General features: G+C 72.5%; 39 protein-coding genes (2 of these 39 running past the window's edge). 20 read left to right on the top strand and 19 right to left on the bottom strand.

Features of this window, described 5'->3' with window-relative positions; translation table 11 throughout:
- The 5 genes from F4559_RS22560 to F4559_RS22580 all read right to left on the bottom strand — a co-directional run.
- Positions 1 to 301 carry the start of a hypothetical protein gene (locus F4559_RS22560; RefSeq protein WP_184671723.1) on the bottom strand. Its footprint begins 473 nt before the window's first position, so only the first 301 of its 774 coding nucleotides appear in the window; its start codon is at positions 299 to 301; the stop codon falls past the left edge of the window.
- On the bottom strand, positions 298 to 1,317 hold the full coding sequence (locus F4559_RS22565) for a hypothetical protein (RefSeq protein WP_184671725.1): 1,020 nt from the start codon (positions 1,315 to 1,317) through the stop codon (positions 298 to 300). Before F4559_RS22565 ends, F4559_RS22560 begins: the two co-directional genes overlap by 4 nt.
- A gap of 281 nt (positions 1,318 to 1,598) precedes the next feature.
- Positions 1,599 to 2,243 (bottom strand): response regulator transcription factor, encoded by a 645-nt coding sequence (locus F4559_RS22570; RefSeq protein ID WP_312866004.1) that lies wholly within the window; start codon positions 2,241 to 2,243, stop codon positions 1,599 to 1,601.
- A 28-nt stretch (positions 2,244 to 2,271) separates the two neighbouring features.
- Positions 2,272 to 3,810, bottom strand: coding sequence for a sensor histidine kinase (locus tag F4559_RS22575; protein WP_184671729.1), 1,539 nt, complete (start codon positions 3,808 to 3,810; stop codon positions 2,272 to 2,274).
- A gap of 283 nt (positions 3,811 to 4,093) precedes the next feature.
- Entirely contained in the window at positions 4,094 to 5,272 is a 1,179-nt protein-coding gene (locus tag F4559_RS22580) for a Rossmann-fold NAD(P)-binding domain-containing protein (RefSeq protein WP_184671731.1), read from the bottom strand.
- Between the two features lie 78 nt (positions 5,273 to 5,350).
- On the opposite strand from F4559_RS22580, the gene F4559_RS22585 reads away from it, so the two are divergent.
- Entirely contained in the window at positions 5,351 to 5,878 is a 528-nt protein-coding gene (locus tag F4559_RS22585) for a TetR/AcrR family transcriptional regulator (RefSeq protein WP_184671733.1), read from the top strand.
- On the opposite strand, the gene F4559_RS22590 is transcribed toward F4559_RS22585, so the two are convergent.
- Positions 5,875 to 6,597 carry a polysaccharide deacetylase family protein gene (locus F4559_RS22590; RefSeq protein WP_184671735.1) on the bottom strand — a complete coding sequence of 241 codons (723 nt, stop codon included), beginning with the start codon at positions 6,595 to 6,597 and terminating at the stop codon, positions 5,875 to 5,877. The genes F4559_RS22585 and F4559_RS22590 overlap by 4 nt on opposite strands.
- 75 nt (positions 6,598 to 6,672) lie before the next feature.
- On the bottom strand, positions 6,673 to 10,260 hold the full coding sequence (metH, locus tag F4559_RS22595) for a methionine synthase (RefSeq protein ID WP_184671738.1): 3,588 nt from the start codon (positions 10,258 to 10,260) through the stop codon (positions 6,673 to 6,675).
- Positions 10,261 to 10,598: 338 nt separating this feature from the next.
- On the opposite strand from metH, the gene F4559_RS22600 reads away from it, so the two are divergent.
- Positions 10,599 to 12,062, top strand: coding sequence for an NF041680 family putative transposase (locus F4559_RS22600; protein WP_312865599.1), 1,464 nt, complete (start codon positions 10,599 to 10,601; stop codon positions 12,060 to 12,062).
- 73 nt (positions 12,063 to 12,135) lie between these two features.
- On the opposite strand, the gene F4559_RS22605 is transcribed toward F4559_RS22600, so the two are convergent.
- Positions 12,136 to 13,374 (bottom strand): SGNH/GDSL hydrolase family protein, encoded by a 1,239-nt coding sequence (locus tag F4559_RS22605; protein ID WP_184671740.1) that lies wholly within the window; start codon positions 13,372 to 13,374, stop codon positions 12,136 to 12,138.
- Between the two features lie 238 nt (positions 13,375 to 13,612).
- Between F4559_RS22605 and F4559_RS22610 the strand changes: the two genes are divergently transcribed.
- Both F4559_RS22610 and F4559_RS22615 read left to right on the top strand, forming a co-directional pair.
- Positions 13,613 to 15,712, top strand: coding sequence for a choice-of-anchor P domain-containing protein (locus F4559_RS22610; RefSeq protein ID WP_184671742.1), 2,100 nt, complete (start codon positions 13,613 to 13,615; stop codon positions 15,710 to 15,712).
- A 185-nt stretch (positions 15,713 to 15,897) separates the two neighbouring features.
- Positions 15,898 to 16,086, top strand: a complete 189-nt coding sequence (locus F4559_RS22615) for a hypothetical protein (RefSeq protein ID WP_184671745.1) — start codon at positions 15,898 to 15,900, stop codon at positions 16,084 to 16,086.
- 22 nt (positions 16,087 to 16,108) lie between these two features.
- On the opposite strand, the gene F4559_RS22620 is transcribed toward F4559_RS22615, so the two are convergent.
- Positions 16,109 to 17,008, bottom strand: a complete 900-nt coding sequence (locus F4559_RS22620) for a hypothetical protein (protein ID WP_184671747.1) — start codon at positions 17,006 to 17,008, stop codon at positions 16,109 to 16,111.
- 191 nt (positions 17,009 to 17,199) lie between these two features.
- On the opposite strand from F4559_RS22620, the gene F4559_RS22625 reads away from it, so the two are divergent.
- Positions 17,200 to 18,453: an alpha/beta hydrolase family protein gene (locus tag F4559_RS22625; protein WP_312865777.1), complete on the top strand. Its 1,254-nt coding sequence runs from the start codon at positions 17,200 to 17,202 to the stop codon at positions 18,451 to 18,453.
- Between the two features lie 56 nt (positions 18,454 to 18,509).
- Here F4559_RS22625 and F4559_RS22630 read toward each other — a convergent pair whose 3' ends face one another.
- Positions 18,510 to 19,055 carry an EF-hand domain-containing protein gene (locus F4559_RS22630; RefSeq protein WP_184671749.1) on the bottom strand — a complete coding sequence of 182 codons (546 nt, stop codon included), beginning with the start codon at positions 19,053 to 19,055 and terminating at the stop codon, positions 18,510 to 18,512.
- Positions 19,056 to 19,537: 482 nt separating this feature from the next.
- Here F4559_RS22630 and F4559_RS36075 point away from each other — a divergent pair, with 482 nt between their 5' ends.
- The 3 genes from F4559_RS36075 to F4559_RS22645 are packed head-to-tail and all read left to right on the top strand — an operon-like array spanning position 19,538 to position 28,718.
- Entirely contained in the window at positions 19,538 to 22,837 is a 3,300-nt protein-coding gene (locus F4559_RS36075; RefSeq protein ID WP_425567949.1) for a type I polyketide synthase, read from the top strand.
- Positions 22,825 to 27,768 carry an SDR family NAD(P)-dependent oxidoreductase gene (locus F4559_RS22640; RefSeq protein WP_184671753.1) on the top strand — a complete coding sequence of 1,648 codons (4,944 nt, stop codon included), beginning with the start codon at positions 22,825 to 22,827 and terminating at the stop codon, positions 27,766 to 27,768. The genes F4559_RS36075 and F4559_RS22640 overlap by 13 nt, the downstream gene beginning before the upstream one ends.
- On the top strand, positions 27,765 to 28,718 hold the full coding sequence (locus tag F4559_RS22645) for a diiron oxygenase (RefSeq protein WP_221447347.1): 954 nt from the start codon (positions 27,765 to 27,767) through the stop codon (positions 28,716 to 28,718). Before F4559_RS22640 ends, F4559_RS22645 begins: the two co-directional genes overlap by 4 nt.
- Positions 28,719 to 28,796: 78 nt before the next feature.
- On the opposite strand, the gene F4559_RS22650 is transcribed toward F4559_RS22645, so the two are convergent.
- Both F4559_RS22650 and F4559_RS22655 read right to left on the bottom strand, forming a co-directional pair.
- Positions 28,797 to 29,579, bottom strand: coding sequence for a hypothetical protein (locus tag F4559_RS22650; protein WP_184671757.1), 783 nt, complete (start codon positions 29,577 to 29,579; stop codon positions 28,797 to 28,799).
- 11 nt (positions 29,580 to 29,590) lie between these two features.
- Entirely contained in the window at positions 29,591 to 30,619 is a 1,029-nt protein-coding gene (locus F4559_RS22655; protein WP_184671759.1) for a PA2928 family protein, read from the bottom strand.
- 84 nt (positions 30,620 to 30,703) lie between these two features.
- Here F4559_RS22655 and F4559_RS22660 point away from each other — a divergent pair, with 84 nt between their 5' ends.
- From F4559_RS22660 to F4559_RS22685, 6 genes are all read left to right on the top strand, one after another.
- Entirely contained in the window at positions 30,704 to 32,254 is a 1,551-nt protein-coding gene (locus F4559_RS22660) for a hypothetical protein (protein WP_184671761.1), read from the top strand.
- Entirely contained in the window at positions 32,251 to 33,237 is a 987-nt protein-coding gene (locus F4559_RS22665; RefSeq protein WP_184671763.1) for a hypothetical protein, read from the top strand. The genes F4559_RS22660 and F4559_RS22665 overlap by 4 nt, the downstream gene beginning before the upstream one ends.
- A 68-nt stretch (positions 33,238 to 33,305) precedes the next feature.
- The gene (locus tag F4559_RS22670; protein ID WP_184671765.1) at positions 33,306 to 35,237 is read left to right on the top strand and encodes a hypothetical protein; all 1,932 of its coding nucleotides are present in this window, start codon (positions 33,306 to 33,308) and stop codon (positions 35,235 to 35,237) included.
- On the top strand, positions 35,234 to 36,376 hold the full coding sequence (locus tag F4559_RS22675) for a CHAT domain-containing protein (RefSeq protein WP_221447348.1): 1,143 nt from the start codon (positions 35,234 to 35,236) through the stop codon (positions 36,374 to 36,376). The genes F4559_RS22670 and F4559_RS22675 overlap by 4 nt, the downstream gene beginning before the upstream one ends.
- 185 nt (positions 36,377 to 36,561) lie before the next feature.
- A complete protein-coding gene (locus F4559_RS22680) occupies positions 36,562 to 38,310 on the top strand; it encodes a carbohydrate binding domain-containing protein (RefSeq protein ID WP_184671769.1) in 1,749 nt (582 codons plus the stop codon).
- A 69-nt stretch (positions 38,311 to 38,379) separates the two neighbouring features.
- Entirely contained in the window at positions 38,380 to 39,144 is a 765-nt protein-coding gene (locus F4559_RS22685; RefSeq protein ID WP_184671772.1) for an alpha/beta fold hydrolase, read from the top strand.
- Between the two features lie 113 nt (positions 39,145 to 39,257).
- Here F4559_RS22685 and F4559_RS22690 read toward each other — a convergent pair whose 3' ends face one another.
- Positions 39,258 to 41,915, bottom strand: a complete 2,658-nt coding sequence (locus tag F4559_RS22690; protein WP_184671774.1) for an AfsR/SARP family transcriptional regulator — start codon at positions 41,913 to 41,915, stop codon at positions 39,258 to 39,260.
- 419 nt (positions 41,916 to 42,334) lie between these two features.
- Here F4559_RS22690 and F4559_RS22695 point away from each other — a divergent pair, with 419 nt between their 5' ends.
- On the top strand, positions 42,335 to 43,486 hold the full coding sequence (locus F4559_RS22695; RefSeq protein WP_184671777.1) for a Fic family protein: 1,152 nt from the start codon (positions 42,335 to 42,337) through the stop codon (positions 43,484 to 43,486).
- Positions 43,487 to 43,623: 137 nt separating this feature from the next.
- Here the strand turns inward: F4559_RS22695 and F4559_RS22700 are convergent, their stop codons facing one another.
- From F4559_RS22700 to F4559_RS22710, 3 genes are all read right to left on the bottom strand, one after another.
- Positions 43,624 to 44,385, bottom strand: coding sequence for a hypothetical protein (locus tag F4559_RS22700; RefSeq protein ID WP_184671779.1), 762 nt, complete (start codon positions 44,383 to 44,385; stop codon positions 43,624 to 43,626).
- A 105-nt stretch (positions 44,386 to 44,490) separates the two neighbouring features.
- Positions 44,491 to 45,654: a cytochrome P450 gene (locus F4559_RS36520; protein WP_184671782.1), complete on the bottom strand. Its 1,164-nt coding sequence runs from the start codon at positions 45,652 to 45,654 to the stop codon at positions 44,491 to 44,493.
- Between the two features lie 89 nt (positions 45,655 to 45,743).
- The gene (locus F4559_RS22710; RefSeq protein ID WP_184671784.1) at positions 45,744 to 46,949 is read right to left on the bottom strand and encodes an ROK family transcriptional regulator; all 1,206 of its coding nucleotides are present in this window, start codon (positions 46,947 to 46,949) and stop codon (positions 45,744 to 45,746) included.
- Positions 46,950 to 47,071: 122 nt separating this feature from the next.
- Here F4559_RS22710 and F4559_RS22715 point away from each other — a divergent pair, with 122 nt between their 5' ends.
- Entirely contained in the window at positions 47,072 to 47,866 is a 795-nt protein-coding gene (locus F4559_RS22715) for a GntR family transcriptional regulator (RefSeq protein WP_184671786.1), read from the top strand.
- On the opposite strand, the gene F4559_RS22720 is transcribed toward F4559_RS22715, so the two are convergent.
- The 3 genes from F4559_RS22720 to F4559_RS22730 all read right to left on the bottom strand — a co-directional run bounded on the left by F4559_RS22720 (position 47,863) and on the right by F4559_RS22730 (position 51,141).
- Entirely contained in the window at positions 47,863 to 48,861 is a 999-nt protein-coding gene (locus F4559_RS22720) for an IS481 family transposase (protein WP_184671788.1), read from the bottom strand. The genes F4559_RS22715 and F4559_RS22720 overlap by 4 nt on opposite strands.
- A 333-nt stretch (positions 48,862 to 49,194) precedes the next feature.
- Positions 49,195 to 50,106 carry a dioxygenase family protein gene (locus tag F4559_RS22725; RefSeq protein WP_184671790.1) on the bottom strand — a complete coding sequence of 304 codons (912 nt, stop codon included), beginning with the start codon at positions 50,104 to 50,106 and terminating at the stop codon, positions 49,195 to 49,197.
- A gap of 45 nt (positions 50,107 to 50,151) precedes the next feature.
- Positions 50,152 to 51,141, bottom strand: a complete 990-nt coding sequence (locus tag F4559_RS22730; RefSeq protein ID WP_184671792.1) for a helix-turn-helix transcriptional regulator — start codon at positions 51,139 to 51,141, stop codon at positions 50,152 to 50,154.
- Positions 51,142 to 51,770: 629 nt separating this feature from the next.
- Here F4559_RS22730 and F4559_RS22735 point away from each other — a divergent pair.
- The 4 genes in view from F4559_RS22735 to F4559_RS22750 are tightly spaced (at most 58 nt apart) and all read left to right on the top strand, a layout consistent with a single transcriptional unit that may run on beyond the window.
- Positions 51,771 to 52,088, top strand: coding sequence for a hypothetical protein (locus tag F4559_RS22735; protein WP_184671794.1), 318 nt, complete (start codon positions 51,771 to 51,773; stop codon positions 52,086 to 52,088).
- Positions 52,089 to 52,146: 58 nt separating this feature from the next.
- Complete coding sequence (locus F4559_RS22740; protein ID WP_184671796.1) at positions 52,147 to 53,775, top strand: SulP family inorganic anion transporter; 1,629 nt, start codon at positions 52,147 to 52,149, stop codon at positions 53,773 to 53,775.
- A complete protein-coding gene (locus tag F4559_RS22745) occupies positions 53,772 to 56,486 on the top strand; it encodes a YbcC family protein (protein ID WP_184671798.1) in 2,715 nt (904 codons plus the stop codon). The genes F4559_RS22740 and F4559_RS22745 overlap by 4 nt, the downstream gene beginning before the upstream one ends.
- Positions 56,483 to 57,671, top strand: partial view of a proton-conducting transporter transmembrane domain-containing protein gene (locus F4559_RS22750; protein ID WP_312865778.1) — the 5' portion only. It continues 41 nt past the right edge of the window; the window shows 1,189 of its 1,230 coding nt (coding positions 1-1,189); its start codon is at positions 56,483 to 56,485; its stop codon lies beyond the right edge, outside the window. Before F4559_RS22745 ends, F4559_RS22750 begins: the two co-directional genes overlap by 4 nt.

Below are 57,671 nucleotides of genomic sequence, written 5' to 3' on the forward strand. Positions count from 1 at the left end.
CCTTGATCACCGACGGTCCGATCGCCATCTCCCACGCCACGCGCGTGGTGCGTTCGTCGGCGAACCGCACCACGGCACCGATCTCGACCACCCGGTCCGCCACGGTCACCGCGCCGGTGCCGTGGTTGCGGACCTCGATCTGCGTGCCGTGGTTGACCATGTCGACGGCCACGCCGGGCAGTGGCGGCTCGACCGCCACCACCCGGGCCACCCGGTCGCTGGGCCGCAACCCGCCCGCGTGCGCCGACGCGGGCGGCGCGGCGAGCAGGAGGAAACCCAGCACCAGCAGGACGATCCTCATCGCGCGCGGGTGGGGACCAGCAGCGCGGCCAGCAGCAGGCCGTGCAACGCGGCCAGCACGGGCGCGCCGGTCCACATCTCGGTCACGCTCGGCATGCCGCCCGCGGTGATGCCCGCGACCGCGAAGTAGATCGCCCACGTGGCGAACGAGGACAGCGCGGCGAACAACCGCAACCGACCCGGCGCGTCACCGGACGGCTTGAGCCACCACAGCAGGACGTCGGCGACGACACCCGCGAGCACGAACCCGATCGCGGTGGAGATGTTGGCGTACCCGGCGATGGCCGTGCTCAGCAGCATGCACACCGTGTAGACCAGCGTGGCCAGGCCGAGCGGCGGTCGGAACCGGCGGGCGATCACCAGCAGCGGCACGATCAGCACGATGTTCGTCACCGCGACCGACGCGGCGAGCGTCAGCGTGAACAGGGTCTCGTTGCCCTTGGGGAACGAGAACGCCCGCACGACATCCGCGGACGTCCACACCGTGGCGTCGGCGAACCCGGCGAACAGCAGCACCAGCGAGGTGGTGAACGCCAACGACAGCGCGGCGGGCAGGAACTCCCGCGGCGACGGCCGGTCGCCGAGCTTGACCCACGCGGTGCGCAGCGGCGTGTTCAGGATGATGATCATGGAGGTGATCAGGCCGAGGTGGGTCGGGCTGTAGAGGATGTCCAGGCCGCGCTCGATGCCGAGGAACGTGTGCCACAGGTAGTCGCCGACACCGGACAGCGCGAACAGCGGCAACGCCAGCACCGCCGGTCCGTACCCGGCGGGCACCGCGTCGCGCCACGAGTGGCCGCGCTGCACATTGCGCCAGACCACCCACGAGATCCACGCGGCGGTCGCCGCGAACCCGGAGTAGAACACCGCGTGCCACGGCGTGAAGAAGGTTTCCAGCTCGGGCACGTTGGCGTGTGCCCAGGCGTCGAGGAACAGGCCGATCGAGAACCACGTCCCGAGCAGCACCAGCATGAGGTCCGTGCGGTAGCCCGCCGTGATCCGCCCCTGTAGCGACATGCCACAAGCCTTGCGGGCGCGGGGGTTCGCGGTAACCGGGTCGTCCGCACGGCGTGGTGCGGGTAGCCGCACGACGGGGGTGCGGCCACCCGCCGGGACGATGTCGGCGCCCGCCCGGCGGCGGGCCGGGTTCCGGAGGCGGGCCGGGTTCCGGAGGCGGGCCGGGTTCCGGAGGCGGGCCGGGTTCCGGAGGCGGGCCGGGTTCCGGAGGCGGGCCGGGTTGCGGGGGCGGGCATCACGGCGGGACCGTCGGCGAACCGGGCGTTCCCCGGACGTCCCGGTCAGCCGCCGTTGAGGTGGCGCAGGACGGCGAGCACCCGGCGGTGGTCGTGCGGGCTCGCGGCGAGGCCCAGCTTGGCGAAGATGGCCGTGCAGTGCTTCTCCACGGTGCGCTCGGCGATGTAAAGCCGTTGCGCGATGGCCTGGTTGGTGCGGCCCTCGGCCATCAGCGCGAGCACCGCGCGTTCGCGTTCGGTCAGCACGTCGTCGCGCTCGTCGCGGCGGCGGCCCAGCAGGTGGCGCACCACGTCCGGGTCGAACGCCGAGCCGCCCGAACCGACGCGGCGGATCGCGGCCACGAACTCGGCCACGTCGGACACCCGGTCCTTGAGCAGGTAGCCGACGCCGTCCGTGCCCGCGTCGAGCAGTTCGGCCGCGTAGCTGACCCGGACGTACTGGGACAGCACGAGCACGCCGGTCTCCGGGTACCGGCGACGCAGTTCCAGTGCCGCGCGCAGGCCCTCGTCGGTGTGCGTGGGCGGCATGCGGATGTCGACCACGGCCACGTCCGGCCGGTGCCGGTCGACCTCGGCGAGCAGCCGGTCGCCGTCCTCGACGCCCGCCACGACGTCGACACCGGCTTCGACGAGCAGCCGGCTCAACCCCTCGCGCAGCAGCAGCGAGTCCTCGGCGATCACCACGCGCACCATCGGTCCCCTCCTCGACCGGACGGGATCACGACCCGCACGGCAGTTCCACCCGGACGCTGGTCCCGGTCGGCTCGCTCACGACGCGCATCGTGCCACCCACCGACTCGACCCGGTCGCCGAGTCCGCGCAACCCCGAGCCCGCCGTCGGGTCGGCACCGCCCCGGCCGTCGTCGTCCACGCGCACGAGCAACACCCCGTCGCGGCCGGTGATCCCGATCCGGGTCCGGGTGGCCTCGGCGTGCTTGGTGACGTTCGCCAACGCCTCGGCGACCACGTAGTACGCGGTGGTCTCGACCTGCGGCGGCAGCGGGGTGTCCACGTCGAAGTCGACCTCCACCTGCCGGGCGAGCGCGGCAAGTTCGCGCACCGCGCCGCGCAGACCGCGTTCGGTCAGCACGGGCGGGTGCAGTCCGGTGCACAGGGCGCGCAGGTCGTCGATCGTGGCGAGCACCGACGTCTTGGCCTCGGCGGCCAACGCGGGTCCCCGCTCCGGCGGCAGGCTCTCCGCGAGGCCCAGCGTCATGGCCACGGACAGCAGGCGCTGCTGCACGCCGTCGTGCAGGTCGCGTTCGAGGCGGCGGCGTTCGGTCTCGGCGGCCAGCAGCACGCGGTGCCGCGAGTCGGCGAGCTGCCGCAGCCGGGCGCGCAGCTCGGCGGTGAGCCGTTCGTTCTCCAGTGCCAGTGCGACGGCGGCGCACGCGGCCCGTACCAGGTCGGGGTCGAGTACCGGGTCGTGCAGCAGCACGGCGACCGGCCGGCCGGCGCGGTCGACCCTGGTGCGCACGTGCGGTGCGGCGGGTTCCAGGTCGGCACCGGACTCGTCGACGTAGCGGTCCTGCTCGGCCACCCAGTAGCCGATGCGCAGGCCGGGGTCGTGCAACGCGTCGGCGAGCGCCTCGCGCACGGTCGCCGGGTGGCGGTCGTCGCTGAGGCGGACCACGAGGTCGGCGACCTTGCCCCGGTCCATGCGCCGGCGCAGCAGGCCCGCCAGGTAGGCGGCCGGCATGCCGATCATGGACACGGTCATGATCAGGACCGACGACATGTCGTCGGCGAAGCCCACCGGCTCCCATGCGCCGAAGAACGTGATCGCCACGGCGGAGGCGCCGAGCATCGACGTGAGCGTGCGGCGCTGGGCCGGGCTCGCCACCCGCCACTGGGCGATCAGCAGCGCGAGCATCACGCCGCCGACGGTGAGCGTCATCGGGGTTTCGGTGACGTCGGCGGCGTGCGCCCACGGGGAGTCGGCCGGCGCGAACGACTTGATGCCGGTCAACAGCACGGCTTCGAGATAACCGGCACCGACCGCGAGGCGGCGCGGTGTCGTGCGCAGCCTTCCCGACGGGAACGCGACCAGGACGTGGCCCAGCAGCGCGGGCCACGTCGCGGCGGACAGGCGCAGCGGGTAGGACACGGTCTGGTCGACGGTGAAGTCCAGGAACCAGCCGATGCCGATGAGGACCATCAGCGGACCGATCCGGTTGTGCGGCTGGACCCGGTAAGCGTATGCACCGGCCACCACGTAGACCACGCCGACGAGCACGATCGCGGACAGGACGACCATGGTCGCCACCTTACGGCCGTGATCGGTGCCACCGCGCCGGTCGACGCCGACGGAACCGGCCGTGGCGGCTCTTCCGCGCGGTTCCCGCCAAGGGGGTCGGCGCCGACGGTCGGCGGCGGAATCGGCCGTGGCGACTTTCGAACCCGTGGTCGTCGTGATCTCCGACGCTCGACCGGCCCGACGCGACGGACGGGCCGCCGGTCCCGGACCGCACTTGCGCGGTGCGCGGACGGCGCACCGACTCGGGCTCCGGGCACGGCGGCGTTCGCGGCACCGCGCCGTGTCAGCGCACCGGCTCGGGCGCCGGGCGTGGCACGTACGCGTCGTGCGGGCGAAAGCCGTCGGATTCCAGGCTCGCCAGCGCCTTCCCCCACGACACCGGCAACTTCGGCAGCACCCGGAGCACCGTCCGCATGGTCCGGACGCCCCGGTGGGTGGCGGGGATGATGCGACGGGCCGCCTTCACCGCCATGCCGCGGCTCGCCCGAACGTAGTCGCCGATCGCCGCCTCGTAGGCCGGGAACGCCCGGGTCGTGTCGCCGGACGCGCGGGCCAGTTCGGCGGCGAAGGAGTACGCGCCGACGACCGCGAGGCTGGTGCTGCCCCCGACCGCCGGTCCCGGGCAGTAGCCGGCGTCGCCGACCAGCGCGACCCGCCCGGACGTCCAGCGGTCCAGTTCGACCTGGGTGATCCCGTCGAAGTAGAACGTGCCGTCGAGGTCGGCCAGCCAGCCGGGCACCTTGCCGGGCATCCCCGCGAAAGCCTTGCGCAGCAACGCTTTCTGCCGCTCGACATCGCGGTGGTGGTAGTCGAGCCGCGGACCGCGGAACAGGAACACCGCCCGCGCGTCCTCCCCGGCCCGGTACCCGGTGGCCACGCGGCCGGCGTCGACGTAGCCGATCGAACGGCCGGCCAGGTCCGGGTCGTCCGGGATCGACGCGACGGCCAGGTACGCGCCGACGAACCGCTCGGGCACCTCGCCGAACGCCAGGCGGCGGACGTTCGAGTGCAGTCCGTCCGCGCCCACGACGAGGTCGAACCGCTCACGCGTCCCGCTGTCGAACACGACGTCGTCGCCCAACTCCGCGATCGAGTCGCCGTAGCGGTACTCGATCCGGTCGGACGACGCACCGAGCAGGACCTCGCTCAACTCGTCGCGCATGACCTCGACGTGGTCCTCGGACAGCATTCCGAACACCTTGGCCAGGTGGGCGTCCACGGGCGGCACGCCCGGCGTGTGCAGGGTGATCCGGTCGGTGCCGGTGCGGTGGTCGAGCACGGCGGACCGCAGGCCCATCCGGTCGACGACGTCGAGCGCGGGCGCGAACAGGTCGACCGCGTGGCCGCCGGTCCGGCGCGGCGCCGGCGCGCGTTCCACCACGGTGACGTCGAACCCCCAGTGGTCGAGCCAGTAGGCCACGACCGGTCCGGCGATGCTCGCGCCGGAGACGAGAACCCTCACGAAGACCCCCTCCAGAAAACTTACTTACCGGATGGTAAGTGGAGCGGCGGCCGACGCGCAAACACCTAGACTGCGCGGGTGCCCAAAGACACCAAAGCCCGCGCCCAGGAGGTCGCGCGCGAACTGTTCCGCCGCCAAGGGCTGCGCCGCACCAGCCTCCAGGAGATCGCGGACCGGCTGGGCATCACGAAACCCGCGCTGTACTACCACTTCTCGTCACGCGACGACCTCGTGCGCAGCATCGTGCAGCCGTTCGTCGACGACGGCGACGTCTTCGTCGACCACGTGACGGCACAGCCCGCGATCACGCGCCGCGCCGTGCTGGAGGGCTACTTCGACCTCCACCACCGCCACCGCGAGGTGATGACGCTGGTCCTGCGCGAACTGATCGAACTGTCCGAGCTTGGCCTGGTGAACCGGGTCCTGGCCTGGCGCGACCGGTTGCGCGCGGTCCTGGTCGGCCCGGACGCGTCACTCGCCGACCGGACCAGGGCCACCGTGGCGCTCGGCGGGCTCACCGACTGCGTGCTGGAGTTCCACGACGAGGACGTGGCGGAACTGCGCGTCGTCGCCGTCGACGCGGCCTGCGCGGCGCTCGGCCCCTAACGCGCCGACCCGAGGGCCAGCAGCCCGGACACCGTGACGAACCGGAAACCCTTGGCGCGCAGGCCGTCCACGATCGGGCCGACCGCGTCCCGGCTCGACTTCCGGTTCGCGTACATGCCGTGCAGCAGGATGATCGACCCCGGCCGTGCTTGTTCCACGGTGGACCGGGCGATGGCCTCGGCCGACTTGTCGGCCTCCGGGGAGGAGTCCGGCTCCAGATCCCACATGACCGTCCGACGGTCGTGCCGGGCGAGGTAGTGCGGCAGGGCCACGAGCTTCTTGCCGTACGGCGGGCGGAACGTGATCGGTCCGGTGTAGCCGGTCGCCCGGATCGCGGCGTCGGTGCGCTCGACCTCGTCGGCGACGAAGTCGGACGTCACCAGCACCATCCGCCGGTGCGAGAACGAGTGGTTGCCGATCTCGTGCCCGGCCGCGGCGATCGCCCGCCCCAGGTCCGGGTGCGCGACCAGTTCCCGTCCGGTGAGGTAGAACGTCGCCGGGACGTCCTTGTCCGCCAACGTCCGCAGCAGGTCGGCCGTGCCCGCCGGATCGGGTCCGTCGTCGAACGTCAGCGCCACCACCCGCTGGTCGGTCTCGACCGCGCTGGTCAGGTCCCCGAAGAGCTGGAACGTCCGGGCCGAGGCCAGCCGCCAGCCGCCGACGGCCGTGCCCACCACCACGAGCACGGCGACGACCGCCACGACCACCCACTTGCGCATCCGCCCAGGATGCCCCACCGCATCACGTCACGGGCCGGGCACTCCCCGACCGCACCCGTACCGCACCCGGATCGCTCAGGACGGGTCGTAGGCGAGGTTTGGCCGCAGCCAGCGCTCGATCTCGGCCACGGTCGCACCACGCCGCCGCGCGTAGTCCTCGACCTGGTCGCGGCCGATGCGCCCGACCGTGAAGTAGCGCGACTCCGGGTGCGCGAAGATCAGCCCGCTCACCGCCGCCGCCGGCGTCATGGCGAACGAGTCGGTCAGCGCCAGCCCCAGCTTCTCCGCCTCCAGCAGCGTGAACAGCTCCCGCTTCTGGCTGTGGTCGGGACTGGCCGGGTAGCCCAGCGCCGGCCGGATGCCGCGGAACCGCTCCGCGTGCAGGTCGGCGAGGTCGGGATCGGCGTCCGGCTCGAACCAGTCGCGCCGGACCTGGAGGTGCAGGTACTCGGCGAACGCCTCGGCGAGCCGGTCCGCCAGCGCCTTGACCATGATCGCGCGGTAGTCGTCGTGGTCGCGCTCGTAGGCGGCGGCCAGGTCCTCGGCGCCGTGGACGGCGACCGCGAACCCGCCCAGGTGGTCGCCGCCGTCCGGCGAGATGTAGTCGGCCAGGCAGCGGTTGGCCCGGCTGTCGGGCTTGGCGGTCTGCTGGCGCAGCATCGGGAACGACGGCAGGTCCGGCCCGTCGAGCACGATGTCGTCGCCCTCGGCGTGCGCGGGCCAGAACCCGTACGCGCCGATGGCGTGCATGCTGCCGTCCGCGATGATCTTGTCGAGCATCCGGATCGCGTCGTCGTGCAGCTCGCGCGCGACCGGGTTGTCCAGGATCGCCGGGTACTTGCCCTTCAGCTCCCAGGCCAGGAAGAAGAACTGCCAGTCGATGAACTCGCGCAACGTGGCCAGGTCGGGCGTGAGCGTGCGCAGGCCGGTGAACGCGGGCACGGGCACCTCCGCGAACGACACCTTCTCGGGGTTCGCGCGGGCCTTGGCCAGCGTGAGCAGCGGGGTGCGCAGGCGGGTCTCGTGCTCCGCGCGCAGCCGTTGCTGGTCGGCGCGCGTGGCGGCGGCCAGGGTGACCGCGCGGTCCGCGTCGAGCAGGTCCGACACCACGCCGACGACCCGGGACGCGTCGAGCACGTGCACGGTCGTGGACTCGTAGGCGGGCGCGATGCGCACGGCCGTGTGCTGCTTGGACGTCGTGGCGCCGCCGATCAGCAACGGCAGGTTCATGCCCCGGCGCTGCATCTCCGCGGCCACGCCGACCATCTCGTCCAGCGACGGCGTGATCAGACCGGACAGGCCGACCGCGTCGGCGCCCTCGGCCAGCGCCGTGTCGAGGATGACCGACGCGGGCACCATCACGCCCAGGTCGATCACCTCGTAGTTGTTGCAGCCCAGCACGACGCCCACGATGTTCTTGCCGATGTCGTGCACGTCGCCCTTGACCGTGGCCAGCACGACCTTGCCGTTGCGCCGGGCCTGGCCCTGCGACTCGGCGTCCATGTAGGGCTCCAGGAACGCCACCGCGCGCTTCATCACGCGGGCGCTCTTGACCACCTGCGGCAGGAACATCCGACCCGAGCCGAACAGGTCGCCGACGACCTTCATGCCGTCCATCAGCGGGCCTTCGATCACGTCGAGCGGGCGTGCCGAGGCGTGCAGCGCCTCCTCGGTGTCGGCCTCGATGTAGTCGACGATGCCGTGCACCAGCGCGTGTTCGAGCCGCTTGCCGACCGCGGCCTCGCGCCAGGTCAGGTCGATCTCGCGCTTCTTGCCCTTGCCGCTGACGGTCTCCGCGAGCGTGACGAGCCGGTCGGTCGCGTCCTCGCGGCGGTCGAAGAGCACGTCCTCGACGTGCTCCAGCAGCTCCGGCGGGATGTCCTCGTAGACGGCGAGCTGGCCGGCGTTCACGATGCCCATGTCCAGGCCGAGGCCCACGGCGTGGAACAGGAACGCCGAGTGCATGGCCTCGCGCACGACGTCGTTGCCGCGGAAGGAGAACGACAGGTTCGAGATGCCGCCGCTGATCCGCGCGCCCGGACAGCGCTGTTTGATCAGCGGGATGGCGTCGAGGAACGCCTTGGCGTAGCCGTTGTGCTCGGCGATGCCGGTCGCGACGGCGAGCACGTTGGGGTCGAACACGATGTCGTGCGCGGGGAAACCGACCGTCCCGGTGAGCAGGTCGTAGGCCCGCGCGCAGATGTCGACCTTGCGCCGCGTGGTGTCGGCCTGGCCCTTCTCGTCGAACGCCATGACCACGACGCCCGCGCCGTACTCGCGGATCGTCCGGGCCTGGGCGAGGAACTGCTCCTCGCCCTCCTTGAGGCTGATCGAGTTGACCACGCCCTTGCCCTGGAGGCACTTGAGCCCGGCCTCCAGCACGCTCCACCGCGAGCTGTCGACCATCACCGGGATGCGGGCGACCTCGGGCTCGGTCGCGATCAGGTTGAGGAACGAGGTCATCGCGGCCTCGCTGTCGAGCAGGTCCGCGTCCATGTTGACGTCGAGCAGGTTGGCGCCGCCGCGCACCTGGTCGAGGGCGACGTCCACGGCGGCCTGGTGGTCGCCCGCCTCGATCAGCCGGCGGAACTTCGCCGAGCCGGTCACGTTCGTGCGCTCGCCGATCATGACGAACCCGGTGTCGGCGCCGATCTCGAACGTCTCCAGGCCGCTGAACCGGGTCGCCTCGGCGCGGCGCACCGGCTCGCGGCGGGGCGCGTCGGCCGCGGCACGGGCGATGGCGGCGATGTGGTCGGGGCCGGTGCCGCAGCAGCCGCCGACGACGTTGACGATCCCGTCGTCGGCGAAGCCGCGCAGCAGGGCCGCGGTCTCCTCGGGCTGCTGGTCGTAACCGCCGAAGGCGTTGGGCAGGCCGGCGTTGGGGTGGCACGCGGTGTAGGTGCCGGCCAGGCGTGCCAGTTCGGTGATGTGCGGCCGGATCTCCTCCGCGCCCAGGGAGCAGTTGACGCCGACGACCAGCGGGTCGGCGTGCGCGATCGACTCGAAGAACGCGCCGACGGTCTGCCCGGACAGCGTCCGCCCGCTCAGGTCGACGACCGTGACGGAGATCCACAGCGGCAGGTGCGGGGCGACCTCGTGGGCGGCGGCGATCGCGGCCTTGGCGTTGAGCGTGTCGAAGATCGTCTCGATCAGCAGCAGGTCGACGCCGCCCTCGGCCAGGGCCGCGATCTGCTCGGCGTAGGTGGCCTTGACCTGGTCGTAGGTCTTGGCCCGGTACGACGGGTCGTCGACCTTGGGCGAGAGCGACAGGGCGACGTTGAGCGGGCCGACCGAGCCGGCGACGTACCCGCCGACCTCGTCGGCGGCCTGGCGTGCCAGGCGTGCGCCGTTGAGGTTCATGTCGTACACGAGGTGTTCCAGGCCGTAGTCGGCCTGCGCGATGCCGGTCGCGGTGAACGTGTTCGTGCTGGTGATGTCCGCGCCGGCGGCCAGGTAGCGGCGGTGCGTGTCGAGGATGACGTCGGGCCGGGTGATGTTGAGCAGATCCGGATCGCCGGTGACGTCGTGCGGGTGGTCCTTCAGGAAGTCCGGCCGGTAGTCGGCGGGGGTCAGGCCGGCGGCCTGAAGCATCGTGCCCCACGCGCCGTCGAGGACGACGAGCCGTTCGTCGAGCAGTCTCTTGAGGTTCTCGATCCGACCCATGCGTGACCTCCCGCGTGACGGGAGGCGCCCTTCGTGTCGTCCAAGGGCCGGACGAGCGTGGCGGGCCTTCGCCCGTTGCAGCGCCTCTCGACCGGCCGGTCCACCTTATCGTGCCGTCCGCCCGTCGGTCACCGGGTTCCCCCTGTTGGGATGACCACGCGAGTCCGCCGCCCGGACACCCCGAATTACGCGCTCAGGCACCTCCGACCGGGTACGGCTGGTGCCTGAGCTTGTCTTTTGAGGTCCCGGGCGGTTGACGGACACCCCGGTTGATCACAGAAGCAGCCCTTGGTCGATCATCGCTCTTGCGACAGAAGGACGATCGACCAAAGGGCTGCGTGATCAGTGTGCACCATCTCGACCCCAGATCGGCGCTCGGGGCGTTGTCCGGGTTCCGGCGGGAGTTCCACCGGTGTCTGACCCGTCGGGCGGACGGGTTGTTCGAGCTGGCCGACGCCGTGCTGTGCGCCGACGGACCGGTGCGGACCCTGGTGGGGTTGTCGTTGGCGCCCGAACACCGGCGTGGGCACGGTGGCCTCTACGACGCGGTCAACAACGGCCGCATCGAGGTCGACCGGCTACGCGACGCGCTGGCCGGGACGCCGTTGCCGCGGGCCGCGGACGGCCGCCTGGTGCTCGCGGTCGACGTCTCGCCGTGGTTGCGGCCGGACGGCGCGACCTGCCCGGACCGCACGTTCTGCCACGTCTACGGACGCGGCAGAGGCGAGCACCGCATGATCCCGGGATGGCCGTACTCGTTCGTGGCCGCGCTGGAGACCGGCGGCACGTCGTGGACCGCGCTGCTGGACGCGGTCCGGCTGCCGCCCGGCGCGGACCTCGCCGCGGTGACCGCCGCCCAGGTCCGCGGAGTGGTCCAACGGCTCATCGCCGCCGACCAGTGGCGCCGGGGTGATCCGGAGATCCTGGTGGTGTTCGACGCCGGTTACGACGCGCCCCGCATCGCCCGTCTGCTCGAGGACCTGCCGGTGCGGGTGCTGGGACGGATGCGGTCGGACCGGGTGCTGCGCCGCCCGGGCCCGCCCCGGGTCCACAACCCTCTGGGCGGACGGTTTCGCAAGCACGGCGGCGAGTTCGTCTTCGGCGACCCCGCCACCTGGGGCGCCGAGGACGTGCTGACCCGCACCGACACCCGTCTCTACGGCACCGCCACCGCACAGGCCTGGAACCGGCTGCACCCGCGACTGACCCGCCGGGCCGCCTGGATCGACCACAGTGGACCGCTGCCGATCGTCGAGGGCACCGTGATCCGACTGACGGTGGAGCGCCTGCCCTCCGGCGGGGTGAACAAACCGGTCTGGCTGTGGTGTTCCGATCCCGACTCCGGCCCGGTCGAGGTCGACCGCTGGTGGCGGGCGTTCCTGCGGCGCTTCGACATCGAGCACACCTTCCGTCTGCTCAAGCAGACGCTCGGCTGGACCAGACCCAGGCTGCGCGATCCCGAGGCCGCCGACCGCTGGACCTGGCTGATCCTGGCCGTCCACGCACAACTGCGCCTGGCCCGCCCGCTGGTCGCCGACCTGCGCCACCCCTGGGAACGACCCGCCGAACCCGCCAGGCTCACCCCGACCCGCGTCCGGCGCGGGTTCCGCAACCTCCACATGAAGATCGCCCGCCCAGCGGCTGCACCGAAACCGGTCCGCCCCGGACCGGGACGACCTCCCGGCTCGAAGAACCGCGCCACCGCACCGCGCTTCGACGTCGGACTCGTCCTGGCCACTGGACGGGCACATACCCGACCGGCCCACCACAAGAAGGGCACCAAACCCCGCCGAACAGGTTAAAAGACAAGCTGAGCGCGTGTTTCGGGGTGTCCGAGCGCGTGTTTCGGGGTGTCCGAGTGGACGACTCGCGGGTTTACAGGGTGGACAGGTCGACGGCGTCGGCCATGGCCTGGTAGCCGGCGTCGTTCGGGTGCAGGTGGTCGCCCGGGTCGAACTCGGGGCGCAACGCGGTCGGGTCGGCCGGGTCGGCGACGGCCTTGTCGAAGTCGACCACGGCGTCGTACGCGCCCGACGTGCGGATCCAGTGGTTCACGGCCTGACGGACGCCCTCGCCGCGGTCCGTGGCGTAGAAGGCGCCCTTGAACGGCGTGAGCGTGCCGCCGACCACGCGGATGCCCTTGGCCTTGGCGGCGGCGATGATCTGCCGGTAACCGCCGATGATCTCGTCCGCCGTCACGCGCGGGTTGGGCAGGCCGCACGGCCCCAGGTCGATCTCGCTGAAGCCGATGTCGTTGATGCCCTCCAGCAGGATCACGGTGCGCACGTCCGGGTGGGACAGCACGTCACGGGTGAAGCGCGCGGGCGCCTTCTCGCCCATGCAGGGCGAGTCGTTGACCACGCGGTTGCCGGAGATGCCCGCGTTGACCACGCCCAGTCGACCGCCCAGCCGCCGGGCCAGCCGGTCGGGGTAGCGGCGGTCGGCGTCCACAGTGGATTCCGCACCGTCGGTGATCGAGTCGCCGAATGCGACCACGGTGTCCCGGCGCGGCGACAGGTCCACCACGTCCACACCGGACAGGTAGTACCAACTCGTCGTGCTCTCGGTGAAGGCCGATGCGGACACGTCCGCCCGGTGGTCGCCCTTGGCCCGCCACGACGTGGCCGTGGCGTCACCGTGCGCGGTGGCCGGGCCGGTCCTGCCCGCGAAGTGCAGCGTCACGGTGACCTGCTCGAACGACGGCACGGCGAACGGGATCGGGTCGGACGCCAGCTCCGCGCCCACCGCGACCGTGGTCGACTTGCGCCCCTGGAACGTCACGTGCCGCACCGAGCCCGGACGCACGGACGCGCCCTTGTCGGTGCGGGCGACCGTGGCGCCGGTGAGCCGCAGCGGCGATGTGCCGAACGCGTTGGACAGCCGGACGCGCAGCGCCGGGCCGCCGCGGCTGAGCCGCACGACCTGCCGCACGCTGTGGTCGTCGAACCCCTCGGTCACCCAGGGCGAGCCGAAGAGTTCGGCGCCCGCGTGCTGCGACGAACCCCAGGTCGCGCCCCAGCCGCCGGCGGCGTGGGCGGCCGGCTGCGCCGTCGCGGTGGCGGACGCGCCCAGCAGGGCGGCGGCCACGAGGACGGACAGGACCGACTTTCTCATGCGTACCCCCAAGAATCCGGTGCTTGCGGGACGGGCCAACCCGGTGACGGCGGCGGTTGTTCCCGATGCTGCCGGGCAGCGGACGCTACGCCCACGAAAGTGGCGAAATTACGGCTGACAGGAGGTATGCGGGTTACACCGTCGAACACATGCCGTGGTCCACTCGATAGAGCAGCAGCTGATCGCCCGAACGCCGCGACTCTTGGGGAGGAAGTCGGAACGGCGGGAGGTTGACCGGATGGGAATGGCACGGAGGTCCTGTGTGCTGGCCGTCGGGGTGCTCTTGGCGGGCACGGTCCAGGCGCACGCGGTCGATGGGAATCTGCCCGGCGGCACGGGGATCGGGGTCACGGTGACCTCGCCCACCCCCGGCACCCTGCTGTCGCAGGGTGCGGTGACGGTGACCGGCACCGCGCAGATAGGCGCGGGCCAACCGGTGCGAGATACCGCGCTGACCTACGTCGTGGACGCGTCGGGCAGCACGGGCAGCGCGTGCGCCGGCGGTCCGACCATCCTGGGCTGCGAGGTCGGGTCGACCCGTCGCCTCAACGCCATCGCGGCGCAGACCGACACCGTGGTCGCCGCGGTCGGCGCGGTCGCGTTCGGCAACGGCGCGGCAACGATCGACGTGCGGCCGGCCGCGGGCGATCAGCTCGTGACCGCGCCGGGCGCCGACGAGGACGGCAACGGCATCCGCGACATCGAGGACGCCCTGTCGTCGATCACGCCGGGGGCGGTGTCCCGGTTCACGCCCAAGACGTTCCCGGCCGCCACCGACTACGTGCCGGCGGTCAACGCGGCCACGAGCGTGACCAACGCGCAGACGCAGCGGCGCAAGATCGTGCTGTTCCTGTCCGACGGCTTCTCGTCGACCGACGTGCGCGCGGTTGCCTCCGCGCAACCCGCCGCGGTCGACTACCTGACGTTCGCGGTGGGCACGGGCGCGCGGTGTCGCGGCGCCAATTACAACTCCAGCCTCCAGGCGCTGGCCGACCTGACCGGCGGCCGGTGCACCGAGGTGCTCGACCCGTCGACCCTGCCCAACATCGTGCCCGGCGTCATCGCGTCGCAGCTCACCGACCTGTCGTTGAGCATCGACGGCGGCACGCCGATCGCGGTCTCGTCGGTGACCCCGGCGCTGCCGCGGCCAGGTCCGACCTCGGTGACGTACTCGGTCACCACGCCCACCCTGTCGTCGGGCACGCACTCGCTGTGCGTCACGGCGCGCGGCACGGACGGTGGCGGTGCCGGCACGGTGGCCGCCTGCACGAACGTGGTCGTGAACAACGCGCCGACCGTGCTGGCCGGTGGGCCGTACGCGGGTGCGGAAGGCTCGGCGGTGTCGTTGGCGGGCACCGTGACCGACCCGGACGGCCCACCCGCGGCAGTGCAGTGGACGGCGACCGCGCAGTCCGGCGTCGACGCGGGCGCGGCGTGCACGTTCAGCGACTCCCAGTCGCTGACCACGTCCGTGACCTGCGATGACGACGGCGTGTGGGCATTGCGGCTCACAGCCGACGACGGGTTGCACACGGCCGTGGTCGCGACCACGACGCTGTCGCTGACCAACGTGGCGCCGTCGGTGTCCGTGTCGTCGCCCGCGACCGGCACCGTGGTCGCGCGCGGCGGTTCGGTGACCGTGGTCGCGCCGTTCACCGACGCGGGCCGGCACGACACGCACACGTGCACGATCGACTTCGTGGACGGCACGGCCGTGGAGACCGGCACGGTCTCCAACGGGCAGTGCACGGCGTCGCACACGTCCAACACGATCGGTTCGCGCAACGTGCTGGTGCGCGTGACGGACGACGACGGCGGTGCCGGAACGGCCGTGGTGCAGATCGTGACGTACGTGCGGGGCGAGTCGTGGGACCTGAGCGCGACCTCGCTCGTGCCGGGTCTGCTGACCGTGGCGAAGACACCGCTGGCCACGTGCCCGCCGTCGTCGACCCAGACCACGGCGTCGCTGAACGTGACGGGGTTGGCCTCGGTGTCGGCGCTGCGGGCGGACTGCACGCTCGACATGACGAACGGCCGGACCACGGCGACGGCGTCGATCAGCGGCGCGTCGCTGCTGGCGGGCGCGATCTCGCTGTCCGACGTGCAGTCGACGTGCACGATGACCGCGTCCGGGCCGACCGGGGCGTCGCGGGTCGGCACGCTCAACGGCCAGAGCCTGGGCACGGCGTCGGCGACGATCTCGCTGCTCGGCGTGGCGACGATCTACGTGAACCAGACGACCACGCTGCCCACGGGTGAGCTGGCGCAGTACGCGGTGCGCGTGGTGACGTTGCTAGGCCAGGAGATCGTGATCGCCGGCTGCCGCATCGGCTTCTGATCCACCGGGGTGGGGGCCGTACGCGGCCCTCGCCCCGCTTTCACCCGTTCGCCGACCGACCTTGGGCATGTCAACGCAGCTCAAGGGGTACTCGAGGAACCCAACCCGACACTTTCGGGCTACCCGCCCGCCGCCACGGCCGGGCGCAGTGCGGGCAGCCGCTCCACGCGACGAGGAGTTGCGCCATGAGCACCCGCACCGAACACGCCCGGGACCTGGTCGACGTGCGCACCGGCGACCTGTTCGACCAACCCGACCCCTACGGCCTGGTCTACGCGGTACGCCTGGCCGACGGCGAGGCGGCACCCAGCCAACGCGGGCGGACGTGGGAGCACCTCACCGCGTCGGGCCGCGAACTGCGCCCGACGGGCTGACCGAAAGCCGCCCACTCACCCGTCACGCGTCCGGTCGACCGACCGGACGCGTTGTCCGGTCAAGGTCGAGCCGGGTCCCGAACGTGTGTTTCGCAGGAACGTTCCGCGCGGTGAGCGACAAGCTCACGGCGCCCGCGGGATCTCGGTCGACCTCGACCGCATATGCGGAGTCACCCCCGTCGAAGCCGATGGACTCGAATCGAACCTCACGCCCCGCAGGCAGTACGATGGTGTATCGGACCCCTTCCACGGCGTGCGCGAATCTCAGCCGGAAGTCTTCAGGCTGACCCCACACCATCAAAGGTTCACACATTCCCGGCCAGCTGTATTTGAACCGGACACGGAAACGCTGTCCCACTTTGACGGTATCGGGCAGCGTCACAACGGTTTCCAGCCTGCCGTCGACGAGCCGACGACAGCGGAGGTCGTAACGCGGGCCGTCGCCGCCGTCGGGGCGGACTCCCACCACCTCGCACACGACCTTGGCGCGCTGCCGTTTCGGCTGGTTCCACCCAGGACCGACACGAAGGCGGTAAAATCGCACATCGCCTGTTTCGGCACGGGCGAACACCGTCACGGTCTCGACCACGTTGCCGTCGGAATCGATCTGCGCGACGTCCTCCCACATCGTGATCCGCGCGTTCCCGCTGCGTCCGGTGACGGCGTCCACGAGAGAGCCGATGAGCAGGTCGTCGCGCAGCCGACCGAGCACCTGTTCCTTCCGCCCCGAAGCGAGCAGGGCCATGGCAGCGAGCAGGACGATGACCGCCACCAGGACCGCGGCCACCTTCACCGCGGTCCCGCCGAATACCGCACTCGCCACGGCGCCGAGCGAAAGAATCCCCAGGACCGCGTGGAAAATGCCCGACACTCCACGACGCATCAACTGGTCGTCGAACCACTCGACGAATTCCTTGAGCATGCCACCTCCCGCGGAATGCCACTCGAAAGCCGAGGCCCACCACTATCCCCGAGGCGTGTTGATTCCAGGAAGCGATCGGACCCCGGTCGTAGGCGACATTGGTCCACCAGGACGAAGACCCGGGAGCCGTTCGCGTGTCAGCATTGCGACCTGCGGCACGCAAGCCGCATAACGGCGGAAAGGGACGATACGTGTCCAACCTCAGCAGAACGGTCGGGGTGGTGGTCGGTGTCGCGGCGGTGGCGGCACTGGCGACCGTCCCGGCCCACGCGGCACCCGCCGCGCCCGCGCGGTTCGCCATGCCCGCGCTCAGCGGGCGGTACCCGGTCGGCACGACCGACCTCCACCTCGTCGACCGGGACCGGGTCGATCCGTGGAACGCCGCGCGGCAGCGGGAACTCATGGTCACGGTGAGCTACCCGGCCGCCGGGTCGGACGGGCCGCGCGCCGACTGGATGGGCACCGGGGTGGCGCAGGTCGCCGACGCCGTGCTGTCCAGCGAGTACTTCCTGGACGTCCCGATCGGCTCGGTCGACTGGGACGGCACGACCAGGCAGGCCCGCACGAACGTCCGGGTGGCCGCCGGCGAGTTCCCGGTGGTCCTCTTCTCGCACGGGTGGGGCGGCGCCCGCGAACTCAACGCCGGCGTCGTGGACGACCTGGCCAGCCACGGCTACGTGGTCGTCTCGCTCTCGCACACGTACGAGTCGCTCGCCGTCGGGTTCCCCGGCGGCCGGGTCGAGTACGGCGTCGCGAACGAGGCCGAACTCGACCACCGCAAGACCGCGATCGACACCCGCGTCGCCGACAGCCGGTTCGTGCTCGACCAGCTCGCGCTGATCGACCGGGGTCGCAACCCCGACGCGGAACGCGATCCGTTGCCGCGCGGGCTCGACGACGCGCTCGACCTGTCGCGCACCGGCATGTTCGGGCACTCGTACGGCGGGTACACGGCCGGCGAGGCGATGTACGCCGACCGGCGGATCGACGCCGGGATCGACGTCGACGGCGCGATGGCCTACAGCACACCCGAGCCGTACTTCCCCGGCGAGGCCGTGCGGCACGGCCTCGACCGGCCGTTCCTGCTGTTCGGCGGCGACTTCGTCGAGAACGGGCAGGCCGTCGAGCACTCGCACCGCACCCCGGAGTTCGACCGCACCTGGGCGGACTTCTGGGCCCGGCAGCGGGCGTGGAAGCGGGACCTGCACCTGGACCGCGCCACGCACTACAGCTTCACGGACCTCCAGGTGGCGGTCCCGCAGCTCTCGGGGCTGCTGTCGCCGCGACGCCAGGCCGGGATCGTCGGCACGATCGATCCGCGCCGCTCGCTGGCCGCGCAGCACGACTACGTCGCCGGCTTCTTCGACCTGCACCTCAAGCGCCGCGACCGCGGCCTGTTCCACGGCCCGTCCCCGCGCCACCCCGACGCGCGGTTCATCGTCTGACCCGAGCCGCCGGCGGCGGGGCGATCCCCCGCGGCCGGCGGTTCCCGACAACGGCGTCAGAATCGAAAATTGAGATTGTTCCCCAGCGCGTCCGGATCGGGGCTGGTGTAGTACTGCTGCACGTACATGTGCAATTCACCCCTGGACAAATGGCCCGAGCCGTCGACGTCCAGTGATTCGAAAACGGTCATCGCGTCCTCGCGCGAGGCGTTCCACGCGCGCTGGAGCGCGGCGAACTCCCCGATGCCGATCCGGCCGTCGGCGTCGGTGTCCACGAAGTCGAAGATCGCGTCCACGAAGGCGATCAGTGCGGCGGACATGGTGGCCAGGTCGACCTCCCGGTACGCGGCCACGTACTCGTCCCGCGTCACGTACCCGTCGCGGTCGCCGTCGGCGGGCGCCAGGAAGCGGTCCCACCACCGCAGGCTGGCACTGCGGAACTCGGCGAACTTGACCGGGTCGCCCTCGGGCCCGAAGGCCACCCGGGTCGACTCGACCAGCCCTTCCATGTCCGCGCGGGACAGCAGGCCGTCGCCGTCGTAGTCCAACGCGTCGAAGTCGAGCGACCACTTCCGGCTCAGGATGTCGAATCCGCGACCCATCTGTTCCTCCCGCGTTCCCGGCACGCCCGGACGGCGTGGCCCCCGGCAATCGATCCGCTCAGCTTTCGATCCACGCCGCACAACGGCAACCGCGCGGCCCCGGAGACCGTCACCTCCCGGGTGTCCACGGGGCGTGCGGAACCTGGTCGAGGCTGCACGATCGTGTGAAAGTTCTCGTTCTTCCCGGACCGCGCGGTGACACAGGAGCCGTGGTCATAGCGTTGTCACGGCCGTCCGACACGCCCACGATCGGATTTTGGTGACATGCGCTCGACGGTGGCGAACCGTTATCGTGCGGCACGTCTCCACCGGCCGCATCGCCGTCGATCACGGCACCGCGCGACCGCTGAACGAGGAATTCTTTCGCGTGAATTCGCGAAAGGCTTCGGACGATCGGTGACGCGCGGACGGCCGGGGAATCCCTTCAGGTGAACACTTCTCCTGTCCAGGTGTACGTGTCCGCCGAAACCCGCGCGGGTGGCGTGACCGCGGGACGAACGACGATCGAGTACCGAGGAAATGACATGCACGTTGCCGACGAGGACGGTCCGCGCCCGGCCCCGGTTGACGACCACGAGCCGATCGCCGTCCTCGGGACGGCCTGCCGGTTCCCCGGCGGCGTCCGGGCGCCCGGCGACCTGCTGCGGTTGGCCGTGGACGGGGTGGACGCGGTGTCCGACTTCCCCGCCAACCGCGGCTGGCCCGACCTGCACGACCCCGATCCGGAGGCGGTCGGCCGGACCTACGTGCGGCACGGCGGTTTCCTGCACGACGCGGACCAGTTCGACCCCGGGTTCTTCGGGATGTCGCCGCGCGAGGCGCTGGCCACCGACCCGCAGCAGCGGCTGCTGCTGGAGACCTCCTGGGAGGCGCTCGAACACGCCCGGCTGCTGCCGGAAACGTTGCGGGGCACCAGGACCGGCGTGTTCACCGGCGTCATGTACGGCGACTACGGCTCCCGGGCCCGGCTGCCGCTGGACGGCGTCGAGGGCTACCTGTTCGCGGGCAGCTCCGGCGGCATGGCGGCCGGGCGGGTCGCGTACACGTTCGGCTTCGAGGGACCGGCGCTCACGGTCGACACGGCGTGCTCGTCGTCACTCGTGGCCGTGCACCTGGCGATGGGCGCACTGCGTCGGGGCGAGTGCGACTGGGCGTTGGCGGGCGGTGTGACGGTGATGGCGACGCCCGCGCCGTTCACCGGCTTCTCCCGACAGCGCGGACTCGCGCCGGACGGCCGGTGCAAGCCGTTCTCGGCCGACGCCGACGGTACGTGCTGGTCCGAGGGCGCGGGTCTGGTGCTGCTGGCCCGGTTGTCGGACGCGCGCCGCCGCGGCCACCGGGTGCTGGCCGTGCTGCGCGGGTCGGCGGTGAACTCCGACGGCGCGTCCAACGGCCTGACCGCGCCGCGCGGTCCGGCCCAGGAGCGGCTGATCCGGTCGGCGCTGGCCGACGCCCGCCTCGACGCCGCGGACGTGGACTACGTGGAGGCGCACGGCACCGGCACGCCGCTGGGCGACCTGGTCGAGGCGCGGGCGTTGCAGGCCACCTACGGCCGGGCCGGGACGGTGCTGGTCGGGTCGGTGAAGTCGAACATCGGCCACACGCAGGCGGCGGCGGGCGTCGCCGGGTTGATCAAGGTGGTGGAGGCCGTGCGCGCCGGGGTGCTGCCGCGCACGCTGCGCACGACCCCGTTGGCACCGCACGTGGACTGGGACGCCGGTGGTGTGACGCCGCTGACCGCCGACCGCGTGTGGCCGGAGACCGGCCGCCCGCGCCGGGCCGGGGTGTCGTCGTTCGGTTACGGCGGCACGAACGCGCACGTGGTCGTGGAGCAGGCCGAGGAGCCGCGCCGCGGCGCGATCCCGCCGCAGACTTCCCGCTCACCCGATCCCGCGCGGGCGCGTGCCGACCGCTGGACGCCGCTGACCGACGCGTTCGCCGCGTGGGTCGGCGTGCCGCGCGCGGAGTGCGAGCCGGGCCCCGCGGTCCCGTGCGCGTCGAAGGAGGAGCAGGGCGGCTGGAGCCACGAACCCGTTGTCCCGTGGGTGTTCTCGGGCAAGACGGCGGACGCCGTGCGCGCGCAGGCGAAGGCGGCGGCCGACGTCGAGGGCTCGGCCGTGGACGTCGCCTGGTCGCTGGCCACGACGCGCACCGCGTTCGGGCGGCGGGCCGTGGTGGTCGGTGCCGGGCGGGGCGAGTTGGCACGGGGGCTCGGCGACCTGGTCGTCGAGGAGGCCGCGCCCGGCCGGGTCGCCTTCCTGTTCACCGGCGGCGGTGCCCAGCGGGTCGGGATGGCCCGGGAGCTGCGGGCGTTCCCGGCGTTCGCGCGCGCGTTCGACGAGGTGTGCGACGCGTTCGACGGGCACCTGGCCCGGCCGCTGCGCGACGCGCTCGACGGCGAGGTCCACCGGATCGACTTCACGCTGGCGGCGCTGTTCGCGTTCGAGGTGGCCGTGGTGCGCCTGTTCGAGTCGTGGGGCGTGCGGCCCGACCTGGTGGTCGGGCACTCCATCGGCGAGTTCGCGGCCGGTCACGTCGCCGGGATCTTCCCGCTGGCCGACGCGGTGCGGATGGTCGCGGCCCGGGGTCGGCTCATGCACGCGGTGTCGGCCGGCGGCGCGATGCTCGCCGTCGAGGCCACCGAGGACGAGGTCGTGCCCACGCTGCGCGGACGCGTGGCGGTCGCCGCCGTCAACGGCCCCCGGTCGGTGGTCGTGTCCGGTGACGAGGACGCGGTCGTCGCGGTCGGCGTGCTGTGGGCCAAGCGCGGCCGGGCGACCAAGAGACTCGCGGTGAGCTGCGCCTCGCACTCACCGCACATGGACTCCGTGGTCGAGGGCCTGCGGCCGGTGGCGGCGCGGACCGCCTTCCAGCCGCCCCGGGTCACGATGGTCTCCACCGTCACCGGTCGGCCGGACGCGCCCGTCGCGACCGCCGAGTACTGGGCCGTGCAGGTGCGGCGGCCCGTGCGGTTCCTCGACGCCGTGCGCACGGCCGAACGCCTGGGCGCCACGACGATGGTCGAGGTCGGACCGGACGGCGTGCTGACCGCGCTGGCCGCCGCCGGGGTGGACCGGGCGGTGCCGATCGCGGCCGTGCGGTCCGGCGGCGACGAGCGACGGTCGGTGGTGACCGCGTTGGGGCGCCTGCACGCGCGGGGCGTGCCCGTGGACTGGCCGGCGTTCTTCGCGGGCAGCGGCGCGCGGGTGGTCGACCTGCCGACGTACCCGTTCCAACGGCGGCGGTTCTGGCTGGAGTCCGCGGGTGCCGACCCGGTCACGACGGCGGTCGAGGTCCCGGTCGTCGCGGACCGCGAGCCCGTGTCGCTGGCCGACCGGCTGGGCGACCTCGGACCGACCGAACGCCGGGCGGTCACGCTGGAGGTGGTTCGGGCGCAGGCCGCGACGGTGCTCGGCTTCGGCGATCCGGGCGCGGTGGAGGAGCACCGGTCGTTCCGCGAGCTGGGCTTCGACTCGCTCACGTCGGTGGAGCTGCGCAACCGGCTGAGCGCGCTGTGCGGGTCGCGGCTGCCCGCCACGGCCGTGTTCGACCACCCGACGCCCGCCGCGCTCACCGACCACCTGCTCGGTGCCGTGCTGCCGTCGCGGGTCGCGGCCGAGCTGGACCGCTTGGAGCGGGTGATCGGCGACGTGTCGGAGGCGGACGCGGCCGAGATCGCGAACCGGCTGCGGACGCTGCTGGCCCGGTTGCCCGCCGCGCGCGGGGACGTGGCGATGTTCGACCTGTTCGACCACGCGCGGGGGTGGTCGTGCCCGACCTGAGCCCGGTGGCGGCGGCCCGCCGGTTCTCCGGCGGGACGGCGGTGCGGTGCGGCGCCGTCGTGCTCGGGTACCCGGAACTGGTGCGCCGGGCCGGACGGCTGGCGGCCCGGCTGGGCGAGCCGGGCGGCCGGGTGGCCTACCTGGGCGGCAACAGCCCCGAGCTGCTCATCACGTACCTGGCGTGCGCGTGGCACGGCAGCACGTTCGTGCCGGTGAACCCGAGGCTGTCGGTCGCGGAGGCCGACGCCGTGCTGCGGCACTGCGGTGCGCACGCGGCCGTGGTCGAGCCCGGACACCCGCACGCGGCGCTGGACGTCCGGCGGGTGACCGGCGAGGGTGAGCCGGGCAAGCCGGTGGCGTGCGCGCCGGACGACCTGGCGATGCTGCTCTACACCTCGGGCACGACCGGACGGCCCAAAGGCGTGCGGCTCACGTACGGCAACCTGCACGCCAACGGCGAGGGTTTCGGCTCGGTGGCCGACACCCGGCCCGACGACGTCAACCTCGTGGTCACGCCGCTGGCCCACATCGGCGGCCTGAACTGCTTCACGCTGCGGTCCCTGCGCCGGGGCGGCACGACCGTGCTGCACCGGTCGTTCGACCCGGCACGCGTGCTGCGCGACCTGGTCGCGCACCGGGTGAACACGATGTTCGCGGTGCCGTCGATGTACGCGGCGATCGCCCGCGTGCCGGGCTTCGCGGACGCGGACCTGTCGGCGCTGCGGGTGCCGATCGTGTCCGGCGCGCCCGTGCCGCCCGCGCTGATCCGCCTCTACGCCGAGCACGGGGTCGCGCTCCAGCAGGCGTGGGGGCTGACCGAGACGTCGTGCTACGCCACCTACCTGCCGGGCGCCGACCGGATCGGGTCGGCCGGGAAACCGCTCCCCCACAACGAGATCCGCCTGGTCGACCCGGACACGGGGACGCCGGGCCCGCGGGGCGAGGTGCGGGTGCGGGGCGCGGGCGTCACGGCCGGGTACTGGGCCGAGGACCCGGCCACGGGGTTCGACGCCGAGGGCTGGCTGCGCACGGGCGACGTCGGCGTGCTGGACGACGACGGGTACCTGTACCTGGTCGACCGGCTGCGGCACCTGATCATCACCGGCGGCGAGAACGTCTACCCGGCCGAGGTCGAGCACGCCCTGGCCGACTGCCCCGGCCTGGTCGAGGTGGCGGTGCTCGGCGTGCCCGACGCCGTGCGGGGCGAGGCCGTGCTGGCGGTCGTGGTCGGCGGCGGGCTCACGTTGGCGGTGGTGCGGCGGCACGCGTCCGGGCGGATCGCGGACTTCAAGCTGCCGACCCGGCTGCGCGTGGTGGCCGCACTGCCCCGCTCGCCGACGGGCAAGGTGGACCGGGCCGCGTTGCGGGACCTGGTGGTCGACGTGCGGTCGACCCCGCCAGGGTTCCCGCACCCGGTGTCCGCACCAGGCGCGGCGACGTCGCCCGGCCGGGTCCTGTCGGCCGACGCGTCGTCGATCCTGGACGGCTTCGACCCGCACACGCCGTTCGCCGATCTGGGCGTGGACTCGCTGGGCGCGATCGCGTTGCGCGACCGGCTCGCGGCGGCCACCGGGCTGGACCTGCCGTCGACGCTGGTGTACGACCACCCGATGGCGGCGGCCGTCCGGGATTTCCTCGACGGCGTCGAGGTTTCCGACGGACCCGGACCCGACCTCGTCGCCGAGCCGATCGCGATCGTGGGTCTGGCCGTACGGTTGCCCGGCGGGATCGACACGCCGGAGGCGTTGCGGGACCTGGTGCTCTCCGGCGGCGACGTGATCTCCGGTTTCCCCGCCGACCGGTGTTGGCCGGGAGCGGGGTTCGGGGGGTTCCTCGACGGCGCCGCGGAGTTCGACGCGGAGTTCTTCGGCATCCCCGACCACGAGGCGCTCGCGACGGACCCGCAGCAACGCGTGTTGCTGGAGGTCACCTGGGAGGCGATCGAACGCGCCGGGATCGACCCGAGGTCGTTGCGGGACAAGGATGTCGGCGTGTTCACCGGCGTGTTCGCCAACGATTACGCCCACCGCGTGCCGCCGGACGGCCATCGGGCGACCGGCGGGTTCGCGGCGATGGCCGCCGGTCGGGTCTCGTACGTGCTCGGCACGACCGGTCCGGCGTTGGTGGTCGACACGGCCTGCTCGTCGTCGCTCGTGGCGTTGCACCTGGCCGTGCGGTCGCTGCGGGACGGTGAGTGCTCGCTGGCGTTGGCCGGTGGCGTGACGGTGATGACGTCGCCGCACGGGTTCGTGGAGTTCGCCAAGCTCGGCGCGCTCGCGCCGGACGGCCGGTGCCGGCCGTTCGGCCCCGATGCCGCCGGAACCGTGTGGTCCGAAGGCGTCGGAGTGCTGGTGCTCCGACGGTTGTCGGACGCCGTGGCCGCCGGGAATCCGGTATTGGCCGTGGTGCGCGGCACGGCGGTCAACTCCGACGGCACGTCGAACGGGCTGACCGCGCCGTCCGGTCGGGCCCAGCGCCGGGTGATCCGCCGGGCCTTGGCGGACGCGGGCCTGAAACCGTCCGAAGTGGACTACGTGGAGGCGCACGGCACCGGGACCGTGCTGGGCGACCGGGTCGAGGCGGCGGCATTGGCCGACGTGTACGGCGACGTGGCGATCGGCTCGGTGAAGGCGCACGTCGGCCACACGCAGGCGGCGGCGGGCGTGGTCGGCGTGGTGAACGCGCTCCTGGCGGACGGCCCGCGGCGGGTGGCCGTGTCGTCGTTCGGGCTGAGCGGCGGCAACGCCCACGTGCTGCTCGAACACCACGACCCGGCGCTGCCCGGTCCGGCGCGGACCTCGTTCCGGCGCAAGAGGTTCTGGCTCGACCCGCCGTCGACCGGGCACCCGATGGTCACGGCCGCGGTCGACGACCCGGAGACCGGTGGCGTGCTCGTGGCGGGCTCGTGGTCGACCGCCGAACACCCGTGGCTGCTCGACCACGTGGTCGACGGCACGCCCGTGCTGCCCGGCACGGTGTGGCTGGACGTCGTGGCCTACGCGGGCGCACTGGTGGGCTGTCCGGTCGTGGCGGACCTGACGGTCGACCGCCCACTGTCCCCGGGCGGGACGTTCCGGGTGAAGGTGGGTGCGGAACACGACGGCCGCCGACCCGTGGCCGTGTACGCCGGTTCCTGCCGGGCGACCGGACATGTGACGTCCACGGTGGCCTCGCCGCGTCCGGTGGCCTGGCCGCCGGACGCCCGGCCCGTGCCGGTCGACGACTTCTACACCGACCGCGAGTGGGGTCCGGCGTTCCGCTGCCTGCGTGCGGCTTGGCGGGGTGACGACCTGTTCGCCGAAGTCGCCTTGCCCGCCGCCGATCCCCGCTACGCGCTTCACCCCGCGTTGGTGGACGCGGCCTTGCACGCCGCGCTGCTCGACGACCAAGGGCCGGTGATCCCGTTCGCCTGGGAGGGCGTCGTGCGCCACGGGAGCGCGTCGACGTTGCGCGTGCGCCTGTCCCGCGTCGACGGCGGCTGGTCGTTGGCGGCCTGCGACACCGAAGGCCGACCGGTGCTGTCGGTCACCCGCATGCGGACGGCGTCCGCGCCCGTCCACGTCCTCGCGTGGCGGCCGACGAGCGGGCGTGCCGACTCGACGGGCTGGTACGTGCTGCGGCCCGAACGGGCGGAGGGCTTGCCGGCGCCCGAACGCGCCCGGGTCGTGGTGAACCGGGTGCGGCGGGACCTGCTCGCCTTCCTGCGCCGGCACCCGACCGGCCGACTGGTGGTCAACACCCGCGACGCCGTGGCCGTGCGCCCGGACGAAGAAGTAGACCCGGTGGCGGCGGCGGTCTGGGGCCTGGTGCGCTGCGCCCAGGCCGAGTACCCGGACCGGTTCGTGCTGGTCGACGGTCCGCCGGGCGAGGTGGCCGACGAAGAGCAGTGCGCCGTGCGCGGCGACGCGGTGTTCGTGCCCCGCCTGGTGCCCGCCCGCACCGAGTCGACCCGCACCGGATCTTCTCGGTACGGACGCACGGCGTTGATCACGGGCGGCACCGGGGCGCTCGGCGCCGTGGTGGCCCGGTACCTGGTGTCCCAGGGCGTCACGAACCTGGTGCTGTGCTCACGCCGGGGACGGGAAGCGCCGGGCGCCGTGGAACTGTGCGCGGAGTTGCGCGAGGCCGGGGCCTGGGTGGACGTGGTCCCGTGCGACGTCGGCGACCGCGAGGCCGTGCGTGACCTGCTCGACGGCCTGGAACGCGCACCCGACCTCGTCGTGCACGCGGCCGGGGTGCTCGCCGACGGCGCGGTGGACCGCACGACGCCCGACCGGGTCGACGCGGTGTTCCGGGCCAAGGTCGACGGCGCGGTGTGGTTGTCCGAGTTCCTGCCGGACGCCGCGCTCGTGCTGTTCTCCTCGGTCGCCGGGGTGCTCGGCACGCCCGGCCAGGCCGCGCACGCGGCGGCGTGCGCGTTCCTCGACGGCCTGGCGACCCGGCGGCCGGGCGTGACGTCGCTGGCCTGGGGCGACTGGGGCGGCGCCGAGCCGGCGTTCGCGGCCCGCGCGGGCGTGCGTCCGGTCGACACCGGCACGGCGTTGCGCCTGCTGTGCGCCGACGCGCCCGCCGTGCTGGTCCCGGCCGTGTTCGACACCGGACCGCTCGACCGCGTGCCGACGCCGTTGCGCGACCTCGTCCCGGCCCGACGGGCGGACCTGCCGTCGCGGGTCGCCGCGCTCGAACCCCGGGACCGGTCCGCGTTCCTGGTCGACGTGGTCCTGCGGGAGGCGTCGGTGCTGGTGGCCCGGGTGACCGCCGACCGCGCGTTCCACGACTCCGGGTTCGACTCCCTGACGGCCGTGGCGCTGCGCGACCGCCTCGCCGCCGCGACCGGTCTCGCGCTGTCGCCCGCCCTGGTCTACGAGCACCCCACCCCCGAAGCACTCGCCCGGCACCTGTTGTCCCGACTGGAAGGGGAATGCCCGTGACGGAGGGAATCGGCCCCTCGGTGTTACGCCGGATCGTGGCCGCGTGGCCGCGCCGGGCCGCCGTGGCCCGCGACCCGCAGGCCGCCGACCGCACCGACCCGTACGACCCCGAGGTGCCCGACTACCCGTTGTCGGTGGTGCCGTTCGCCGAGCACCCGAGGTTCCAGGACGCGTCGCCCGAACGCCGGTCCCGGGTGCTGACCGGCCTGTGGCTGGGGTACAACGAACGCGTCGTGGAGACCGAACGCCTGGTCGCCGAACCGGGTTTCCGGCTGCTGGTGGACGGGGCGTTCCCCGGCACCTCGCCGTTGCTGTGCCAGGCGATCAGGCAGTCCATTGTGGACGAGAGTTACCACACGTACATGCACTGGACCGCGCACACGAGGACGATGGAGTTGCGCGGCGTCCGCGAACGGCCGCCGCGGCCGACGTTGGTGACCTACCGAAGACTTCGCGCCGCGATGGACGCGATGCCGGAGGCGTGGGAGCGCGACATCGCGGTGCTGGTGTGGAGCGCGGTCGCGGAGACGTGCGTCAACTCCCTGCTGGCACTGGTGGCCCGCGCCCGGGACATCCAGCCGATGCACTCGTTGATCACCACGCTGCACCTGCGCGACGAGGCCGCGCACGGCTCGATCCTGGTCGAGGTGATGCGGGAGCTGTTCGTGCACATGGGCCGTGAACAGCGGGCGGCCGTGGCCCGGTGCCTGCCCCTGGCCCTGGACGCCTTCGCCGAGCAGGACCCCGGCGTGCTGCTGGCCGAACTGCGCGCGGCGGACGTGGCGGGCGCCGAGGAGATCGTCGGCGACCTGGGGCCGGGCCGGGTGGTGCGCGACTTCACCGGCGCCCGGCGACTGGTGGCGGAACTGGGCCTGCTGGACCGGGTCGACTTCGACTTCGGCGAGCAACCCGACTGGTCCCCCCTGCGCGACCCCGACCTCCGCCCTTGACCGCGAGTTATGCGTTCGGACACCGCGAAATGTGCGTTCAGGCACCCCCGATCGGGGGTGCCTGAACGCCGGGGGACGTCACGGGTTGACGAGCAACGTCACCTCGGACTCGTCGTAGGGCAGGTACTTCGCGCGGACCACGGCACCGGGCTGCACCTGGCCCAACGCGCCCGGCGGCACGGTCTTCTCCTGCGTCACGTCGAAGCGGGTGCCGTCCGGTCTGGTGACGCGCAGGGTCAGGACGATCACCGCCCGCCCGGCCCGCACCTCGCCGGTCGGGTTCATGGCCAGCACGACGGCCTGCGCGTCGAGACCGTTCTCCGCGATGTGCAGCTGCTTGGGCGTGATGTGCCCCTTGGCGAGCTGGATCCGGTCCAGCGCGGCCTGGAGTTCGTACGCCGGCGCGTCGACCGCCAGCACCACCCGGCCGTCCGGCAGGTAGCGCACCGGCAGCACGGCACCGGGCTGGACCGCGCCCAGTTCGGTCAGGTCGACGAGGTGCCGGGCCACCGCGCGGAACCCGCGCCCTTCCGGCGTGTCGACGTCCAGCACGATGTCGAGCTGCGGCTGGTCGTTGATGGACAGGCCGGTGCGGGCGGTGGACACGACCGTGCCCATGCCGATCGGCGCGCCCGCGAACTCGGCCGGCACGTCGCCGCGCAGGGCCGCCATGGACTCGCCGAACGAGCGGCGGAACGCCGACAGCGAGAACAGGATCGGCACCACGGTCAGGAGCAGCACCGGGGCGATCAGCCAGCCGTTGAGCCAGGCGAACTCGTCCGTGCCGGTCAAGCCGGTGTACACGTAGTAGCCGGTGGCCGTGAGGCCGACGATCAGGGCGATCTTGGCGAAGGTCCGCATGGGACGTCCTTTCAGCGGGAAGGGGTACCGAAGAAGTCTGTGTCACCGACTTCGAGCCTGGTGAGGCGGCCTTCGGGAGTCGCGACCACCACCTCGTCGTCGGTGGCGATCGCGGCCGTGCCGTCGGGCAGCACGACGGCACGGTCGACACCGCTCGAACCCAGGGGAAGCGTGGCGGTCACGGCACCGGTCGTCAGGGACACCGCGCTGACCGCCGCGGACCGGTCGTTGACCGAACGGTCGTGCACGACCAGGATCCGCCCGGCCTCGGCACCCACCGCCCGGCCGCCGTCGACCACGATCCGGGCGCCGTGGAACACCTCGGTGCCGATTCCGGTGCCGCGCGCCAGCACCTCGCCGGGCGCGCCGGACCGTTCGCGCACGGTGATCTTGTCGTCGCCCAGCGACGCCTCGGACGCGGTCGTCGACTCCGACCGACGGATCTTCTCGGGCCGCCACCCCGGCACGTCGACCGGCTGTGCGGCCGTGCCGTCCACGGGGATCGCGAGCACCGTGCCGTCGGAGTCGACGGTGAGCACCCGCCGTCCCTCGGGGTCGTACACGTAGGCGTCGGGCGAGGCCACGAACTTCGCGCCGAGACCGGCGATGTCGTCCGGACCGGCGACGTGCGAGCCGTCGACGAGGTCGAGCAGGACCGGACCGGACGCGGTGGCGACGAACGCGTACCGTTCGCCCGCCGCGACCACGGCCGCGTCCCACACGAGCCGGTCGGAGAGCTGCACGTCCCACAGCACGCGGCCGTCGCGCGGGTCGACGGCGGCGAGCCGGACCTGGAACATGTCGTGGAACATGAGCTGCCACATGCCACGCGGACCGCTGCGCTCGTAGGGCACGAGCACGACGTCGCGCCCGGCGACCCGACCGGTGCCGATCCCGGCCTTGATCTCGATCTCCGGGTCCGGCGTCATCAGGTACGAGCCGCCGAAGAACAGCCCGGCGAACAGCACCAGGGGCACCAGCAACGCGAAGGGCGCCACCAGCCTGGTGCGACGTGGCGTCCCGTAAGGCGTCTTGTACATCCGTCCTCCCCGCTTGTGCGACGAGAGGGACTTTGCCGCGCGACCCCCGCCTACCGGTCACAGGAACGGGTTAGGCTCGGCGGCGTGAGCACGGTCCGCGCCGCCGGCGCCGCACTGCCGCGCGGGCTGCTGATCGCCCAGGCGTGGGGCGGTCTCGGCGACGCGGTCGCCCCGCTCAGCGGCGCCGCCGGCAGACCCCTGGCGCGCACGGTGAAACTCATCCTCGACCCGCTGGTGCTGCGGCCCGTGCTGAATCCGGGCTTCGCCGCCGGTGCGGTGGCGATGGATCACGTGGACGCGTTGCGTGATCGGATCGTCGCGGCCGGTCCCGTGCTGGCCGCGACCGCCGCGTGGTTCTTGGTGGTGAAGAAGGAACGCCGTCGGCGCGGCATCACCGAGGGCAACCCGCAGGACCTGTACTTCCAGCGCTGCTTCGAACTGGCGACCGCGCACGGCGACCCGGCCGACGAACCCGACCTGGCGTCGACGCGGGCGGCCGGGGTGCTGGCCGAGGTGCACGACCGCGCCGGGCCGACGGTCGGCCGCCTGCGCGACTTCGTGGCCGACCACGTCGCCGAGTTGGACCGCCTGCTGGAAGCCGCCTGGACGACGGTTCCGGTCCGGCCCGGCCCGGAACCGGAGACCGGTTCGTCCGCGACGGCCCTGTCCACCGGCACACGGCACGTCGACCGCACGGCCTCGACGAGCGGCGACCCCGCGGAACCGGAGGACGCCCGGGGAAGCGAGGCCACCGGATCCCAGGGCCTTCGCCTCCAGGGCACCGACGTATGCCACTCCGGCTCCGGGCACGTGGAGTCGGCCGCTGTCTCCCGGTCCGGCGGTCGCACCGCCGTCCTCGTGCCCGGCCGCACGGCGAGCCTCCAGGTGCCGACGCCCCCGCCCGGCGACAGCCGAGCCGGGTCGCTCGACGAGGTCTTGGCCGCGCGGATCGGCGCGTTCCTCGACGGGTGCGCGACCCGGCCCGACGCCGGGCTGTTCGGCGGACTTCTCGCGGACCGGGTCGGGTCCTCGGCGGCCGTCGGGCACCGGGGCGACGGGGTCGCCCGCGAGCAGGGGCTCACCGATCTGCCCCGGCCGGTCCGCCCGGTGGTGGGCGACACGGCGTCCAAGAAGTCGTTGCCCAAGCCGTTCGACCGGTCGATCGTCGAGCGCCTGTTCGGCGCGCTGTCCGGGTCCGGCGACCGGGACGGGTTGGCCGACGTGCCCGATCTGGTGCGGGCGGAGATCTCGCGGTCGGCGTCGCCCTGGCAGCTCGGCACCGAGGCCGCGCGGGTGACGATCGCGCTCGGTCGGGCGGCGGCCGGCGGGCTCACCGGCGACGCGGCGTCCACCGACGCCGCCGCGCGGCTGCGGTCACGCTGGGAACGCGAGGCGTACGTGCACCGCGTGTTGCGCATGCCCGACAAAGTGCCCGGCGAGGTGCGGGCGGACGTGCTCGGCGTGTGCCAGGCGTACCTGCGGCGGTTGTGGGTCCGCGTGCACGGGCGTGAACTGCGCGGCGAGGACGTCGGAGCGGCGGACGTCTGGGACCTGCTCGACGGCGTGCTGCGGTCCGTGGTGCTCGACCAGCGCGACCGGCTGCGCAGCGCGCTCGAACGGCGGGACGGCCGATGACCCGGATCGTCCGTGCCGACCACGGGATCACGGTCGGCACGCCACCGCCGCACCCGGAGCGGACCGCGTTGCTGGAGGCGCGCGGCGCGGTGCTCACGTGGGACGTGCTCACCGGGGAGCCGTCGCTGGTCGTGCACGACCCGGTGGCCGCCGACTGGCTGTGGGAGGTCGTCGGCCTCGACGCGGCCGACGCGATCCTCGGCGCCGCGGCGGAGGTCGACCTCGTCCCCGGCCCCCTGCACGAGCGGGCCCGGACCGCCGCCCACCTCGACTGGGTCGGCGCGTGGTGGCCCGCGTCCCCGACCGCCGGGATCGCCGGGGTGAACCCGGCGCTGCTGCGGGCCGAACGGGCGGTGGCCGTCAACGCGGTCGAGCACCTGCTCGACGACGAGGACGCCACCGGGCGCGCGCTGCGGGGGATCCCGCCCCTGGACACCGCCGGATGCCGCCTGAGCGTGGACGACCTGGCGCGGCAGGTCCTGGCCCTGGCCGAGGACTACGGCGTCGAGCAGGCCGCCGCGGTCCCGACGCGCGCCGACTTCGCCCTGGCCGCCGGCGGCGACCCGTCGACCGGCGTGACCGTCCTCAGTGGAGTGTCCGAAACGGACTGGTCGACCGTGCCGCGGGGACTGCTCGACGCCACCGCCCCCGCCCGGTGGTCGGTGGTGCGCGAGGGCGGCACCTCGTACCTGGAGGTCGCCGTGCCGTCCGGTCCGACGCCCGGACCCGTGCCGCTGGCCCGTTTCGGCCCGGTCGAGGTCCCGCTGGAGCGCGGCGCGCTCGGCTGGTACACCGGCCGCGCCGCCGTGGCGCCGACCGTGTTGCTGCTGCCGCCCGACCGGCGCGTGCTGTCGGTGTCCGTGCCCGGTTACACCGCGGCGCCCGAGGACTCCGGGCGGCGGGCGGCGATCGTGGCCTACGCCCGTGCCCGCATGGTGCTGCCGTCCGCGACCCTGACCGAACGCGAAGCGGGCCTGCGGTGACCTCGTGGCGCGACCGGCATGACGAAGGCACCCTCCTTGCGGCACAAGGGGATCCACGTGCCGCGGCCGTGCTCGCCGAAGCCCTGGAGCTGGCCTCGGACGCGACCGAGCGCACGGCGACGTCGATCAACCTCGCGGCCGTGGTCGACGACGCCACCGCCCTGGAGCTGCTGACCGGTCTCGCCGGCGCCACGGCCGCGGCGGCACGCGCCCAACTGCTGGCGCGTGCGGGTCGGGTGGCCGAAGCGTGGCAGGACGTGGAAAGCGGCTTGGCGGACGCGTCCCCGCGCGAGGAGACCATGCTGCGCATCGTGCGCACCGGCCTGTTCATGCTCGAAGGCCGGCTGTACGAGGCCGAGGACGAGGCGACGCGCAGCGTCGACCTGGCCCGTGCCCACTGCCCGGACCTGCTCGCGCACCCGTACGAGAACCTGGCCGCCATCGCCGACGCGGTGGGCGACCACGCCGCCGCCACCGCCTACCGCGCCGCCGCGCGGGACGACGTCCGGTCGTGGGACGACCTCAACGCCCGGGCCATCGCGTTCGCGGAGGCGGGTGACCGGGCGAACGCGGCCCGGACGTTCGAGGCCGCCTACCGGGCCACCCTCGACAGCGACGACCACACGACGTCGTGCGCCCGTGCCGTCCTGGCCGGCAACCTCGCCAAGAACGCGCCGGACAGCGCCGCGGCCGTCGACTGGGCCACCGAGGCGATCACGCTGGCGACCGCGCTGCGCCCGGACCCGAACGCCCCGGTCGACCTGGCGGACGTGCTGGTCAAAGCCCTGTCGGACCGGGCGCACCACCTCCGACACCTGTCCCGGTTCGACGAGGCCCTCGCGGATGTCGAAGCGGCGCAAGGGATCCACGCGCGTCCCGCGTTGCGGGCGCTCAAGGCGTCCGTGCTGGTGTCCGCCGGGCGGTTCGCCGAAGGGGCAGCGGAGGCGCGGGCAGCCCTCGACCTCGCGTATGCACAGGCGCCCGAGGTCGCCGCCGCCGTGCACGCCACCCTCGCCGAACTCGCGGACGCGACCGGCGACCGGATCGAGGCCGCCGAACAGCACGGGCTCGCCCGCGCTCTCGCGGCGGCCGTCGACGACCCGGTGACCGGCTGCACGGCCGTGCTGGGCCTGGCCCGCCTCGCCTACCTCGAAGGCGACTACTCCCGGGCCGACGTGCTCCACGCCGAGGCCGAGGCCCTGGTGGGCACGGACCCCGCGATCCTGCACGGTCGGGCCGTGGTCGCGATCGGACGCGGGCAGGCGGACGAAGCCTTGCGCCTCTTGGAGAGCATGCCGGCGGACGGCGCGGGCACGCCGATCCGGGCGATCACCGGACACCAGTTGCGGGGCCTGGCCGCCGCGACCGCCCACCGGTACGACGAGGCCGACGACCGGTACGCCCGCGCCGTCGAGGTCGCCGAACGGGCCGGGCTGTGGCACGTCGTCATCGGCGCGTCCTGGTGGCGGGCCGAGTCGTTGCTGCGGTGGGCCGTGCACACCGGCGAGACGGCCGGTGCGTTGAGCCGACGGGCGTTGGACGTGGCGTTGCCCGCGGCCCTCGCCGCCGAGGCGGTGCGGCACCGCTTCCCGCACGGCCCCCTGCGGGAACGGTGGATCTCGCTCGCCGCCGCGCCCGCCACCCGCACGGCGTTGCGGGCCATCGGAGCGCTCGGCGAGGGCGAGCTGGCCGCCGCCTACCTGGACCACGTCAGCAGCCCAGTGTCGTTCGCCGGCCCGGTGTCGTTCGCCGCCGACGAGGCCGAACCGGGCGCGCGTGCCGAGATCGCCGCCCTTCCCCCGCCCACCGCCGAACCCGATCACCTGCCCTACGCGGCGTCGGCGTTCCTCCTGACCGAGACCGAGGTCCCGGGTTTCGCGCTGCCGCCCCGGGTCCGGCCCGACCCGCGCACGCGGACCCCGCTGGACGACTGGATCGACCTCGCCGAACGCCGCTACGGGTTCCCGGTGCGCGGCGAGGGGGTGGTCTCGTCGTGGTGAGCGTGCAGGTCAAGTACGTGGACGCGGGCGACCTCTACGTCACGTGGCGTTGGGAGCACCTGCGTGACCAGCCCCGGGCCGTCCTGGTCGAACGCGCGCACGTGCGTGAGGCGTCGGCCGCGCTGGACGCTGCCGTGCCCAGTCCGAACCGGAACGAATCCGGCCACGACGCGGTGCGTCGGGCGCTGACCGGACCGTTGCTCGACCTCGGCGCGGAACGTCGACTGGCCGCCGCGCTGTCCGGTGCGCTCTTGCCCGCCCAGCTCTGCGCGGAGCTGAACTCCCTGTTGTCCCAACAGATCCGGCCGCACCTGCGGATCCAACCCTCGCCCTCGACGGCACGTGTCCCGTGGGAGGCGCTCGCGGTCTCCGACGCGGAACGGTTGGTGCACTTGGCGGACACGTCCGTGCTCCTGCCCGCGACCGTCCGCAACGCACCGGAACGCCGCGTCTCGACCGGCGACGGACCGGTGGTGCGCGTGGTCGACCCGGTGGTGCCGGGGTTCGCCGACGCGTCCGCGCTGGGGTCCGTGCTCGGTCCCGGTGCACCACGACCCGTGGTCGACCGTGACTCGTTGGAAGAGCTTCTCGTCACCGCGTCCCGGTTCCTCTACGTCGGACACGTCACGACGGGCGGCCATGCCCTGGACGCGCGGTTGCACCTGTCGTGCGGGCCGGACTCCGAAGGTCGTGCCGGTCTGGTGGGCGGTCACCGGCCGCTGACCGCCGCCGACCTGGTCCTGGGCCACCGTGCCGGACCGCGCCGACCGTGGCGGATTCCGCGCCGGGTCGCCCTGGTCGCGTGCGAGAGCGGCGGCGACCTGCGCTTCGCCGAACCGTCCGGTCTGGTGGCGGCGCTGGTGCACGGCGGCGCCGAGCACGTCGTCGCCACGCGGTGGACGCTGCCGACCGATGCCGGGTTGGCCGCGCTGGTCCCCGTTTTCCCGGGCACCCCGGTACTCCGACCGGCCGTACGCGCGATCGACGCGGCGCAGCAGGCGGACGACCCGGTCGCCGCGCTCAACGCGTGGCAGCGCGAGCGTGCCGACGAGTGGGAGCGCACCGGGGATCCGGCCTGCTCACCCGTGGTGTGGGCGGCGTTCGGGACCGCCTGGGCACCACAGTCCACTGTGTACTGAAAGCGTGTGCACCGGATTTCGTTGGCAGAGCGGACATTTCGCACGAATGTGACATGGCGTGACGGATGGGTGACCGTCCGTCGGATTGCTTCTTGACACGACAGTTGGTCTAGTCCAATTGTGGGGACGTTCCACCGCCGCGGACCCAACCGTCCGGGCGATCCACCCCCTGCACTGGAGCGCACATGCGTCCGTCCAGAATCCTGATCGGCCTCACGGCCGCGCTGGCCGCCGTCGCGGTCGGCTCGGCACCCGCACCGGCGGCACCGGCCAAGGCCGCTGCCGCCACCCCCCTGCCCGCGCACGTGTTCGCGCCGTACTTCGAGGCGTGGACGGGCGACAACCCGCTGACCCTGTCGAAGGCGTCCGGCGCGAAGTACCTGACCTTCGCGTTCCTCCAGACGCAGTCCCCGGGTTCCTGCACCCCGCTGTGGAACGGCGACCCGAACATGCCGATCTCCTCCTCGGTGTTCGGCTCGGAGATCAAGGCGATGCAGGCGGCCGGCGGCGACGCCATCCCGTCGTTCGGCGGCTACACCGCCGACACGACCGGCACCGAACTCGCCGACAGCTGCTCGGACGTCAACAAGATCGCCGAGGCGTACCAGAAGCTGATCACGACCTACGACATCAGCCGCATCGACCTCGACATCGAGATCGACGCCCTGGACAACACCGCCGGTGTCGACCGCCGCAACAAGGCCGTCAAGCTGACCCAGGACTGGGCGGCGGCCAACGGTCGCAAGGTCGAGTTCTCCTACACCCTGCCGACGACCACGCGCGGCCTGGCCGCCAACGGCGTCGCGCTGCTGCGCAATGCCGCGCAGAACAACACCCGTGTCGACGTCGTCAACATCATGACGTTCGACTACTACGACAACGCCACGCACAACATGGCCGAGGACACCAAGACCGCCGCACAGGGTCTGGTGAACCAGATGGCGCAGGTGTGGCCGGGCAAGACCCAGGCGCAGCTCTGGGCGTCGGTCGGCGTCACCGAGATGATCGGTGTCGACGACTTCGGCCCCGCCGAGACGTTCACGCTGGCCAACGCGCCGGTCGTGCTCGACTGGGCGCGCGAGAAGAACATCAACACGCTGTCGTTCTGGGCGCTCCAGCGTGACAACGGCAACTGCCCCGGCGGTTCGGCGGCCGACAACTGCTCCGGCATCGCGCAGAAGCAGTGGGAGTTCACCGGCATCTTCGCGCCGTTCAGCGGCGGCGGCACGCCGCAGCCGGACAACGACTTCTCCGTGGGCGTCACCCCGTCGTCGGTCGCGCTCGACCCGGGCAAGACCGCGTCGGCGACGGTGAACACCGCCGTCGTCAAGGGCACCGCGCAGAACGTCGCGCTGACCGCGTCGGTCTCCGGCGGTTCGGGCGTCACCGCGTCCGTCGCACCGGGCAGCGTCACCGCCGGCGGCACCGCGACCGTGACGGTCAACGCCGCCGCGACCGCCACCCCCGGCGCGTACACGGTGACCGTGACCGGCACCGCGGGCACGACCACGCACACGGCCACCCTGTCGGTGACCGTCAACGGCGGCCAGCCCGGCGGCCCGCTCGCCAACGGCGACTTCGAGAGCGGCGTCCTGGCGCCGTGGACCGCGCCCGGCGACAGCATCGTGTCGACCCCGGCGCACTCGGGCACCCACGCCCTCCAGGTGACGCCGAGCGCGTCGTCGACCGGGCAGGCGTCGCAGGTCGTGACGCTCGCGCCGAACAAGCAGTACACGCTCAAGGCGTGGGTGCGCGGCAACTACGTGTACATCGGCGTCTCGGGCGGCGCGACCGGCAGCGCGTGGACGTCGTCCGCGGACTGGAAGCAGCTCTCGGTCACGTTCACCACGGGCGCCTCCGGTACGGCGACCGTGTACGCGCACGGCTGGTACGGGCAGTCCCCGGTGTTCGTGGACGACGTGACGGTGGGCTGAGTGCTCCCGTGCGGCGGGTCGGCGCCTTGTCTTGGCACCGACCCGCCGTTCGGTCGTACAGTGCGTTTTGTGCCCTATGCGTTGACCGAAGACGGCATCTCAGTCCACTACGACGTGCGGGGCACCGGCGACCCGCTGCTGCTGATCGCCGGGCAGTCGAACAGCCGGCACTGGTGGGACTGGGTGCGGCCCTACTTCGCCGAGTCGTTCACGACCATCGCGTTCGACCATCGCGGTACCGGTGCCAGCGACAAGCCCGAGGGTGACTACAGCACGGTCATGTTCGCCGAGGACGCGCGGGCGGTGCTGGATGATCTGGGTGTGGGTCGGGCGCATGTGTACGGCACGTCCATGGGTGGTCGGGCGGCGCAGTGGCTGGCGGCGCTCCATCCTTCGCGGGTGGAGCGGTTGGTGTTGGGGTGCACGTCGCCCGGGGGGCCGCATGGGTTCGAGCGGGGGCCTGAGGTGCGTAAGGCGTTGGCGCAGCCCGATCGGGGCAAGGCACTTCAGGCTTTGATCGACCTGATGTACACGCCGGGTTGGAACGGGCCCTACAGCACGGTGGGCGATCCGGATATGCCACCTTATGCGCGGCGGGCTCATCTGTTGGCCAGTGCGGCGCACAATGGGTGGGATGCGTTGGCCGCGATCAAGGCGCCGACGCTGGTGGTGCACGGGAGTGACGACGAGTTCAACCCGACCGCGAACGCGCCGTTGATCGCGGATCGGGTGCCGGATTCTCGGTTGCACCTGATCGAGGGGGCTCGGCATGCGTACTTCGAGGAGTTCCACGGTGAGGCCGGGCCGTTGGTGGCGGATTTTCTGACGGCTTGAGGGGTCGGGTGCGGTCGCTCGCCGCGCGGGCCGACCACCGGAAAGGGGCACCCGCCCCGGTTTTCCGCCGATGTGGGTTGCGTCAGATGCCGCCGGTGCTCGGTGTCCTGTTGTCAGCGGGACAGTTCGGATTGGGCGCGGGTCAGTGCGGCTCTGGCGCGGGATTCCTCTTCGGTCAGGCCGATGCGTTCTGCCAGTTCCAAGGCTGTGCGGTAGTGCGGTAGTGCGGCTTCCGGGCCGTCCAGGGCGTGTACGGACGCCGCGTAGTCGTTTCGTACGCCCAATTCCAGTGCTCTCAGCACGCCGCCGCCGACCAGTCTCAGTGCTTTCAGGTGGTGTTCGTGTGCGCGGTCGCGGTCGCCCAGTTTTCGGTAGGTGGTGCCCAGTGCGTTGTGGCCCATGCCGAGCAGGCCGCTGTCGGACAGTTCCGAGGCGAGTTCGCAGCAGCGGTCGAGCAGTGCGCGGGCCAGGTCTGGTCGGCCGCGTTCGCTGTGCACCTCGCCGAGGTTGACCAGCGAGATGGCCTCGCTGTGGCGGAAACCCGCGCGGCGGGCGGCGTCCAGGGCACGCTCGTGGTGGCGTAGGGCCTCGTCCAGGTCGCCGCGTGTGAACGCCGAGATGCCGAGGTTGGTGGCCGCCACGTTGACCAACGCGAGGTCGTCGCCCGCCGCGTCGAGTGCCCGCGTCAGGTGTCCGTCGGCCGGTGCGCCGATCCTGGCCAGCGCGCCGCCCAGGTGGCACAGCACGTAGCCGTCCGTTCCCGTTGACCGTTCCGCCGCCGTCCGGTGCAGGTCGAGGGCGTCGTGGAGGTATGCGGCGACGTCGAGGAAGCGGTGCAGTGCGCGGGACAGGTGGACGGCGTGCCGTACCTCGGCGTGTCTGGCGAGTGCGAGGACGCAGGCCCGTTCGGCGATCATCCACTCGATCGCGTCCTTGATCGACGTGAAGTCCGGTGACGGGCCCGCGGGTGGTGGTACCGGTGGGCGGCGGTGCGGTTCGCCCGGCGTGAACCGGTCGGCGGCTCGGGACGCCACGTGGCAGTAGTGGTCCGCCAACCTGGTCAGGGCGCCTTCGGTGGTCGACTCCCCGGCGTACAGCCTGACCAGGTCGTGCATCCGGTACCGACCGGGGGCTGCCTGGTGTACGAGGTGGGCGTCCTCCAGTTCGCGCAACGCTCTTTGGGCCGCCGCGCGGGGCACGTCCGCCAGTGCCGCCGCGCCCGACACCGGCACGTCCGGGCCCGGAACGACGCCCAGCAGGGCGAACATCCGGGCCGACGTCGGGGTCAGCGCCCGCACCGAGGCGGCGAACACGGCGCGCAGGCTGGTCGACAGGTCGCCGGTGTCCAACGCGTCCAGCCGGGCCTCGGCCACCTCCGCGGCCAGTACGGCGGCGGGCACGTCGGGTTGTGCCTTGGTGCGTGCGGCGAGGATGCCCAGTGCCAGCGGCAGTCCCGCGCAGTGCCGCACCAGCGCGGGGTCGCCTCGCGTGCCGACGTGGGCGGCGAACAGTTCGGCCGACCTTGTCTCGTCGAGCACCGGCACGCCGACGACCGCGGCGCCGTGCGTGGCGATCAGCCCGGTGAGCCGGTTGCGGCTGGTCACGAGCACGGCCGACGTGCCGCCCACCGGGAGCAGCGGCGTGACCTGCGCGGTGTCGCGGGCGTTGTCCAGCACGACCAACAGCCGCCGGCCGACGGTCAGCTCGTGGTAGAGCGCGATCTGGGCGGCGGGCTCGACGGGCACGGACCTCGGTGCGACGCCGAGCGCGTCGAGGAACACGCGCACGGCCGCGTCCGGCGGCAGCGGTGCCGCGACCGGGTCGAAGCCGCGCAGGTCCACGTGCAGGCGACCGTCCGGGAACCGCGCGCGGTGCGCCCAGTGCAGCGCCAACCACGTCTTGCCCACTCCCCCGCCGCCGCTGAGCACGGCGATCGCCGGTCGGCCGGGGGCGAGCAGGGCGTCCAGCCGGGCCAGTTCGGCGTCGCGGCCGATCAGAAACGGTGGTGCGACCGGGAGGCGGTGTGGTGCCCGGCGCTCCTCGACGGCGGTGTCGGTGAGCAGGGACCGGTGCAGCGCGCGCAGTTCCGGGCCCGGTTCGGCGCCGAGGTGGTCGATCAGGCTCGTGCGGACGACCTGGTAGTGGCGCAGGGCGTCGGCCGGGCGGCCGGCGCCGTGCAGGGCGCGCATCAACTGGGCGGCCACGTGCTCGTCCAGCGGGTGGGCGGCTGCGCGCACGGGCAGTTCGGCCAGGAGTTCGGCGTGCCGGCCTTGGGCCAACGCCAGGTCGACGCGGCGGCGGTCGGCCTCGGCGTGTTCGGCCTCCAGCGTCCGGCGCACGGCATCCGCCCACGGGGTGTCGACGCCGCTGAGCGGTTCGGTGCGCCACAACGCCAAAGCGCGCTCCAGGACGCCGAGCGCCGCCTGGTCGTCGAGTGACCGGGCCTGGCGGACCAGGTCGCGGAAGCGGTGCAGGTCGACGGAGTCCGGCGGCACGGTCAGCGCGTAGCCGCCGTCGCGCCGGATGATCGTCGCACCGGTGCCGGCCAGCACGCGGCGCAGCCGGGACAGGTACGTGCGCAGCACCGACCGTGCGCGCAGCGGCGGGCGGTCGTCCCACACACGGTCGAGCAGCCGGTCGGTCAGGACCACGCGACCGGGATCGACGAGCAACGCCACCAGCACGCACCGCTGCCGGGCGTGCCCGGGATCGACGCGCACGCCGTCGATCCGGACCTCGACTCCGTCGAGCAGCCGGAACTCCACCCCCATCGTGCCTTTGTACGCCTGCTGATCAGCGGGTTCAACGTTCCTCGTGCACCCGTTCGGCGGTGTGCGCCCACGCTCGTCCCCGTGACCGGACGAACCGGAGGAGGCCGGCCGTGCATCCGTTCGAGGCTCTGCGCATCACCCGACGCCGACAGCTCGACGCGGAGTCGGTGGCCGCCGGCCACCGACTTGCCCGCGAAGTCATCCGAACGGGCAGCCGACGACCACCGGCGGTGGTTCCACCGGCGACCGATTCGGCTGAAGGAAGCACGAGGAACGGGGAGTGGTCGGAATGATCGGCATTCGTGCGTTCCGAATCCGGGGCCCGCCGTGATCGACGGGCCCCGAACGGCCCACTGGGTCGAGCATGATCCCGATGTGTACTCCTTGATGGTTCCATTTCACTTCGGCACAGTGGCCGCGTGACCAACCGACGTTTACCGGCGGGCTCCTGGCTGCCGGTCGGTCGACTTCCCGGGATTCCCGCCGCACTGTGCGCGGAAGGCGCGTACCTGCCCCGTCCCCTGCCGTCCACACTCGACTTCCCGGTCGCGACGTACCGCCGCGCGGCCGACGCCATGCTCCTGCTCGGCCGGCTCGACGAGGCCGCCACGCGCTCGCCGGTGCGGTCCACCCTGGTGCGCGCGACGCGGGTGCGCGACGCCCGCAGTTCGGCGAACCTGGCCGGCATCGTGCTCGGCCTGACCGAGGCGTTCGCCGAAGAACTCCTTGTCTCCCAAGGAGAAGGTCCGCTGCCGCGCACGGGGCACAGCCGCCTGGTCACGCCCTTCCTCGCCGCCTACCGGTACGGGCTGGACCGGGTGGGCGCGGGCGAACCGGTCGACGACACCATGATCGGCGGGGTGAGCGCGATCATGACCGGCGCACCGGGGCCGCGGCGGCGCACGGGCGTCGGGTGGCTGGGCCGCAAACCGGAACGGGCCTACCTGCTCACGGCTTCCGGCGCGCACCTCGCGGCGTCGGTCGAGCAGTGGTCGACGACGGCGCGCGAGATCAGCGACCAGCCCGTCATCCTGAAGATCGGACTGCTGCACTACCAATTGGAAGTGCTGCAACCGTTCCCGACGGCCAACGGGCACGTCGCGCGCACCTATTCGATGTTGGCGATGGTGGAAAGCGGACTGCTGCGCGATCAGGTGCTGCCGCTCTCGGTGTGGCTCAACGACAGCCTCGACGAGTACCAGCGGCAGATCCGCCGGGTCGTCGACACCGGGGAGGTGCACCACTGGCTGGACTTCTACACCACCGCGATCCGCGACCAGGCGTACGACCAGCTCGGGCTGATCGCCGCGCTCGACGGCCTGATCGCGGAGTTCCGCCGCCTGGTGTCGGGCGACACGGTGTACGCGAAGGTCGCCGAGGACCTGGTCGGCTTCCCGGTGACCAACCACCGTGCGATCCAGGAGCGCTACGGCGTCACGCGCAAGTTCTCCACCGACGTGACCAGGCGGCTGGTGGACCTGGGCATCCTGTCGAGCTGGGAGGGACGCGGGTACCGGCAGGTGTTCGTCTGCGACCCGGTCCTCGACCTGCTCACCCTGTACCCGGCGTGAGCCGGTGCCGATCCGGACCGACGGCCGTGGTGCACAAACGACCGTGGTGCCGCGCCGGATCACCTCGTGCCCCGGTCCGCACGGAGGACCGCCGCGCCAGGCGCGGTCGCCCGGGGGTCAGGCCGTTCGGCGCGCGACTACTCCGCGTCCGGCCCGAGCGGGCTGCCCGGCGGTGTCGCGCCCAGCGCCCGAACGCGGTGCGCGGCCTGGTCGTCCACGCCCGAGTACCCCACCACCGCGCGGTCGAACTGGCGGCGTGCCGCCGCCTCCGCGCCCGTCGCCCACAGCGCGCGCCCCCAGGTCTCCCAGACGACGGCGCGGTCGGCGGCGGACGCGTCGGGTAACCGCTCGTAGGCTTTGTCGGCGCGGATCGCGTAGTCCACGGCCGCGTCGGGCCGACCGGCTTCGAGCATCAACGCGCCGAGGTGGCCCAATGCCGCCGCCGCCCCTTTCTCGTCGTGCGCGCGCAGGTGCAGGCCGAGCAGCCGGTCGCCGCAGTCGATCACCCGGTCGAGCCGGTCACGGGCCCGGAACAGGGTTTCCAGCCACCCGAGCGCGGCGACCTGGCCCTCGTGGTCGCCGAGTTCGTGCCACACCTCCCACTCGCGCATGCCCTCGGCCTCGGCCGCCCGGTGCGCACCCCGGTCCAGGAAGTACTCGGCACCCAGCCGGAACACCCGGGCCAGCGCGGGCGTGCGGTCGAGCACCGCGCCCCGGTCGCGCAGGCGGACGGCCCAGATCTCGTCGACGTCGCCGGGCAGCGCGGTCCAGACGGCGGCCAGCAGCACGGCCGCGCGTTCGTGGTCGCCCAGGGCCACCAGCGAATCCACCGCCGCGAGCACGTCGCCCAGATCCGCGTCGACCCACTCGCCGACCGTCACCCGAACTCCGTCGCCCACGGGCAACCACCCCATCCGCACAAGATCGTCAGTCTGGTCGTCGGCGTCGATCGCCCGGTACCGCCAAGTCGTGAGACCGACCGGGTGAGAGCCGACCACACACCGTTACCAGGAAACGGGCAGTGCGCGCAGCCCGTAGATCGGGGAATCGAAGCGGAATTCCGGCCGGTCGACGGCGATCCGCAGGTCGGGCACGGTCGTGACGAGTGCTCGCAACGCCGCCCGCAGTTCGATCCGGGCCAGGAGCTGTCCGACGCACTGGTGCACCCCGTTGCCGAACGCGAGGTGGTGTCGTGATTCCCGGGCGAGGTCGAGCCGGTGTGGTTCGGGGAACACGTCCGGGTCGTGGTTGGCGGCGAACAGGGAGGCGACGACACCGTCACCGGCCTTGACCGGGCAGCCCGACAGGGCGGCTTCGCCCGTGACCGCCCGCACGACCCCGTGGTGCACGGGACTGAGGTACCGCAACAGCTCCTCGACCGCACTGTCCACAAGGGACGGATCGGCGACCAGCTCGGCCCAGCGCCCGCTCTCGTGCAACGCCAGGACCGACAGCGAGATCGTGTTGGCGGTCGTCTCGTGACCGCCGACGAGCAGGAGCACGGTCATCCCGACCGCCTCCTCGTCCGTGAGGTCGGGGAAGTCGCGCAGCAGGCGCCCGACCAGGTCGTCGCGGAACGTGCTTCGCCGCGCCCGCACCAGTTCGGCGAGGTAGTCGTGCAACTCGGTCAGGGCGGCGCCCACCTCGGCCGCCGACAACGACCGGTCCAGGTGCGCCCGACTGCGCGTGGCGAAGAACTCCTGGTCGTCGAGCGGAACGCCGAGCACCAGGCAGATGACGTCCGACGGCACCGGCAGCGCGAACCCGGCGACGAGATCCGCCGGGGACGGACCGGCGAGCAGCAGGTCGAGCCGCCCGGCGGTGATCCGCTCGACCTCGGGCCGCAGTTCCGCCATGCGCCGCACGGTGAACTCGCCGGTCAGCATCCGCCGGTAGCGGGTGTGCAGGGGCGGATCGGTGACCAGGAAACTGCCCGGCGCGGCCGTCCGGTCCACGACGGGCCGCAACTGCGGATAGCCGGGTCGCGCGGGATCGGAGCTGAACCGGTCGTGGTCGCGCAGTACGGCGCGCACGTCGTGGTAGCGCGTGAGCAGCAACGCCTCCTGCCCGTGCCGCAACGACACCGGACGCACCGGGCACCGCTCCCGCAACCCGGCGAACTCCTCCGGCACCCCGAGCCGCTGTGGCCGTTCGAACGGATAGTCCACGACACCGCAGGTTAACGCCCGCGATCCCACCGCTTCGAGGACCGAAGGGGTGCAGCCGGGCGGGTGCCTGAGTGGAGGACTCGCGGGTGCTACAGGGAGGAGGTCAGGCGTTCTTCCACGTGGTCCAAGGCCATGCGGACGGCGCCCAGCGCCACGCCGGCGGCGCCCAGGGCCGACACGCGCAGCTCCACCGGTGCCAGCAGCAGGGGGCGCAGGCGTTTGCGGACGGCCTCGAAGAGGAGTTCGCCGGCGCGGGTCACGCCGCCGCCGACGACGACGCGTTGCGGATCCATCAGCAGCAACTGCACGGCCAGGCCCCGGGCGAAGCGGGCCGCGATGGTGTCGACCACCGACAGCGCGGCCTCGTCGCCCTCGCGGGCCGCGTCGAACAGGAACGCGATGTCGCCCGTGGCCTCCAACCGGTCGCGGACGTCGCCCGAGCAGCGTTGGATCGCCAGCCGCAGGATCGCGCCGGCGCCCACGAGGCGTTCGAACGCGCCCAACCCGTCGGTCGCGGCCGGCGGTTCGGCGTCCAGATCGGTGACCAGGTCGATGAAGCCGAGTTCGCCCGCCGCCGCCGACGCGCCGCCGTAGGGCTTGTCGTCGATGACCATGCCGGTGCCGATGCGTTCGCCCCACTGCACGAACAGCAGGTTGTCGCTGGACTCGCCGCGCCAGCGCTCGGCGCGCACGGCCAGGTTGACGTCGTTCTCGATGTGCACCGGGCAGCCGAGCCACCCGCGCAGCTCCGCCGTCACGGGCAGGCCGCTCCAGCCCGCGATGCTCGGCGCGAGGACGATCTCGCCGCTGGCGTGGTCCACGATGCCGGGCGCGCCGACCGCGACCGACCACAGGTCGGCGGGCGCCACGCCGGTCTCGGCCGCGGCCTTGGCCAGGGTCGTGCGCAGCAACCGGACGAGCCGTTCGCCGGTCGCGTCGGCCGGGGTGGCGGCCTGGCGCTGGGACAGGACCTTTCCGGACAGGTCGGCCACCATCACGAGGACCTTGTGCGGGCCGATGTCGATGCCGGCCACGTGACCGAGTTCGGCGCGGAACCGCGCGCGGGACGCCGGGCGACCGACCTGGTGCTCGGTCGCCCCGGTGAACTCGACCAGTCCGGCCTCGGTCAGCGCCGTCAACGCCCTGGTCACGGCGGGCCGGGACAGGCCCGTCGCCTGGACCAATCCGGAGACGGTCGCGATCAGGTCGTCGACCGCGCGCAACGCGTTGAGCACGGCGAGGGCGTTGATCCTGCGCAGTACATGGGGCCCGGTGGCCGCGTTTCCGGCTGACACGCACCCCTCCCGGTTCTCGTGATCCGGCACCGTAGCAGGTGTGGACCTCTTGACAATTGGTACAGACCACATCAGAGTATCGAACGATTCGTTAGTAAGTCTCCCACCCGGAAGAGGCAGCGATGACGAACGCAACCGCCGCGCCGGTCACCGCACACCGCGCCGGCCGGGTGCCGCGACAGCGTGGTGGCGGCGTCGACGAGGTGAAGTACCGGCTGATCGCCGACCACCTGATCGCCGCGATGAACCGGGGCGAGCACCCCGTCGGCAGCACCCTGCCCACGCTCCAGCAGCTCATGGAACGCTTCGGCGTCGCGCGCGGGACCGCCCGCGCCGCGGTGGCCGTCCTGGTCGCCGAGGGCCTGGCCACGCCGCGCCAGGGCTACGGGACCGTCGTCTCGGCCACACGCACCCGTTCCGACCAGGCAAAACCCCGCACGTTGCCGAGCGGGATCCCGCACCCCAAGGTCGTGTTGAGCGGGTGGACGGCGGCCACGCCGGACATCGCGTCGCGGCTGGGCATCCCGGCGGGGACGCTGGTCGTGCATCGCATCAGGCATCACCACACGGGTACCCGGGTCACGCGGATCGAACAGCAGTGGCTGCCGGAATCGATCGCGACGGCGATCGAGGAGCGGACCGGGCACGACATCTCGGACCGGGACGACACGCCCCAGCCGGACCTGACGCCGCTGCTGCGGCACGCCGGGTTCGACCCGGTGGTGGCGACGGTGCAGGTGGGCGCCCGCCTGCCCGACCACGCCGAGGCCGACACCATGCGGCTGTCGACGGACACCCCGCTGGTCGTGGTCGACCGGATCACGCACAGCTCGTCGGGGTCGCCGGTCGAGGTCACCAGCACCGTGTCGACCACCGGGCGCACCGCACCCCGGTTCACGATCCCCATCACCGGCTAGATGTACTGCCCCGTGAGGTTGGGTACGCGGCTGGCAGGTGGTTGGCCTTTGAGTGCGGTGTGGCCGCGGTGGTGATTGTAGGTGTGCAGCCACCGCGGCAGCGTCTCGCGGCGTTCGGTCTCAGACCGGTATGCCTGGGCGTAGGCCCATTCGTCGAGCAGGGTGCGGTTGTAGCGTTCGACCTTGCCGTTGGTCTGGGGCCGGTAGGCGCGGGTGCGTTTGTGGGTGATGCCCGCCTGGGCGAGGGTGTCGCGCCACAGATTCGAGCGGTAGCAGGAGCCGTTGTCGGTCAGCACCCGCTTGACCGCCACTCCCGCCGCCTGGAAGAACGCCTGTGCCCGGTGCCAGAAGGCGACAGCGGTGTGCTTGGTCTCGTCGGGCAGGATCTCGGTGTAGGCCAGCCGGGAGTGGTCGTCCACCGCGTTGTGCAGGTAGGCGTAGCCGAGGTTCGGGCGGCCGTGGACCCTGCGCGGTCGGGCGGGGTCGCGGTGGGCCGAGCTGTTGCGCCCACCGGCCTGCCGACCGTGAACCTTGTGGCCGCCGCCGTCGGGGATGTTGCCGAGCTTCTTGATGTCGACATGCACCAGGTCGCCCGGTGCGGCGTGCTCGTAGCGGCGCACCGGCGCGGCGGTGGCCCGATCCAGGTGCGCCAGGCGGGCCAGGCCGAAACGGCGCAGCACCCGGTGCACCGTGGAGGGGTTCAGGCCCAGCAGGTGGGCGATGCGGGCCGGTCCCCACCGCCGGGCCAGGCGCACTTTCACGATCCGCCGTTCACGGCGGGTGGGCAGGCGCCCGGGGCTATGGTGGGGTCGGCTTGAGCGGTCGGCCATGCCCACCTCGCCCGACTCGCGGTAGCGAGAGGCCCAGCGGGCCGCGGTGGTCGGCGAGACCTGGAACCGCTCGGCCGCCCGCCGCAGCGGCCAGCCCTCCTCCACGACACACCGGGCCAGGCGCAGCCTGCCCACCGGAGTCAGCGGTGCGTTAGCGTGGGTCACGAGGGCCTCCGTCGGCTTGGTGTAGACGTCGCAATCCACACCGAACCCGGAGGCCCTCCCTCATTCCAACATCATCCGACTACGTGTCGCGTCGGACGTCCACAACCTCCCAGGGCAGTACAGCTAGACCGCGAGTCATACGTTCGGACACCGCGAGTTGTGCGTTCGGACACCGCGAAATGTGCGTTCGAGCACCCCGGAACGCCCTGTGCCCCGAGTCCGCGTGCGGACTCGGGGCACAGGGATGGGACAGGGCGGTGTCTTCCGTGTGATCGCCGGATCACACGGAAGACACCGGACCGGGGCGCCGGGCGCGGTGCCCGGCAGCGGGGATCAGCCCGCGCGCCAGAGGGCCGGGGTCGTCGGCGGCTCCCAGCCGGGCTGGGCGGTGTGGCCCTGGAGGCAGGTGAAGGTCGAACCGTTGAAGGTGACCTTCGCGCCGGCCGCGTACGCCGTGCCGACCGCCCACGTGGTGTTGCCCGGACCCGTGGGGCCGGTGGGACCCGTCGGGCCGGTCGGGCCCGTCGGACCGGTGGGCTTGGTCGTCGTGGTGGTCGGCCGCGTCGTCGTGGTCTGCGGCACGTTCAGCACGAAGTCGTAGGCACCGGTCTTGCCGTTGCCGTCCTGACCCATGGTCATGAGCAGCCGCGGGTCGTAGATGGTGTCCGTGTTGTTGCGCGGCTCGTTCGGGAAGTAGAGCTGCGTGGTCAGGATCGACCGGCCGGGGGCCTGGACCTTGACGTGGATGTGCCGCGTACGACCCGGGTACAGGCCCGGCACGATCGTCGTCAGCGTGAACTTGCCGTTCGCGTCCGTGAACTGGTGGCCGCGGAACGTGAAGCCCACGTTGTCGTAGTTGCCCGCGTTGTCGGCCTGCCAGAAGTCCAGCAGCGCGTTCGCGATCGGCTGGCACGCGCGGCCGAACACGTAGCCGGACACCGTCAGGCGGGTGCCCTGGGTGCTGCCGGTGATCAGCGACGTGCGCTGCGGCGAGTTCGGCTTGAAGTACGGGCCCTCGGTCTGCGGGATCGTCGGCTGGTCGCCGTCGTCGCACGCCGGGGTGAGGGCGAGCGGCCCACCCGACTCCGGGATCGTGCGGGCGAGGGCCGGGACGGCCATCAGGCCGACGGGGACCGCGACACCGGCCGCGAGGGCGGCACGCAGGACCGTCTTGCGGCTCAGGAGACCGGCATCATTCCCAGCCGGCTCGGTCGAGCTGTGTTCGCCGTCCAGAGGCGCGTTCATGCCTGCTCCTTGTGGTGGGACGTCGGGGATTCATCACGAACCTATTTAGGCGGTCCGGCGTGGACGATGGACTGGTGCGGCTGGTCGTGGTGAATCTCCTGGGCCGTAATAACTGTGAACGTCCACGCGCGCCGGTACGACCGGTCTCCCGGCACCCGCACGCCGGAAGTCGCCCGGACTCACCCCCGTCTCGCGGCGGAAGAAGCGGCAGAAGTAGGCAGGATCGACGAATCCGACCCGGTTTCCCACTTGGCGAACGGTCAGGTCGGTCTTCACCAACAGCCGTTTGGCCTCGTGCGCACGCGCCTCGCGGACCAGTTGCGAGGGCGTCCGACCGGTCGCCGCCTTGACCGCCTCCGTCAGGTATCCGGGCGTCACCCCGATGTGTTCCGCGTACGCCCGCACGGACCACAGGTCGAGATCCGCACGGCCCAGCAGCCGCGCGAATTCGTCGGCCACCGCGCCGGGGCGCGCGGGCATCGTGGCGGACGGGGTCTCGGGCAGTCGCGCGGCGCGCAGCACGAGCACGTGCAGCAGGGACCTCAGCACGGACTCGACGCCCTCGGCGGACTCCCGGTACTCCTCCTCCAGCTCGCGCATCAGCGACGACGTCCGGTCGCGGGTGTCGTCGTCCAACGTCAGCCAGGGGCGTTCGCTCAGCCGGCGCAGCACCTCCCGGTCGGCCGGGTGGTCGATCAGGAAGTCGTCGGTGAACAGGACGACGTAGCCCTCCAGCTCGCGCACGTCGTCCCAGTGGTGCACCTGACCGGGCGAGATGACGCACAGGTGCGGTGGTTTCAGGTCCCACCGCGCGAAGTCCACGACGTGCGCGCCGCTGCCGCCGGTGACGTACACGATCTCGTGGAAGGTGTGCCGGTGCGGGAAGGGCGCGTGCGACAGGGGACCGATGGCGTCGAACGTGCCGATCGAGAACGGCATGGAGTTGGGCAGGGCCACCTCCAAGCGGTGCATCGGCAGCTCGCCCTCGCGCGGTGCGTCGCAGGGCGTCCCCGGTAACACCGTCGTTTCGCGCATCGTCACGACCCTTTCGTCACCGGACCTAAGGTCCAGACCAATTGTGCGTTGAATCACGATGGCACGACGAAGCCCGTGGCGGAACGGGAGGAAACGGGCACCCGACGGCCGACGGGTGCGATCGACGCGAAAAGAGACCGTTCGGAGCAGTCCCCCGGGACTGAAAGGCCCCGCAAAACCGGTCGAACAGCCCCATACCGATTCTCTTATACCGCGTCGGGTGTTTTACCGGACAACCATAGGCGAGCCGCCGGGGCGGCGACACCCCCGCGTGCCATTCACACCGGCGGTACGTCCGTCCAATCATCGGACGGCTCACGGGCCGTGACCGGGGCGATAAAGAGCCACAATCGGACCCCCGCAGATCGGCGGTTCTTCGGATAACCGGGACTGCATTCGGTGCGACCGATTGCGCTTGCCGGCCGACGGCACGGGACGAATGTCGGCCGCCGAAAGCAGTACAGGCGACCTGGATCACGTCACCGTCTGTTGAAACGCGACTGCCGGAGTCTTGACGGCTTCTCGACACGGCCGCAATGATCGAGCGGCCAAATCGGATTGCGGCCACGGCGCACCCAGCGCTAAACAGCCTCCCGACAATCACCGGTCCGATACAGGGGGGTGTCGACGTGCGTGTTCTCCGACTGCTCATCGCGGCTGTCGTCGAGTTCTCCGTCCTGTTCGGCGCACCCGTGGTCGCCGACCCGCACCCGCATCGCGAGACCACCGAGCACCAGCTGCTCATCCAGGCGCTCACCTGCGCCCTCGACCGGTGCGAAACGGGCCCCGCCGACCTGGGACCGGAACCGAAAGCCCTGGTCACACCCCCTCCGATCGACCACGGAACCGATGCGGGCGACCACCCTGTCCTGCCCGCCGCCCTGGTCGACCCGACCGCCGCCCGTGGGCCGCCGCCGACCGGATTCCACCCCGAGTCCGCCCTGTAACCGCAGTCGGAAATCAACGGCTGCGGCACCCTGTCGCGCCCACAGAAGGACCATTCCCATGGCCAGCAAATCGGACCGAACCAGACATTCCGGTCAGGCCGTCCCAGAAACGGCCGATATTGGCCGCGCAGCTCCCAAAACCGACATAAAGGCCGGATTCCTGGTCGCCCTCATCGCGTTGCCGTTGTGCCTGGGCATCGCGGTGGCCAGTGGATTCCCGCCCATCGCCGGTGTGCTCACGGCGATCGTCGGCGGCATTCTCGGCGGTCTTCTCGGCGGTGCGCCGCTCACCATCAAGGGACCGGCCGCCGGCCTCATCGTCATCGCCGTGGGCTCCGTGCACGACCTGGGCCAGGGCGACCTGGTCGCGGGCTACCGCCGGGCACTGGCGGTCGGCGTCGTCGCGGCGCTGCTCCAGATCGTGTTCGGCCTGGTGCGTGCGGCCGGCATCGGCGTCGCCATGTCGCCGTCGGTCGTGCACGGCATGCTCGCCGCCATCGGCGTGATCATCATCGCCAAGCAGGCGCACGTCGTGCTCGGCGTGAAGCCGCAGGCCCAGTCGAATTTCGGGCTCATCGCGGAGATCCCGCACAGCCTCGCCACGGCCAACCCGCTGATCCTGCTGATCGGCGTGCTGTCGCTGCTCATCCTGTTCGGCCTGCCGATGGTCCGGGCGCGGTGGAGCAAGGTCGTGCCCGCGCCGCTGATCGTGCTCGCGGTCGCCATCCCGGTCGGCCTGCTGCTGCACGTCGACCGCCCGCACGACTACGAACTGCTCGGCGCGCACCACCTGGGCCCGGAGTACCTGGTCCGGCTGCCCGGCTCGCTGCTCGACGCGATCACGTTCCCGGACTTCTCGCAGATCCTCAGCGGCACGTCCATCCAGTACATCGTGATGTTCGCGCTGATCGGCACCATCGAGTCGACGCTGACCGTGCTCGCGGTCGACTCCATGGACCCGTCCAAGCGCCCGTCCAACCTCAACCGCGACCTGCTCGCCATCGGCGCGGGCAACCTGACGTCGTCGTTGATCGGCGGTCTGCCGATGATCTCCGAGATCGTCCGCAGCAAGGCCAACCTGGACTCGGGCGCGAAGAGCCGCTGGTCCAACGTCACGCACGGCATCGTGCTGCTGCTGTTCGTGGCGCTCATCCCCGGCATCGTGCAGACGATCCCGCTGGCCGCGCTCGGCGCGATGCTGGTCTACACCGGCTTCCGACTGGCCTCGCCACACGAGTTCCGGCACGTCACGAAGATCGGCCTCGACCAGCTCGCGCTGTTCCTGACCACGCTGATCGTCACGCTCGCCACCGACCTGCTGGTCGGCGTCGCCTCCGGCCTGGCGCTCAAGATCGTGCTGCACCTGGTGCGCGGCGTGCCGCTGCCCGCGTTCGTGCGGCCCCGGCCGCAGGTCACCCGGGTCGGCTCGGTGCTGCGGGTGCGGATCCCGGGCGCGGCCGTGTTCCCGGCCCTGCTGCCGCTGCGGCGCGCGATCGCCAAGGCCGGTGACGACGTCACCGAGGTGATCGTCGACGTGCGGGACGCGGCCGTCGTGGACCACACGTTCCTGTCGCGTCTGGAAGAGCTGGGCAAGGAACTGCCGAACGCCACGCTCACCGTCGAGGGTCTCGACGACCTGGTCGCCTCGTCCGCGCACCCGCAGGCCACGCGGAGGCGGGCGCGATGAACCCGGTCGCCGAGCTGGTGGACCGCGCCGCGACCCTGCTCCCCGAGCAGGGTCCCTTACAGGCGTTCGTCCACCACAACACACTGCACGCGTTCGAACACCTGCCCTTCGCCGACGCGGTCGCCCGCGCGGCCGAGGTGTTCGGCACGCAGCCGTACCTGAGCGAGGCCACGTTCCACGGATTCCTGGCCGACGGCCGGATCACGCCCGCCGACATCGCGGCGGTCGTGGCCGCCGAGGTGCCCGACGACGGCGAACCGGTCGTGCCCGGCGGCCCGACCGCGCGCCGGTTCCACGAGCTGCGGCTGGGCGCCCTGGTCGAGGTGCCGCGCGGGGCCGCCCTGCGCTGGCTGCTGGACGAGACCGACGCGGTCGACGTCACCGACCCGCGGTGGGCCCGGCTGCTCACCGCCGAGCCGCCCACCGGCGCCGCCGGCACGCCCGCCGTCCGGCCGCGCGACCGCGTGCTCACCGAGACCGGGATCGACGCGGACCTGCTCACGCACCCGCTGCTGATCCGGCTCACGGCCGCGTTCCTGGACCAGGGCGTGGCCTACTGGCCGATGCCCGATCGGGAGCACGGCCTGTTCGCCGCGTTCCGGTCGCTCTACGCCGGGCCGGGCGCCGTGCTGGACCCGTTCCTGCGCGGCCTGCCCGCGTTCCTGCGCGACCGGTCGGACTGGACGGCCGAGCACGCGGTCGAGTGGGCGCTGGACGAACTGGACGTCGCGTGGTCGGACCGCGAGGCCGTCGTCACGGCGACCCTGCTGTCCCTGCGCGGCTGGGCGGGCATGGTGCGCCAGTTCGAGCACCGGCCCGACCGGGCGCCGGTCGACCCGCACCCGGCCCGGCTGGTCGACTTCCTGGCCGTGCAGCTCGTCCTCGACGTGTTCGCGCTGCGGTACGTGCGCGCCGACGTCGAACCGGAACCACTGGCGCAGCACCACCACGGCACGCTCGAACGCGCCTACGAGGCGTACGTGCTCGCCCGACGGATGGACGTGGACCTGCCCGACCACGCGCACGCGGCGACGTGGCTGGCCGTCGTCGACCGGTGCGACGACCTCGAACGCCGCCGCCTGCTGCACCTGGCGTACGAGCGGCGGCACCGGGTCGGCGTGCTCGACGGCCTGATCGCGCACCAGAACGTGGTCGAGCCGACCGGGAAGCCCGCGTTCCAGGCCGTGTTCTGCCTGGACGAGCGCGAGGAGTCGGTGCGCCGGCACCTGGAGGAGAGCTGCCCCGAGGTCGAGACGTTCGGCTTCGCGGGCTTCTTCGGCGTGGCCATGAACTACCAGGGCCTGGACGACGTGCGCGCGCGTCCGTTGTGCCCGGTCGTCGTCACGCCGACGCACCACGTCACCGAACGCGCGGTCGACGACGTCGTACCCGGCCGCCGGCTGCGCGCCGGGTGGACCAACCTGCTGTCGGTGGGCAGCCGCACGCTGGCCCGGGGCGGCCTGCTCAGCATCGCGATGGGCGCGGCGGGCCTGGCGTCCCTGGTCGGCCGCTGCCTGTTCCCCCGCGCCGCGCACCGCTGGGAGCACCGGTCGGGCCACGGCGGGCCGAAGACGCGGTTGGAGACCGACTTCTCCGTCCCGGAGATGGCCGACATCGTCGGCACGGTCGCGCGCACGGCCGGGTTCCACCGCGACCAGAGCCCGCTGGTCCTGATCATCGGGCACGGGTCGTCGAGCATGAACAACCCGCACGAGTCCGCGCACGACTGCGGTGCGACGGGCGGCGGCCGTGGTGGTCCGAACGCGCGCGCGTTCGCCATGATGGCCAACGACCCGCGCGTGCGGGAGGTGCTGGCCGAACGAGGCATCCCGATCCCGGACGGCACGTGGTTCGTCGGCGGCTACCACAACACGTGCGACGACACGATGCGCTACTACGACGAGGACCTCGTGCCCGAGTCGCACGGGGAACCGTTGCGCCAGGCCAAGGACTCCATCGCGCACGCGTGCGTGCTGGCCGCGCACGAGCGCTGCCGCCGGTTCGAGTCGACGCCGACCGACCTGGCCCTGGAGGACGCCCTGGCGCACGCCGAGGAGCACGCCGTCGACCTGGGTCAACCGCGTCCGGAGTACGGGCACGCGACCAACGCGGTGGCGATCGTCGGCCGGCGTGCCCGGACCCGGGGCCTGTACCTGGACCGGCGCGCGTTCCTGGCGTCCTACGACGTGGCGGGCGACAACGACGACGCGCTGCTCACGGCGCTGCTCGGCGCGGTCGGCCCGGTGTGCGCGGGCATCAACCTGGAGTACTACTTCAGCTTCGTCGACCCGGCGGGTTACGGCTGCGGCACGAAGCTGCCGCACAACATCACCGGGCTGCTGGGCGTGATGGACGGGCACGCGTCCGACCTGCGCACCGGGCTGCCGTGGCAGATGGTCGAGATCCACGAACCGGTGCGGCTGCTGCTGGTCGTGGAGGCGGCGCCGGACCGGCTCAACGCCATCCTGAACGGCCATGCGGTGCTCAACCGGTTGGTGGGCAACGGATGGATCCAGTTCGTGTCGTGGTGCCCGGACACCAATGCGGTGCACGTTTTCCAGGACGGCTCGTTCCAGCCTTACGCGCCGGAGCGCACCGAGTTCCCGGTCGTCACCCGGTCCGCGCAGGTCTACGCGGGCGAACGCGACCACCTCGGCTGTGCGCACGTGCTCACCGGCGCGGAGGTCCCGGTTCCGGTGGCCGCCCGGTGACCGCGTCCTCTCCCCTGGTCGTCGCGGCGCTGCTGCCCGCGGCGGTGTTCCTCGGCCTGGCGGCGGCCCTGTGGCTGGGCCGCCGCCCGTCCGAGGACCTGGTGAACCGGCTCGTGGTCGGCTCGGCGGCGGCGACCGCGCTGGCGGCTGCGCTGACCGGGCTCGGCGTGCTGTCGGGCGGCCCGGTGACGGCCCGGCTCGGCACGTGGTTCGAGGGCTTCCCGCTCGTGCTCCTGGGCGACGGGGTGTCCGTACCGCTCGCCGTGCTGGCCGCGCTGCTGTGCACGCTGGTCGGCGCGTTCTCGCGGCGCTACCTGCACCGCGACCCCGGCTACGCGCGGTTCCACCTGCTGTTGGCGCTGTTCCTGGCCGGGGTGGAACTGGTCGTGCTGGCCGGGACGCTGGACCTGCTGGTGGTGGGCTGGGAGCTGACGGGTCTGTCGTCGGCGCTGCTGATCGCGTTCTTCCACCGCCGGCGCGGCCCGGTCGCGCACGGGCTGCGCGCGTTCGTCACCTACCGGGTGTGCGACGTCGGCGTGCTCGGTGCCGCGCTGGTCGTGCACCACGACGGGCCGCCGCTCGCGGCGGGCCTGCTGCTGGTGTTCGGCTCGCTGGGCAAGGCCGCGCAGTTCCCGCTGGGCGGCTGGCTGCCGCGCGCCATGGAAGGCCCGACGCCGTCGAGCGCGATCTTCTACGGCGCGATCTCGGTCAGCCTGGGTCCGTACCTGCTGCTGCGCACCGCGCCGGAGTGGGCGGACGTGGCGGCGGTACCGGTCGTGATCACGGTCGTCGGCGCGGTCACCGCGGTGTACGCGTCGCTGGTCGGCCGGGCGCAGACGGACATCAAGAGTTCGCTGGCGTTCGCGTCGATGACGCAGGTCGGCCTGGTGTTCGTGGAGATCGGCCTGGGCTGGCACGTGCTCGCGCTGGTGCACCTGCTGTGCCACGCCACGATGCGCAGCGCGCAGATCCTGCGGTCGCCGAGCCTGCTGCACGACCACCACCACCTGGAGCAGTCCCTGGGCGGACCGGTGCCGCGCACGGGTCGGCACCTGGAACGCCTGGTGCCCGCGCCGCTGCGGCGTCGGCTGTACCGGTTCGCGCTGGAACGCGGCCACGTGGACGCCGTGCTGGTGGAACGGGTGGTCGGCGGGCTCGTGCGCGCGGTCCGGCGGATCGGCGACG

Source organism: Saccharothrix violaceirubra, from assembly GCF_014203755.1.
GTDB lineage: Bacteria > Actinomycetota > Actinomycetes > Mycobacteriales > Pseudonocardiaceae > Actinosynnema > Actinosynnema violaceirubrum.

Coding starts and splice junctions, on each gene's coding strand:
- F4559_RS22565 (WP_184671725.1), bottom strand. CDS start 1,317: ATGTCGCTACAGGGGCGGATCACGGCGGGCTACCGCACGGACCTCATG.
- F4559_RS22575 (WP_184671729.1), bottom strand. CDS start 3,810: ATGGTCGTCCTGTCCGCGATCGTGCTCGTCGGCGTGGTCTACGTGGTG.
- F4559_RS22590 (WP_184671735.1), bottom strand. CDS start 6,597: ATGCGCAAGTGGGTGGTCGTGGCGGTCGTCGCCGTGCTCGTGGTGGTG.
- metH (WP_184671738.1), bottom strand. CDS start 10,260: ATGGGTCGGATCGAGAACCTCAAGAGACTGCTCGACGAACGGCTCGTC.
- F4559_RS22605 (WP_184671740.1), bottom strand. CDS start 13,374: ATGAGAAAGTCGGTCCTGTCCGTCCTCGTGGCCGCCGCCCTGCTGGGC.
- F4559_RS22610 (WP_184671742.1), top strand. CDS start 13,613: ATGGGAATGGCACGGAGGTCCTGTGTGCTGGCCGTCGGGGTGCTCTTG.
- F4559_RS22615 (WP_184671745.1), top strand. CDS start 15,898: ATGAGCACCCGCACCGAACACGCCCGGGACCTGGTCGACGTGCGCACC.
- F4559_RS22620 (WP_184671747.1), bottom strand. CDS start 17,008: ATGCTCAAGGAATTCGTCGAGTGGTTCGACGACCAGTTGATGCGTCGT.
- F4559_RS22630 (WP_184671749.1), bottom strand. CDS start 19,055: ATGGGTCGCGGATTCGACATCCTGAGCCGGAAGTGGTCGCTCGACTTC.
- F4559_RS22650 (WP_184671757.1), bottom strand. CDS start 29,579: ATGCGGACCTTCGCCAAGATCGCCCTGATCGTCGGCCTCACGGCCACC.
- F4559_RS22655 (WP_184671759.1), bottom strand. CDS start 30,619: ATGTACAAGACGCCTTACGGGACGCCACGTCGCACCAGGCTGGTGGCG.
- F4559_RS22665 (WP_184671763.1), top strand. CDS start 32,251: ATGACCCGGATCGTCCGTGCCGACCACGGGATCACGGTCGGCACGCCA.
- F4559_RS22680 (WP_184671769.1), top strand. CDS start 36,562: ATGCGTCCGTCCAGAATCCTGATCGGCCTCACGGCCGCGCTGGCCGCC.
- F4559_RS22690 (WP_184671774.1), bottom strand. CDS start 41,915: ATGGGGGTGGAGTTCCGGCTGCTCGACGGAGTCGAGGTCCGGATCGAC.
- F4559_RS22715 (WP_184671786.1), top strand. CDS start 47,072: ATGACGAACGCAACCGCCGCGCCGGTCACCGCACACCGCGCCGGCCGG.
- F4559_RS22725 (WP_184671790.1), bottom strand. CDS start 50,106: ATGAACGCGCCTCTGGACGGCGAACACAGCTCGACCGAGCCGGCTGGG.
- F4559_RS22730 (WP_184671792.1), bottom strand. CDS start 51,141: ATGCGCGAAACGACGGTGTTACCGGGGACGCCCTGCGACGCACCGCGC.
- F4559_RS22740 (WP_184671796.1), top strand. CDS start 52,147: ATGGCCAGCAAATCGGACCGAACCAGACATTCCGGTCAGGCCGTCCCA.
- F4559_RS22745 (WP_184671798.1), top strand. CDS start 53,772: ATGAACCCGGTCGCCGAGCTGGTGGACCGCGCCGCGACCCTGCTCCCC.